We start from the raw sequence: 41,513 nt of genomic DNA on the forward strand, positions 1-41,513 counted from the left end.
GAAAAACTTGGGCGTCATCGCTCGACGATTTTTCGTGAGCTCAGGCGTAATACCTTCACCGACGTGCAAATGCCCGAACTTAACGGGTATTACTGTGTGACGGCGAACGACATGGCACGTGAACGACGTGCCAAGCTCCGCAAACTGGCACGGTTCGCGCATCTGCGCCAATCCGTGATCGAGCGCATTATTCATGGCTGGTCACCGCAACAGATAGCCGGTCGGATGCAGCTGGAGCAGCATCCGATTTGTGTGAGCCACGAGACGATCTACAAGTTCGCCTATTCACCGGACGGCCATGCGATCAAGCTTTGGCGGCACCTGCCGGAACACCGTGCCCGGCGGCGGCCGAGGCATGCCAGACGGCGTCATGGCCGCAGGTTCAGCCCGGACGTCAATATCCTGCACCGCCCGGATGTCGTGGCGACGCGCAAACAGTTTGGGCATTGGGAATGTGACCTCATCCAATTTCGCAAGAAATTCGGAAAAGCCAATGTGACGTCTCTGGTCGAACGCGTCAGCCGGTTTGCCGTGTTTCTACGCAACAACGATCGGCAGTCGAAACCTGTCATGGACGGTCTGATCCAAGCACTGCAGTCCCTGCCCCATTTTGCCCGCCGCTCCATCACCTTCGACCGCGGCACCGAGTTCACTGACTGGCCCTACCTGCAGGCCGGCATCGGAACGCAAACATGGTTTTGCGATCCGCAGTCGCCCTGGCAGAAAGGCACTGTCGAGAACACCAACAGACGGGCCAGGAAATGGCTGTCGAGAGAGGTTGATCCGCTGTCGATCAGCGACCGTGATCTCACGGAAATCTGCAACAGGCTGAATTCCACACCGCGCAAATGCCTTGGCTACAAAACGCCAGCAGAAGTCTTCCGGCAAAAACTACTCGCGCAGAGACGGCGTGCGGGTTAGCTTCAAAAGCGTGCAAGTCGCGCTTCAGCGAGAACTCACACTTGGGTGGGTTCTATTTCAAACGGCTTTACCCTCAGATACCCTCGCCATGCATATGACCCTCATGGGTCAGCGTCGCGATAAAGCGCTTGGTGCGTTCCTGCTTCGGCTGGGTGAAGATGTCGTGCGACGTGCCGGTCTCCACGATCACGCCGCCATCGAGCACGATGGCCTGGTTGGCGATGCGCGAAGCCAGGCGCAGATCATGCGTTGCCATGACCATGGTCGTTCCCTCACGTGCGAGTTGGGCAAGCACATCGACGACTTCACCCGAGAGTTCAGGATCGAGCGCCGATGTCGGCTCGTCGCAGAGCAGGATTTTCGGCGACGGGGCAAGCGCGCGCGCAATTGCGACACGCTGCTGTTGCCCGCCGGAGAGGGTTGACGGCCATACCTCCGCCTTGTGCGCAAGGCCAACCTTGTCGAGCAGCGCCATGGCCCGCTCCCGCGCCTTCTCCTTCGGCCACTTCAGAACGGTCGTCAGTCCCTCCGTCACGTTCTCGATCACGGTGCGATGTGGAAACAGCTGAAAGTTCTGGAACACCATGCCCGAATGCCGGCGCACCAGCTGAATGGACTTGGTGGTCACCTTGACACCGGGCTGGAAATCCAGCCTGTCACCATCGATCTCCACCGAGCCGGAGGTGGGAATTTCCAGCAAATTCATGCAGCGCAGCAAGGTGCTCTTGCCACCGCCGGAGGGTCCGACAAGCGCCATGACCGAGCCCTCGGCAATGCTCAGAGACACATTCTTCAGCACGGTCAGATCGCCGAAACGCTTCTCGATATGCTTCAGTTCAATCATCATGACCGTGCCTCCAGAAATCCGCCATAACGATTGAGACGCTGTTCGAGCCGCGCCTGCAGGGAAGAAAGGACAGAGCTCAGGATCAGATAGATGATCGCCGCTTCCACATAGAGGATCAACGGCTCATAGGTGGTGGCAACGATGCGCTGCGCCGCCTGAAACATTTCAGGCACGGTAATGGCAGCAGCCAACGATGTATCCTTGACGAGGGAAATGAAGGTGTTCGACAGCGGCGGCACCGCCACACGCGCCGCCTGCGGCAGGATGGTGCGGCGCATGGCCTGCGACCAGGTCATCCCGATGGAATAGGCTGCCTCCCACTGCCCGCGCGGTACGGATGAAATCACGGCACGCAGGATTTCCGACGTATAGGCGCCGATATTGAGGGTGAAGCCGATCAGAGCCGCGGTGAAAGCGTCGAGCACGATGCCGGCACTGGGGAGCCCGTAGAAAATCAGGAACAGCTGCACCAGCAGCGGCGTGCCGCGGATGATCCAGACATAGAACTTGACGATGGCCACGAAGGGCCAGGCTGCAAACAGCCGGACGAGTGCCGCGATCAAACCGACGGTCAGCCCGAGGACAAAGGACAAGAGCGTCAGCGGAATGGTGAAAATCAGCCCGGCCCACAGGAGCGGCCCGAGCGATTCAAGCATCAGTGTCAGCCAATGGGACAAGGCTGCATCTCCCTCAAAAGAAAAGGCAGGGAGTGTGATCCCCCTGCCCTGTTAGAGCGTACTTTTTTCCGGGCGTAAACAGCCTTACTTCGAAACGTCCTGGCCGAAATACTTGTCGGCGATCTGCTTGTAAGTCCCGTCAGCCTTGATGGTTACAAGCGCCTTGTTGATGGCGGCAAGCAGGTCCGGTTCACCCTTGCGGATGATGATGCCGGAGAAATCGGCATTGTCCTGAGTTGCAGCGATTTTCACATTGGCGTCCGGCTTGTGCTTCTTGAAATCGAGGAAAGACAGGCTGTCATTGACCGTCGCATCGGCACGGCCGCTGAGCAGGAGCTGGATCGACTGGTCAAAGCCATCGGTGCCGACAAGCTCCGCGCCATTGCTCTGGGCGATCTTGCCGAAATTGCTCGACAGCGACTGGGCCGACTTCTTGCCCTTCAGATCGGCAAAAGACTTGATGTCCGTGTTGTCACCCTTGGTGATCAGCACGGCCTTGGAGGCGATGTAGGGCTCGGAAAAATCATACTTCGCCTTGCGCGCTTCGGTGATGCCGACCTGGTTGATGACCGTGTCGTAGCGCTTGGCATCGAGCCCGGCGATCAGGCCATCCCACTTGCCTTCGAGAAACTCGGCTTTCACACCAAGGTTCTTGGCAATGGCTTCGCCGATTTCCACATCGAAGCCAACCAGCTTGCCCGCGGTGTCGTGATAGGTGAACGGCGCATAGGTGCCTTCCGTGCCGATTTTGAGCACGCCGGCCGTCTTGATCTGTTCAAGGTTGGATTGCGCCTGCGCCTGGGTTTGCATCGGCACAATTGCCAGAGCCTGCAGAGCGCCAACGACGAGTAGGGATTTGAGCCAGTTCATTTTTTGTTTCCATCCTGAGTTTCCAAGCCTTTCGGCGGATGATTGGAAAATGTCACTTTGTCCTAAGCATGCACAGGCACTATTCGCTGTCATCAAACGCGAATTTGTGAATTTAATACCACGAATACCCGATACAAGGAAAAATAATTCCTCGCCTGAAAGACCGGCAGAGCCATGTTTGCACGTCAGGCCGCCGGATCGATCCTTTGCCCTGTTGCCGGGTTGAAAACGTGCACGTCACTGGCCCGGATTCCGATGCGCATGGTGTCCCCCGGCTTGCGGTCCGTCCGGCCCATCGCATAGATGCAAACCTGCACATCAGCCAGGATCGTGTAGAACTGTGTCGACAGCCCCAAAGGTTCGATGACCTGGATCTTGACTTCCAACGCGTCCGAACTGCCGACTTCGATGTTTTCCGGGCGGATACCGAGGGTTATCCGCTCGCCGTCCTCGATGGGCAGTTTTGCATTGAGGGCAATGGTCTGGCCATCACCGAGGCGCGCCTCAACCGTGGCATCGCTGCGGTTGACCACTGCCGGCAGGAAGTTCATGCCGGGCGATCCGATAAAGCCTGCCACAAAGAGGTTGGCCGGATGGTCGTACAGTTCGAGCGGTGTGCCGACCTGCTGAATCACCCCGTCATGCATCACCACGATGCGGTCGGCCATGGTCATGGCTTCCACCTGATCGTGGGTGACATAGACGGATGTCGTCTTCAGCTGCTGATGCAGCGCCTTGATTTCCGTGCGCATGTGCACACGCAATTTTGCGTCAAGATTGGACAATGGCTCATCGAAGAGAAACACCTGGGGATCGCGCACGATCGCGCGGCCCATGGCCACGCGCTGGCGCTGGCCGCCGGAGAGCTGGCGCGGCAGGCGCTGCAGGAAGACGTCGAGACCGAGCCGCTTGGCAGCCGCCCCGACGCGGTCGAAAACCAAATCCTTGGCGGTTTTGCGCAATAGCAGGCTGAAGCCCATGTTGGATGCCACATCCATATGCGGATAAAGCGCGTAGGACTGGAACACCATGGCGATATCGCGATCCTTCGGTGCGACGTCGTTGACGACACGCTCGCCGATACGGATTTCCCCGGCGGAGATTTCCTCCAGCCCGGCGATCATGCGCAGCAGGGTCGACTTGCCGCATCCGGACGGGCCGACGAGCACCACGAACTCGCCATCGGCAATGGAAAGGTCCACCGCTGACAACACATTCATCGCGCCATAGTTTTTCTGAACATTGGTAATGGTGACGGAAGCCATGAGCTTATCTCTTTCGATTATCCCTTGACGGCACCGGCGGTCAGGCCGGTCACGAGGTAGCGTTGCAAGAAGCCGAAGAACAGGCAGGCCGGTATGAGCGCCAGCACCGAGGCCGCCATCATCTGCCCCCAGTCGACAGCAAACTTGCCGATGAAGGTGAGCAGGCCGACGGCAAAGGTTTTCTGGCTGTCGCTGCTGATCAGCATGAGGGCGAAGAGCAGTTCACTCCATGCAGCGGTGAAAACAAAGCCGAGCGTCGCGCCCATGCCCGGCAGGGTGAGCGGAATGATGACCCGGCGCAGCGCCTGGCTGCGGCTGCAGCCATCGATCATCGCCGCCTCCTCCAGGTCCTTGGGGATGCCATCAAAGAACGACTGCATCAGGAAGGTGGCGAAGGCGATGTTGAACGCCGTGTAAATGATGATCAGCCCGGTCAGACTGTTGGTCAGCCCGAGCTCACCCATGATGCGATAGATCGGCGGAATGACCATCACCAGCGGGAATGTCTGCGTGAGCAGCAGGGTCACGGCCACAGTGGTTTTGCCGCGGAATGAAAAGCGTGACATGGCGTAGCCTGCCGCAGAGGCAATGACGGTGACGAGCACGGCTGTTATGACAGAGACAATCACGCTGTTAAGGAAATAACGCGGGAAGTCTGTTGCACGCAGTACGGTCTTGTAGTTCTCCCAGGTCGCAGACGACGGCCACAGCGTGATGCCTTCGGAATACAGGAGTGATTGCGGGGTGACGGAAATCTTCAGCGTCCAGAACAGCGGAAACAGCGCGAAGATGACGTAGGCGGCAACGGCACTATAAAGACCGATGCTTCCTAAAATTCGGGCTCTACGAGAACGACCGGCAATCATCAGGAATACCTCACAAGCGAGCGGCGGATGCGGATGAGCACAACCGCATAGAGGATGAGAAGTGCCAGGAGCAGCACGGCAACGGCCGAAGCATAGCCTTTGTCCAGGGTCTTGAACGCGCTGACATAGATGTAGGTCGCCACCGTATTGGTCGAACCGGCCGGGCCACCCTCCGTCATGACGTAGATGAGATCGGCGAAAGTGGCGATCCAGATCGTCCGCAGCATGACGGTGATGGCGATGGTCGGCGCCAGGAACGGCAGCGTTACCCTGGTGAAACGCTGCCACGGGTTTGCGCCATCAATCGCCGCCGCTTCATGCAGCTCCGATGGAATGGATTTCAGCGCCGCCAGCAGGGTAATGGCGAAAAACGGCACGCCGAACCAGACATTGGCGATGATCGGGCCCCACATGGCGGTGGCGGGATCGGAAAGAATATTCGTGGGTTCGGACTTGAGCCCGAGCGCAAAAAGCCAGTGCGGCAACGGGCCGACAATGGGATTGAACAGCCAGGCCCAGGTCAGGCCGGAGAGGAAAGACGGCACTGCCCATGGCAGGAAGACAATCGCCTGCACGACCTTCTTGCCGAAAAACGGCCGGTCGAGCAGCAGAGCCAGCCCCAGTCCGAGAAAGAACTGGAGAAACAGGCTGGCAACCGTCCACCACAACGTGTTCATCAGGGCCTGTCCGAGAACCGGGTCGGACAACAAGGCCTTGTATTGGGCCAGCCCGACATAGTCCGACTTGAACGCCGAGAACTTGCGGAAGGAATAGCTGACGCCGAAGATCAGCGGAACCACCAGAACGACAAGCAGCAGGACAAGCGCCGGACTGAGATAAAACCACGGCTCGAAAGCAGCGCTGAAGCGGCGCTTGCTGCTTGCCCTTCTCTCCTGTTGCGGCGTCAGTGCCGCGGTGGATTGCATTGCCATGTTTCTGGCCCCTCTTTTGCAAACAGTTCCCCGTCCCTCGCCACCGGATTCCCGGATTGGCGAAAGTCATGAGAAAAATGCCCTGGCGTTGTTGGCGCCAGGGCATCCGGTCGAGTTATTTCTTGTTCTTGGCCATCCAGGCCTGCTGCTGCTCGGTCAGGAATGCAGACCAGTCATCCGCAACCTGCTTGGCTGTCTTCTGGCCAAGCAGCACTTCCTGGAAATTCTTCACCGATACGGAATCATAGAAGTTGCCGAGATTTTCCAGATGCGTCGGCGGTGTCACGAACTCGAACGTCTTCGGATCGCTCAGCTCCTGGAACCAGCCCTTGAAGCTTTCCGAGCCGAAATAGGGATCCTTGTCCGCACCGTTGTGGATCGGCAAGACACCGACATTCTTGGCGAATTCCAGATTGTCTTCCGGTGCCAGCAGCGTGCCCATCAGCTTCCAGGCATCATCCTTGACCTTGGAGTTGGCAAACATGGCCCATCCGGCATAACCGAGTGTCGGATAGGACTTGCCGCTCGGTCCGGTCGGCATCGGCGCCACGCCGAAATCTTCCTTCTTCATCTTCTCGGCAATACCGATCAGAGCATCCGGGTCCTGGTCGAGCATAGCGCATGTGCCGGAGTAGAAGCCGGTGACGATTTCATTGAAACCCCAGCTGACACTGTCCTTCGGCGCATAGCCCTTCTTGTAGATCTCGGCGAGCATTTCGAGACCTTTGACCGAGCCCGGCTCGTTCAGGGTCGCCGTGCCATCGGCATTGAAGTACGCACCCTTGCCATTGGCAATGTTCATGAACATCTGGACGCCATTGAAGCCGCCGGGACCGCCGCGCAGGCAGTAGCCATACTTGCCCTTGATCGCGGAAATCTTCTTGTTGGCTTCCATGAATTCATCGAGCGTCTTTGGCGCTTCCTTGAGCCCGGCTTCGGCAAACAGCTTCTTGTTCCAGAACATGGCGCGGACATAATAGCCGTAGGGGATCATGTACTGCTTGTGGTCGACCACGGAACCGAACTGCTTCGCACGCTCGCCGAGCGTACCGCCGTCCTTCCATTTCGCAACATAGGCTCCAAGATCTTCGAGCTGGCCATTGTTGGCATAGAGCCCGAGCCAGCGTTCCGGCATTTCGACGATATCGGGCGTATCACCCGCCTGAACCATCGTCAGGAATTTTTCGAAAGCCTGTCCCCAGGGCAGCGAGACCAGTTCCACCTTGACTCCCGGATTGGCCTTCTCGAAGCCCGCGATCTGCTTTTTCAGCAGTTCCGTGCGCGGCGGACTGGTGATCACTTCGACCATCTTGATGGTCGTGTCAGCAAAGGCTGACGATACGGTCATGGCCAATGCCGCCATGGCACCGGCGAGAAATGTTCCCATTCTTTTTTGCATTTTATGCTCCCACTTGGTTTTCTGATTAGCGTTTTGCTTTGTCCAGGGCATTCACAAGGTCGGCCCAGAGCTCCTCTACATTTTCAAGTCCCACATGCAGACGGATGGTTCGCGGGCTGACACCGAAGCGCCCGATGGAATTGGCGTCTGGCGTCTGCTGCAACGAGGCCATCGCCGGAACGACAAGACTCTCGTGACCGCCCCAGCTGACGCCGATGCGAAACAGCTTCAACGCATCGACAAACGCCGGCACGTCGACATCCTCGGTCACCTCGAAGGAAAACAGCCCGGTGTATCCCGTAAGCGTTGCCTTACCAGGATGGTTGGAATAGGCCGGGTGAATGACGCGCTCGACATCATCCCGCCCTTTCAGCCGTTCCGCGATGGTCAGGCCGCTCTTCATGTGGTGCGGCAGGCGCAAGGTCAGCGTGCGCAACCCGCGCAGCAACAGCCATGCCTCAAAGGGCGACAGCTTTGCGCCGAGATAGGAATAGGTGCGGCCGTTGATGCGGTCGATCATTTCACGCGATCCGGCCACCACGCCGGCCACGGTATCGCTGTGCCCGCCGAGATATTTCGAGGCCGAATGCAGAACAAGATCAATGCCATGGCTGATCGGCTTCTGGAACAGCGGCGTCGCATAGGAATTGTCGATGGTGGTGACGACACCATGCTGCTTGGCCAGTTGCGCGTAATGGGCAATATCCTGCAGCTCGAACATCATGGAGCTGGGGCTTTCCAGATAGAGCAGCCGGGCGCCGGGAAGTGCTGCGGCAACCGCATCCGGATCGGAACCGTCGACATAATCGACCTTGATGCCGAGATGCGGCAACAGGCGCTCGAACAGGCGGTAGGCGTCGCCATAACAGTTGCGCACGGCGACGATCCGATCCCCTGCCCCGACAAAGGCCAGCACGGTGGCGCTGATCGCGCCCATGCCGCTGGAGAATGCCCGGGCGGCCTCCGCGCCTTCCAGCGCGGCGATCTTGCTTTCAAATTCCATGACTGTCGGATTGTCGCCGCGTGAATAGATCGGCTGGCGTTTGCGGCCGGCAAAGGTATCGGCCATATCCGCATAGTTCTCGAAGGTGAACAGCGATGTCTGATAGATGGGCGGAACGACAGACCCGCCGGGAAATGGCTCGTCATGGGCAAGCAGCGTCGCCGCCTCTGCCATCAGGTCCTGATCATAGAAAAAGGGATTGTCGTTCATGTCTTGCTCTGTTTCCTGAGATTTGCAGCGCCACGTCGAAGGTCATCTTCAACCGTGGCGATCAGTTTCAATGCCTCGGCGCGCGCGCCTACGGGATCACGGGCCGCGATGCAGTTGAAAAGGGTACGGTGATAGGGAAAGCTGGCATGACCAAAGTCGCGCACGCCAAGCGGATGCTCCCAGAACCGGTGAAACATTTCATACATCGCGGCAATGATCTGTTCGAACAGCGGATTCCCCGATGTCTGGAAGATCGCCAGATGGAAATCCCAGTCTTCCTCCGAAGACATACCGGCGCGGGCATGAAAGGCTTCTTCCATGACGACCAGTTTTTTCTCGATAAAGGCGATGTCGTCATCGCTTGCCCGCTCGGCGCACAGAACGGCCGCTTCCGCCTCGAGCCCGCGGCGAATTTCCAGCGTATGCATCAGGCTGTTGAAATCATTGCCGGACGGCAGTGTCAGCGGCATATGCAGCATGTTGCGGGTCACGGCGGAGCGCAGATAGGTTCCGCTGCCCTGCCGCCGCTCGACAAGTCCGAGTTCCTGCCAGCGTGTCAGCGCTTCACGCACGGTCGTCCGGCTGACTTTCAGATATTCCGCCAGCAGCCGCTCCGTCGGCAGGCGGTCTCCCGGCTTCAACCCTTCGCTGGCAACGAAATCCACCAATGCATTCAGCACCGCGTCGTCGCGCGATGATGTCTGCACTGGTGAAAGAATCGGGTTGATCACGAAATGCCCTGCTTAATTGGTTGGACCATTGTGCCAATTCAGCATGGAAGCGCGCCCTTGTCAAATGGCGGTTCAAATTTTTTTGAACGCCATGGCCGCGAGGTGGCAACCGGAAAAGACGCAACGCCCGCGGCGCTGCGTCTTCGCTCCCCGAACGATAACCGAAGCGGCTACACCAAGCCCTGGCTGGCTGGATCGACCGGCCCGCGGAAGGACGTGCCGGTGATCTCATCCAGCAACAGCATGTCATTGTGGGCGCGGCCGGGCCGGATCATCGGGAAACAATTTTCCAGTCTGGCGACCCGGCAATCAAGCAGCACCGGCCGTTTGACGTCGATCATTTCCTGGATCGCATCATCCAGCGCATCGGGTGTGTCGCAGCGCAGGCCGACGGCGCCAAACGCTTCGGCCACCTTCACGAAGTCGGGCAAGGCTGCCGAATAGGAGTGCGCGAGACGGTTGCCGTGCAAGATCTCCTGCGATTGCCGGACCAGCCCCATGTGCTCGTTGTTCAAAATGAATACCTTGACCGGTGCGTCGTACTGGATCGCCGTCGACAACTCCTTCATGGTCATCTGGATCGATGCATCCCCGGCAATATCGATCACGAGGCTGTCGGGATGGGCGATCTGCACGCCGATCGCGGCCGGCAGGCCATAGCCCATCGTGCCAAGCCCGCCCGACGTCATCCAGCGGTTGGGGCTCTCCACGCCGTAGAGCTGCGCCGCCCACATCTGATGTTGCCCCACTTCCGTGGTGATGTAGGTATCGCGATCCCTGGTCAGCGCATGAAGACGCTCGAGCGCGTATTGCGGCATGATGGCTGCGTGGTCCATCGCGTAGGAGAAGGATTCGCGGGCCCGCCACTGATTGATCGTCTGCCACCAGTCCCGCAGCCGTCGCTGATCCGGCTGAACCGGCAGAGCCCGCCAGAGACGCAGCATCTCGCTGAGAACACGGCCGACGTCGCCCCGAATGGCAATGTCGGCAGTGACGATCTTGTTGAGGGACGCAGGATCAATATCGATGTGGATTTTCTTCGATTTCGGCGAAAAACCGTCGATACGCGCTGTTACGCGGTCATCAAAACGCGCACCGATGCACAGCATGACATCACAATCGTGCATGGCCATATTGGCCTCATAAGAGCCGTGCAGACCCGGCATCTTCAGCCAGTTCGGCCCCGATGCCGGATATGCGCCAAGCCCCATCAGCGTCGAGGTGACGGGAAAGCCGGTCAGCGCGGCAAACGCACGCAGCGAGACTGATGCCGCCGGTCCGGATCCGATCACGCCGCCGCCCGTATAAATGACGGGCTTGCGCGCTTTCGCCAGAAGCGCGAGTGCTGCCTGTATCTGTGCATCATCACCCGCTGTCGTCGGACGATAGCTTTCCCTCTCCTCGACCGCAGATCGGGCAGTATAATAACCGCTGGCAAGCAGGATATCCTTCGGCATATCCACCAGCACCGGTCCGGGACGCCCTGACCGCGCGATGCGGAAGGCCTCGTGGATGGTGGCGGCCAGATCGTTGACGTCGGTGACCAGCCAGTTGTGCTTCGTGCATGGCCGCGTGATGCCGACGGTGTCGCATTCCTGGAACGCATCCGAGCCAATCAGCGTGGTCGCCACCTGTCCGGACAGGCACACGATGGGAATGGAATCCATCAGGGCATCCTGCAGAGGCGTGACGGAATTGGTCACGCCCGGTCCCGATGTGACCAGCATGACGCCAACCCTGCCCGTCGAACGGGCATAGCCTTCCGCGGCATGACCGGCTCCCTGCTCATGGCGCACCAGTATGTGCCTGATCGCGTTTTGCTGGAAGATCTCGTCATAGATGGGCAGCACCGCCGCCCCCGGATAGCCGAAAATATGTTCGACCGCGTTGTCACGCAGTGCCTCGAGAACGATCTCTGCCCCGGTCATGGGCGCACGCGCGGATTCATGGGTGTATTTGCCTGTCATGGCAGTTCCTTGTTGCAATGGTTGGAAAGGGCGGGTTCGACGGGGCTGCCGGGGAAATTAGGGCGTAAAAAAAGCCCCGTCAGGAGCCTGTTTGCCGCGCATGGGTGCTTAACGCCGGATGGTCAAACCATCCTGCCCATGCGCGATCGCACCACCACGAGAACCATTGCAATTTTCATAACCAATTTTACTAACCGGTAATGGGCGGGCCGTCAACGCCGCTGTCGGGCACATGCAGCATAGGCACATGGAGCCTGGGCGCATGCGGCTTGGACGCATGCCACCGCTGCGGGCCTGTCCTGTGCACAACCAGTTTTCCACGTCTTGTCAAAACTGAAATATTAGAATATTTATATTTCAATTGAGATTTTGGCTTGCGAAACGCCAGGGGAAATCCGTCAATACGAATGGGATAATTGCCAGAAGCGACGGGCGACAACCGCAGGACAAAAGGACAGGCAGCATGCTCACGGACGACAGAAAAACCAATGACACCGATAGAAAGCGCGACCGGACGCATCCGCTTTCATCCTCGCAGACCGCCTATGTGCAACAGCGCGCGGCGACACCGCGTGCGGCAACCCATATCTACAAGGAACTGCTCGAGGATATCATTTCCCTCCGCCGCAAACCGATGGAGCCTGTCTCCGAGAAGGACATCGCGGCGCATTTCGGCGTCAGCCGCACGCCCGTCCATCAGGCTGTCCTGCGGCTCGCCGATGACGGCCTGATCGATATTTTTCCGCAATCGGGAACATTCGTGGCACGCATTCCGCGCCGCGCGCTTTACGAAGCCATTCTCATCCGCAAATCGCTGGAAGAGACGACCGTAAGGCTTGCTGCCGAACAGGCCGACGCCGCCGATATCAAGCGTCTTGAGGCCAGCATCACCGAACTAACCCTGGCTGAAGCCGTCCCGGATAACGAACTTTTCCATCAGGCCGATACGAGTTTTCATTTGCAAATCAATGCCATAGCTGGGTTTCCTGGCATCTGGAATGTCATCCAGCAGGTGAAGATGCAGATCGACCGCTATCGGCGTCTGACCCTGCCGCAACGCGGCCGCCTGACCCGCGTCATTGTCGAGCACGAAGCCATTCTCGACGGTATCCGCCGGCACGACACCGCGCATGCGGTCGAAGCCATGGGCTTTCATCTCGGGCAAATGCTCAACGAGGTGAAGGAGATGCGCAATATCAACCCCAGTTACTTCATCGACGACGAATGATGCGCGGACGGGCGCAATACAGAAAACACACAAAGGTAAGACATGAAAATCGAAGTCAGACAGGTTTCCCATCCCGACGCCGTGCGTGCCTACGGCACGGACGATTTGCGCCGCCACTTTCTGATTGAAAGCATTTTTGAAACCGATGAAATCGTACTGACCTACAGTCATGTCGACCGTCTCGTCATTGGCGGTGCCCTGCCCGCCAGCAAACCGCTGACATTGACGGCACCGACGCCGATCGGCCAGGAATTCTTCCTTGCCCAGCGCGAAATGGGTGTCATCAATATTGGCGGCAGCGGCCGTGTGACACTGGATGGCGCCGTTCACATCCTCGATCCGCGGGATTGTCTCTACATCGGCAAAGGCGTGGCGGACGTGGTGTTCGAAAGCGCCGATCCGGCGAACCCGGCAAAATTCTATCTGCTCTCGACGCCGGCCCACGCCGCCCATCCGAGCACGCTCATCAGGCCGGAACGGGCGAAGCATATCCAGTTGGGTGACCAACTGACCTCAAACAAACGCACGATATTCCAGTACATTCATCCCGAGGTCTGCGACAGCTGCCAGCTGGTGATGGGCCTGACCCAGCTTGATCCCGGCAATATGTGGAACACAATGCCCGCGCACACCCACGACCGGCGCTCCGAAGCCTATCTCTATTTCGATCTCGCCAACGATCAGCGCGTATTCCACATGATGGGAGACCCTTCCGAAACGCGTCATCTCGTCGTTGCCAATGAACAGGCGATCATCTCGCCCGGCTGGTCCATCCATTCCGGCGTCGGCACCTCCAACTACGCATTCATCTGGGCCATGGGCGGCGACAACAAGAGCTTCACGGATATGGATCATATCCCCATCGGTGCGCTGCGGTGACATCGGTGACACAGCCTTTTGATCTTTCCGGCAAAATTGCCATCGTTACCGGCGCCAATACCGGCATTGGCCAGGGCATCGCGGTCGCGCTTGCCGAGGCAGGTGCATCCATCGCCGCGGTTGGCCGCTCCTCCATGGACGAAACCCGTTCCTTCGTTGAAAAAGCGGGTGCAGGTTTCCATGAAATAAGAGCCGATCTCGGCACCATCGCGCCGGTCGCCTCCATTGTCGAGGAAACACAAAAAGCCTTCGGGCGAGTGGATATCCTCGTCAACAACGCCGGTATCATCCGCCGCAATGACGCCGTCGACTTCACGGAAGCCGATTGGGACGCCGTCATGGACACCAATCTCAAATCGGCTTTCTTCCTCGCCCAGGCCGCCGGCCGGCACATGATTGCCGCCGGACAGGGCAAGATCATCAATATTGCATCACTTCTGTCGTTTCAGGGCGGTATTCGCATCCCCTCCTACACCGCTTCCAAGAGCGGGCTGGCCGGAATCACCAGACTCCTGGCATGCGAATGGGCCGCGAAGGGCGTCAACGTCAATGCCATCGCCCCCGGCTATTTCGTCACCAACAATACGACGGCGCTCCGGGACGATCAGGACCGCAGCGCCCAGATTCTGGCCAGAATCCCGGCTGGCCGCTGGGGTAATCCCTCGGATATTGGCGGTGCGGCGGTGTTTTTGGCTTCCCGTGCCTCCGATTACGTCCACGGAACCGTGCTGCCCGTCGACGGCGGCTGGCTGGCACGATAGAGCGGGAAGAGTGCCATGAATTACCAGTTTGATTTCGAAGCGCTCCTCCCCTACTGGCAAAGCTTTCTTCAGGGCGCGGTCACGACAATCGAGATGACGGTTGTCGCGGTGGCCATCGGGCTCGTCATCGGGGTTCTCTGCGCCATCGCGCGGCGCAGCGCCTATCCCTGGTTGCGTCTCGCCGTCGGCATCTACATCGAGATCGTCCGCAACACGCCGTTCATCGTCCAGATATTCTTTATTTTCTTCGGATTGTCATCGATCGGCCTGACCATGCCGGTGTTTTTCGCCTCGGTTTTCGCCATGGTGATCAATGTCGGAGCCTATACCGCCGAAATCGTGCGGGCGGGCATGGAGGCGGTGCATCCCGGCCAGATCGAAGCAGCCGAAGCGCTTGGGCTCTCCCGTTTCCAGATTTATCGCGACATCATCCTCATGCCGTCGATTGAACGCGTCTATCCCGCCCTGACCAGCCAGTTCATCCTGATGATGCTGTCAACGTCGATCACGTCACAGATATCGGCGGAGGATCTGACTGGTGTCGCCAACAATATCCAGTCCTACACCTTCCGCTCATTCGAGACCTACATCGTCATCGCCGCGATCTATCTCGTCATCACCTATCTGCTGCGCTTCGGATTTCACGCGATAGCACTCGCGATCTTTCCGCGCCGCCGCAAGCTGGGAACACCCCTGTGAGGACGCTGCCATGACCGACGGTTTCACCATAAATCATCTCGTTTACCTACTGCACGGGCTCGTCTGGACTGTGGTCCTTTCCGCACTCGCTTTTGCGCTTGGCGGCGTCGCGGGGTTCTTTGTCATGCTCGCACGCACGTCAACGATGCGCTGGCTGCGACGGCTGTCCCTCGTCTATGTCCAGATCATTCAGGGAACGCCGCTTCTCATTCTGATGTTCGTCATCTATTTCGGCCTCGGCGTCATTGGCATTGAATTGCCGCCGCTGATGGCTGCCGGTGTCGGCATGATGATCTATTCCAGCGCCTATCTCGGCGAAATCTGGCGCGGATGCGTCGAATCCGTGCCGCGCACCCAGTTTGAAGCCGCCGAATGCCTCGCCCTGACCCGGTGGCAAGTGCTTGTGGATGTCATCCTGCCGCAGGCCATGCGCATCGCCACCCCGCCAACCGTGGGTTTCATGGTCCAGCTCGTCAAGAATACCTCGCTGGCATCCGTTGTGGGCTTCGTCGAGCTGACTCGTGCCGCACAAGTCATCAACAATTCGCTTTTCCAGCCCTTTCTCATCTTTGGCATCGCCGCCGCGTTCTACTTCTGCGTCTGCTATCCGCTGTCGGTCTGGAGCCGTTCTCTCGAGAGGAAACTGAATGTCGGCCGCCGTTAAACTCCATGAAGTGATCAAGCGTTTCGGCTCCGTCGAAGTTCTGAAAGGCGTATCCTTCGATGTGGCACCGGGAGAAGTGGTGGCGCTCATCGGTCAATCCGGCTCGGGCAAGAGCACCGCGCTCCGCTGTATCAACCGGCTTGAATCCATTCAGGGCGGGAGCATCGAAGTCTGCGGGCACCGCGTGGAATCGCCGGAGCTGAATATCCGGACGTTGCGCCAGGACGTGGGCATGGTGTTTCAGAGCTACAATCTGTTTCCGCACATGAACGTGGCGGAAAACATCACGCTCGCGCTGCGCCGCGTCAAGAATATCGGCCGCGCCGAGGCGTTCGAGACGGCAAAATCCGTTCTCGCCAAGGTTGGACTGATCGAGAAAATCGAAGCCTATCCCGAACAATTGTCCGGCGGCCAGCAGCAGCGCGTGGCGATTGCCCGATCGCTCGCCATGCAACCCAAAGTGATGCTGTTCGACGAGGTGACCTCGGCGCTGGATCCGCAACTGACGGGCGAAGTTCTGCGTGTGATGGAAGATCTGGCCAAGGGTGGAATGACCATGATCGTCGTCACCCATGAAATGGCCTTTGCCCGCAAGGTCGCCAACCGCGTCATTTACATGAATACCGGCCGGGTCTGGGAGACCGGTACCGGTGACATGCTCGTACGGCCGGAAACGCAGGAATTGAAGGAGTTTCTGGCAAACGGCCTGTGACTGCAAATCCGGTCAAAACCGGCGTGACTGAATCAACTGGGAGAGAGAACATGAAAACGATGATGAAAGTGGCAGCCGCCGCAGCGGCACTCATGATAGCCGCAACGGTGGCGCAAGCTGACGTGCTGGAAAATATCAAGAAATCCGGAAAGGTGCGCATTGCTGTCGCCATGGGCAGCCCGGAATATTCCTATGTCGACAGCGATCTGAAGGCGACAGGCTCCGATGTCGAAACCGCCCGGCTCATTGCCAAAGACCTCGGCGTCAAACTGGATCTGGTCGAGATTACCAATGCCGCCCGTGTACCGACCGTCCAGACCGGAAAGGCGGATATGGTCGTCTCCGCACTCGGCATTACCGAAGAGCGCAAGAAGGCCATCGATTATTCCGTTCCCTATGCCACGCTCAGCTTGATTGTCGCCGCGCCCAAGAGCGTCGAGATCAAGAATTATGCCGATCTCGCCGGCAAGCGCATCGGTGTTACCCGCGCCACGACAAATGACATGGACATCACCCAGAATGCGCCCGGTGCGCAGATCGTACGCTTCGAAGACGATGCGACCTTGATCACCGCCGCCGTATCCGGTCAGGTCGACATCATCTCCAGCCAGTCGGCTGTGCTGGGCGGCCTGAACAAGAAACGCACCAGCAATCCGCTTGAACTCAAATTCACCCAGAAGGAAACCAATCTGGGCATCGCTCTGCCGAAGGGCGAAAAACCGTTGCAGGATTGGCTCAACAACTGGGTAAAGACCAATTTCGCCAATGGAACGCTGCGGACTGTTTTCAAGGAGTTCCACAACCGCGATTTGCCTGACGATCTCACCTCTCGTTGATCTGAGGCGCAAAAATGCTGGATCAGGGGTGCTCGCGCGCCCCTTTTCGCTGTCCGCACCTATGCCCTCCCCTCACCATTGAGCGCCTTGATCACCGGAATAACCGAATACTGGCCAATTTCGGCCCTGTCGGTCAGCGCGCGCAGATATCCGCCGGGTGAGCGAATTTCGCCGGCCCGCTCCAGTATTGCGGCAATGGTGATGGAAGCGTTGATATCCCCCATAGTTTCACGCGCCCTTTCCCAGGCATCCGGCGAAATACCGAGCATGGAGCGGACCAGACCGGCGGTCTGCATCAGATCACGCCAATCCCCGATATCATTGCGGGCATAATCCCGGATTTGCGGGCAGGCTTCCAGGACGGCGCCCAACGGCAGCGCCGCAGTCTTCACCGGCCCGGCGGCCAAATCCCCCGGCCGGATATCGCTGTGCTGCGCCCGTTTCAGTTTGGCATCCAGCAACCGCTGGCGCATTTTTGACATTGCCTGGCTGCGCCCGGCTTCCGCCTTGCGGTCTTCTTCCGTTTCAGCATCCCCGTTACCTGCAGTTTCAGGCGCTGCCGTTCGTTTCTGGCTTTTTTCGGAAGCCCTTTCAAAATGGTGGTCTATATTTGAATTCTGAATATGGTGCTCAGAAGAAGAGTCAGTGCCGCTCATTTCTTCGTTTGAAAGTGTGTCGAGATAGGCTTTTTCGACCTTGCTGCGCAGATCCGCAAGCGCGTCCCGCCTTGTTTTCATGGTCTCCAATGGCAGATGCCGGCTGACCCGCCCCGAGAGGGCTGCCAGTTCATCTGCATAGGTTTCCCACGCGCCTGGGCGTTCCTCGCTCAGTCCAGCATCAATGGTCTTGGAGACATCGCGCAGATGGATGGTGATTTCGCTGCGGACGCGATGAATGGCGCGCTCCATGTCCCGTGCCGCGGCCGCATGTTCCCTGATTTCATCGGCACGCAGTGCCAGGGGCGACAGGTCGAACCCGAATGCGTGCTCGATTTCCCCGCCTTCCCCGCGCCGGACATAGCGTTTGCCGTTCGGGCTGTCGCGCCGGATGATCAATCCCGCTTCCACCAGCGCGGCAAGATGCCGGCGAATGGTCGCGGACGACATGCCACGCGTGCGCATGGATAGCTCCGCATTGGACGGAAACACGACCAGCGGTGCGCTTCCGTCGAGCAAGGTCTCGGGATAGAAGCTCAGAAGCGCCTCCAGCACGGCAATGGTGCGATCCGACAGGAAGAAAGCCGCGCGCGCCTGCGTCAATTCCCGCAGCAGCGCCCATTTTTCCGGGTGATTGGCATCGCTACCGGCCAGCTTTTCACGGGCACGGGCTGTCTTTTCCTGCACTGCGAACATGGCATGCGACAGCGATCGCCCGCCAAACGGCGTCGTTGCAAAACGATCAGTCATTTTCTCTACCTCAAATTGAGGCAAGGGAAAGGTGTTGCCGGAACGCGTCCAACGCTTGACAAGTCAGGTAGGAAGTGATTCTCTAAAATTGCTACATTGAAGAGGGCTTCCGGAGCGGTAACGTTCTGGGGGCCTTTTTTCTTGCCGTTGTTCCTTCTCTTTGTTCTTTCCGTTCAACGCTTACACAAAACCAGAATAACGCCCGTCTCAGGCTTTTTGCCCGCTCCTGTAGCGCTGCAAAAGCCCGTCTAGCTCGCCAGCCACAAACTCCACGAACCCCTCGGGAACCGTGTCGGCAAAACTGATCGACCGCTCCTTTTTGCTGTTCAGAAGCTGGGCGATGAAATCACCATTGCCGTCGCGTATATGCCTTGCCGCTGCAGGATCGGCTTTGGCTGCCGCAGCTGGCCTGTTGAGCTCCAGCAGCCGCTCGAATACCGCTTCAAAGCGGCCGTCACTGCCCAGCAGCTTGAAATGGTCCTGCTGCACAATCGCCTGCGCTGCCGTTCGGCCATCCGGCTTCTTCAACAGATCAGCCAGTTTGACCCAGCGCGGCCGGCCGATTTTGGGTGCGGGGCCAATGGCCTGCAAAATCGGTTTCGGAATGGCATCCACGACCTGGAGGTAGCGGGTCATCTCGGCTTTGTGCAAAGCCAGGGCATCCTGCACCACCGACCGGCTGAAACCGCGGTCAATCAGGTTGCGGGCAAAGAAAGCCCGTTCGATAAAGGAGAGATCGCGCCGTTCGGCATTTTCCTTGCCCTGCGCCACCACAAGCTGGGCATCGCTCAGCTCACGGACGATCGCCTGCACCGGCAGCTTGAGTTCCGCCGCCGCCCGCAGACGGCGATGGCCGTAGGCGGTCTGGTAGTACCCCCTCCGCTCCGGATGCGGCCGGACGAGAATGGGAACCTGCTGGCCATTCAGCTTGATGCTCTCGACCAGTTCCCTGAACGTCTCGTCAAGGCCGAAATCGTGGCTCAACCGGTCTTCGACAAAAGAATACTCAATAAGCTGGGGATCAATCTCGATGACCCGTTCCGCTCCCTCGAGACTTTCTCTAATCTTACGGGCATCCTCCAGCTCACGCGAGATACCGCCGAGCGAAAGGCCCATAGCCTTGATGGCACCGGACGCCGTGCGCTGCTTCGGTTGCTCAGAAGGAGGAGTGTTGTCCATCGGAGCCGTATTGAGCGGCGTCGGCTCCGGCTGGGGAGCCGTATCCACCGTTCCGAAAAGCGCTTTGAGTTGATCCCTGCGGTTCTTGTCAGTCATGTGCTTGCCTCACACAGGCCGGTTCCAGGCTTTGAAAATCAGGCCCTGGATTTCAGCATTGACGGAGGACAGCGATTCAATGGCCCGGTCATAGGTTGCCCGAGTGAAACTGTCGCGTGAAACTTCATAAAGCGTCTGCTTGGTAAGGCCGGCGTCGGAAAACGCCGTCGATTTCACCACGGCCGATGTCAGCACGCGATCGCCGAAGAGCGAGCGCAGGAAGCCGGCAATCTGCTGCTGCGGCGCGTCATTGGGCTCAAAGCGGGTGATGAGATAGCGCATGAAATCGAAATTGAGTTCGCCGCCCGCCTCGCGCACCACGGCCAGAAGATCCGCCGTCATGAACAGGAACTGGCTCATGGATGCCACATCGAGCATCTGCGGATGCACCGTGACGAGAACCGACGTGGCAGCGCAAAGCGCCGACAGCGTCAAAAAGCCGAGCTGCGGCGGGCAATCGATGACGACCACGTCGTAATCATCCGAGATCGTATCCAGCGCCGCCTGTACCCGGGCAAAGAACAGCTGCTGTTCGATGCTCTGCTGCGCGCCATGCTGGCGGTCGGCGAGCATTTGCGGTGTGGTGTGCTCGAATTCCTGCAACTCGAGATTGCCGGGAATAAGATCGAGCCCGTCAAAATAGGTCTTGCGGATGATATCGCGCATCAGGCGCCGTTCGCCGTCATAGCGAATGGCCCCGTAGAGCGTGTCATTGCCGGTCAGATCGAGTTCCGGCTGGTAGCCGAACAGTGCCGACATCGATGCCTGAGGGTCAAGATCGACTGCAAGGACGCGAAACCCGGCCATGGCGAGGTGCTGGGCCAGGTGTGCGCTCGTCGTGGTCTTGCCGGAACCGCCCTTGAAATTGGTGACCGCAATCACCTGCATATGTTCGTTGGCCGAGGGATCGCGATGCGGCAGATAGGTTCTGGCCTTCGGGCCGCCGGCGTCAGCGAGATGATGGCGCAGCGCATTGATCTCGGCGAGCGAGTAAAGCCGGCGTCCATTGGCACCGGTTTCCGGCTGGGGCCCCTCGCCGGCAATGGAAAGCTGGCGCAGATAGCCGTCGGAGACACCGATGAGCTTTGCCGCCTCGCCGCTGGTGAATTTGCGCAGGGCCTTCTGGGCTGTAGGCGGAAACAGTCGGTTGCGCATCGCCTGCAACTGTGCCGACAGCATTTCTGCGTCGGCAGCGATGGCCCGGTCTGCGGTCAAGGCAGCGGATGGCTGTGGCACAGCCGCCAATTGCGCGCCATCCGGTTGAGTTGTCTGTACCGCATTCATCATAGTCACGTATCGTTCCTGTGCGCCTGTTCAATAGAATCGCATCAGCGCAGGATGAGGATGCGCCGATTCGACAGAAATACCAAAAAGGGTAACGCTGGCTGGTGATTTAACGCTGCTAAACAGCACTAACATTCAGATTTACGTGTAACGCTTATATCGCAGGATACCCCTTAAAACCGTAAGTAAACTGCTGAAAGAACCGAGTCGCGTCAAGCACTTTATAGTTAACGCAAATTAACCATTAAGGCAGCGCCCCGTTTGAAAGCACGGATCACTGTTATGTGTGAATCGGCGTGCAAAAATTGGACGCCGATCGGGGACAGTTTTGGAGGCCGTTTGACACCCTGACGACGGACATGGAGGATCACGTCAAAAGGCAGATCATGCCGCCGTGGCTCCATGGACAAACCCTGGCCTCGCATTCTACTGTGGCCGTCACGGGCACGCACCACATGAGTCGGACGCGGGCCGCGGTTTCAGTCCAAAGGGAAAAACATGCGCATTCGGTCGATGATGATGGGGGCAGCTGCCTTGGTGGCGGTTGGAGCGTTCGCTGTGCACGCGCAGGCCGAAGGGTTCGAAAACATCGTGCTGTCCGCAAGCAAGGACGCGAACGAGACGCAGGCGACATTTGCGCGGGATACGGCCAAGATTTTCCTCTCCGCCGACCTGACCGACGAGGTGGCCTCGGGATCAAAGCTAACCGTCAGCTGGATTTCGGTGGATTCGGGCGGTGTCGCGCCGGCGAACTACAAGATCGACGAGGCCAGCTTCGAAATCGGCAAGATCGAAAATCATATCGACGCCTCGATTTCCAAGCCGGACGCCGGCTGGCCTGTCGGCACCTATCAGGTGCAGATCGCCGTTGACGGCACGATGAAGGAATCGGTCGACTTTTCCGTAAAGTGACCGGCGCGCGCCAGGTGGCCCTACTCCACGAGTAGGGCGTCGCCGCCCGCCGTCGACTGTGGCGCGAGAAGAACGCGCTTCGGATTTACTTTCAATGCGGGCAAGCCTTACTGGTCCAGCCCATTGAAGACAGTGTGTATTATTAATTGCGATTGAGGTCCCGAGTTGGGCTTGTTCTCATCCTGCGCAGGAAGCTCAACCTCATCCGAAACTGTGTACAGACAGCTTATATTTGTCGCCAGAATGCCTGGGACGCCAGTCTGCGGCGGCGTTCGGTAAACGCAACAGCGAGAATGACCGAGGCGATTGTCGTGGCACCGACGGCGAGCAGGTAAAGCCACGGCACCGACATGGTTTCCGGTGGCGGATCAAAAACACCCGTCAGCATCCTGATGAGAATACCAGCCGTTATCACGCCCGTAACAAGACCGAATGCCAAACCTCCAAGCAGAATGATGGCGGCCTCGCTCCACAGGAATGCCGCGAGTTGGGCTGGCTTGACCCCGATTGCGTTGAGAATGGCATAGTCGCGACTTCGGTCAATAAAACCGAGGGCAAGCATGAGCCCAGCCGAGACAATCGCCATGATGAGCGCGAACACCAGTTCAATCGAGGTCAAGCCGCGAAGGTCGACGGCGGTAAGGCTGGAGCCAATCAAACGGCTGACCGAGCCAATATCCACGATTTTCAACGATGGGAACGAGCCTAGTGATACGCTGGCCGCGCGCGCGACAGCTGCCGGATCGATACTTGTACGCAGCAGCACATATTCGGCGGTCGCGTTGCCGGTAATTTTTGAAACATAGTCCATGTTTACGACCAAAAACGAATCTTTCGGCGCAGTGGGAAACTCCCTTACCACGCCGATGAATTTAAACGGGTAGGCATGATATTGATGGTCGGCCGCGTTTTGCAGGCGCAGGTTTATCGTGTCACCCGTTTTGAGCTGAAAGTCCCTTACCGTTTCCTCTGACACGAGAACCCCGTCTGGCGTTTTCAGGAGACTGGCCAGATTGTCGGCGGCAGTTCCCGTAGAGAAAAAGGCGTCGGACAGTTTCGTTGCAGCCTGAATGCGTGCGGGATCGATTCCATATAAATCCTGCAAATCCATGCCGACATAGGCGAAGCGATGCTGCATGGGACGCGCTACCGTGACGCCTGGAATGGATTCCAATTGCGCCAATTGGCTCCCCGCAGGTTGCAATGTCGTGCCAAAAACCGTGACGTCAGAGCCGTTCGTCAGTTCGGCATCCACATGGGCCTGCTCGTTGAAGGTGCGATTGAAAACCGCCGTGGAGGTTGCAAACGACACCGCCATTGCGACCATGGCAATTGCGAGCGTCAATCGCCCGGCTTGTCGTGAAAGCGAGGACGATACAACCTTCGTCATCGACCCACTCACAGGCATGACCATCGCGCGCAATATTGCACCATTTCCACGAATGATGAAGCCGCAGATGCGAACACAGAAAAGCGCAGATCCAAGCCAAAACAGGATCGGAGCGGCGAATGCCGTATAATCGACGGCGGTCGCTGCAACGCCTTCCGTTGCCAGAACGACCTGGTAGCCATGTGCCGCCGAATGCCAGAAAATAGCTGCTGCCGACAAGATCAGCACGACGTCTGCATAGAATTGCTGCCAAAGCGGCATCGCAGCGGGTTCGACTGCTTTTCGGGCAAGCTGAACGGTTCGAAGCCGGGCCGCATTCCAGGCGGGAAGAATGACCGCTGCCAGGGATAGCAGCATGCCAAAAGCCGCCAGAGCCACGAACAGAAACACGTGCGATAAGCTCAGCGGCACATTTCCCAAGAACGTTCTGGTCAATAGGAATGCCAGGATCACTCCGCCGATGACACCCAATGGACCAACAACAAACGCCTCCATCGCCGTCAACCAGAGGATTTGACGCATTGATGCACCGCGAACGCGCATTTGAGCTTGTTCACGTTTTCTGCGACCGGCACCTGAAGCGGTAATGGCAAAAGTCAGCATCATTGAAAGCAGTATTCCCGGCACTCCAAGAAACAGAAACAAAACGCGGGCATAGAGGGCATCGCCTCGCACCGCATCCAGCCGTGCTCCAAGATTGTTGGCAAGCAACGCCGAACCTGCAACCCGGGCTTCAAGATGACGGCCGGCACCAGTGACGTAAGCATAGGCGGCATCAGGGTTTGCAGGTAATTCTGCGTGCGAAAGCTTCGCATGGAACTGCAACTTGATGCTACCGGGAGAAGCTTCTTCCTGTTGTCCGAAAATATCTTTCCAAATATTCAAGGGAAGTATCAAGACATTGTCGGGAGGCGCCTGTGGGGCCGATTGGGGTGGCAAACCTATCGATTGGAAAAGTGAATCCGCGTCAGGCAAATCGACAATGCGGTCGATTTTTAGCGTCGCGGGCGACAAACCGATGCGATGGATCGTAACAACATCACCTGGCCTAACGTGGAGATTTGATGCTGTCTGCTGGGTTATCATCGTACCGCCATTTGGCGCTGACAATGAGCGGATTTCGGCAGGGAAGCTTTGGAGATAGGCGGCGTCAAATGCGAGCACCTTTCCCGGCCCGGTGGTTTGGGTGGTTCCGTCAGTCGTGGCTTCCAGGCCGGTCACGCCTGCAAAATGCGCCTCCCCCATAGCGGCAACCCTTGCGGATTCAGCAATCGCTTTCTTTATCTCTGCCTTATCGGCTGTAGCCAGAACTTCGACCTGCCAGTCAATCGGAACGCCTGCAATCGCTCTCCTGGTCATCGTTTGGGCGCTGGAAGAAAGAAAAAGGCCGAGACAAGCGATCAAGCCGACTGTCCCTGCAATGCCTGCAGCGGTTCCCAAAAGCTGCAGGGGGCGGCGCGTGACAAGACCGTATACCCAAAGACCCATCATTTCACGGCACCAATTCGGCAAGAGACGGATTGTCGGTGGTCAGCGTGCCGTGTCGCATCGACCATTGTTTCTCCATGCGCTCGGCGACCCTCAGATCGTGCGTCGCGATAACGAGCGCAGTTGACGTGCCGTCTATCTGTCTGAGAAGCACATCGATCAATGTCCTTGCCGTTGCCACGTCAAGCTGGCCGGTCGGCTCGTCCGCAAGGATCAATCGCGGTTGCGTTACAAGAGCTCTTGCCAAAGCGACACGCTGGGCCTGCCCGCCCGACAACTCTTCCGGAAGCTTCCCCGCCAGCCCATCGAGCTGGAATTCAGTGAGCAAGGCCATCGCGCGTTGATCAGGCAGGCCATTCCCGCCTGAAACGATCAGCGGTAAGGCTACATTCTCAAGAACCGTCAGAGCGGGAAACAAACTTTGTGATTGAAAAACATAGGTAATTTTCTCAGGCCGCAGGGTATCTCCGGCACCGAGCGCCGGCCAGACCACAATCCCTCGGGTGGGCCGGTCAAGGCCGCCCAGCAGATAGAGAAGCGTAGACTTGCCACTTCCGGAGGGGCCGGTAAGCGCAATCCGATCCCCGGATATGATCCGGCACGATGACGGCTGCAGGACCGTGCTCACGCCGGATGTTCCGTCCGGAAAGTCCCTTGCAACATCTTTTGCATCGACCAGACATTCAGTCATGGACCACCTTCCCGTCCCTCAATCTGAGAACACGATCCGCGATACCGGACATCGCATCGCTATGGGTCGCAACGAGCGTCGACTTGCCGGCCTGTCGCCGTTTTTTGAAATGCTCGATCAGGTGCGATTCAGTTTTTCTGTCAACTTCAGCTGTGGGCTCGTCGGCGACAAGCAGCACGGGGTCTGCCGCAAGCGCTACAGCCAACCCTGCGCGAGCCGCCTCCCCCCCGGACAGCTCATTCGGATAACCATAGGCACGATGCCGCAGATCGACTGTCGAAAGCAGCATTTCGATGCTGTTCATGTTTGCCATGCCGGCCAGGTGCATCTGAAGTTCGATGTTTTCGGTCACGGTGAGGTGCGCAAGAAGGTTCGGCACCTGTTGCAAAATGCCCAAACGCGTCGCCCTTATGGATGCTCGAAATGCTTCGGAGCGCCGCGTGATCCTCTCACCGGCGATGATGACGTAACCGCCGTCCGGTTCTTCAAGGCCTGTCAGACATGACAGCAAGGTCGATTTACCGCTGCCCGACGGTCCGGTAATCGCTACAATCTCGCCATGCCCAACCTGAAGGCTGACGCCACGCAGTGCCGCCGTTTCATCATCCCCGTTATGGTAAAATCGGTACAATTCATGGGCTTCGATGAGCGGCATATCATTGCCAGCGAAACGATTGGGACATCATGCGCCATTGATCTGCATTGTCCGCTCCAAATGGTGCATACAGATCGAGCTCGGCAAGTTTTCCATTCCTGAAGTAAAGGTAGCGTCTGTTCTCAAGCCGAACCTGTTTGTTCGTGACCGCGTTTGGCTCGGAATCTGAAGTGTATGAAATCAGGATGGCATTGCCACCAGATACCTTTACGGCGCGAACGCCAGCGACCTTGACCGCTTTTCCAGCGGCCTCCATTTTGGGAACATAGTCTCGCTTTACGGATTCTACCGAGGGCGGCGAAGCGGCGGCGGAAACCATAACCACCACACCGTCCAATTTGTCAGTAAAGCTGACGCCGTCCGGTCCGTCCTTCCTTGCCCATCCTTCGGGAACCTTCAAAGAAAAGCCAAGAGCGGAGCGATACTCGATAAAGACTTGGGTATCGGGGATGTCTCCGGGTGGATTCTTTTCCGTCGCAGAATCCTCAACCTGAGGCATTGATGCCGAATGCGCTGCCGGCAATGTTAAACAAGATGATGTGACAGCAGCTCCGAGCACCAAGGCGATCGTGACCGCAGGGTGTTTTTCGAGATATTTGTTCATGGTCATTCCTTCGTGCGCGCCACCATGCGCCATCGAAAACCATAAACATCCAACTTTACGACCGCTTGACCGCTACCATACGGTTCGGTAAGGCGAGAATTGTATTTGAAGAGCAATATCCGGGCGCTTTTGAGATTTGCGGAAAAAGGACCGATGTAAGGTCGTCCGCCAATATCATCGTAGAGAATTCCGACTTCGCGAATCCCAAATTGACATTGCGAAGAGTGCTATCGCACCCACCGACCGCTGATGGAAGGAAACGCCACGTTGTTGAAGGGTTTTCAGGCGGCCGTTGCTCGCAGCAAGTTCAGGATCGCATTCTTGAGCTCTGCAGGGCCGTTGATCAGCGTATCGGCTCCTGCCAAGTCGAGTTCCTCCCGGCTACCGTACCCCCAGGTTACGCCAATCGCTTTCATATTGTTCGCATGCGCCCCGGACACATCGAATTTACGATCGCCCACCATCACGCATCTGTTCGGATTCAGCTGGTTCTCTGCCAGAATATGCGCGATCAACTCCGGCTTGTGATCTGTCACAACACCGGGTTCTGAACCGTAAATTCCGGCGAACAAGCGGTTCTGTTCAAGATTTTCCAGAATCCTTCGAGCAAAGAAGACGCGCTTTGATGTCGCCAGAAACAGGTTCATTCCCGCAATGCGAAGGGAATTCAGTGCGGAGGGAATCCCATCATAAAGCGTGCTCATCAGAAGTCCCCGAGCGCTGTAGTCGCTACGGTAGGCATCGACTGCGTCAGAGATGCGATCGTCGCCGTAGGGTTCGAGCAGATATCGCATCACCTCCTCGATCGGAGGTCCGATCAACGCTTCAATATCCATAACCTCGGGCGGCTCGTGTCCGAGCGCACGCAGGGCGGCACGACAGCTGGACACAATGCCGGGTTGCGAGTCGATCAGTGTGCCGTCGAGGTCCAGAAGAATGGAAAGATCAGAATTCGGCATTTGGATTGGATTTCCCATCGCTTTGACTTTTTGTATCTGCAACGGCCCCCGTCGTACCCCCAATTCCCATCCGCTTGGCAGCAACAGTAGTTCGAGATTTCAGAATATGGCAGGTTCAAGTTGCGGTTTTCGTCTGAGTGTTCCGGCAATCAGGTGCACACACACCGCAGTAAAGACAATCAGCGCGCCAATGATCGTGCTTGCACCGGGTGTTTCGTTGAATGCGAGCCAAACCCAGAGAGGCGCCAGCGGAGCGTCCAACGATCCAATCAAGGCCGTCTCGATTGCCGGAAGATGCCGGGCACCCAGTGTGAACAGCGCAAGACCAACGGCTGAATTAACAACACCAAACAGAGCCAGGATCAAAAGCTCATGACTGGTAATGGCAAGCGGATCACCGAGCGGCCAACACACCAAACCACTGAGCAAAGCCGACAGACAGGCGGCCGGCATGATCGGGATATTCTGATAACGCCGCGCGATAACCATCATGATGGCCATACAGACGGTAAGTCCAAATGCCAGGACGTCGCCCAACAGTCCGCCTTCCATGCCCAGCCCCATCATCAGCGCCACACCGGCAAGGGCAAACAAACTTGCAATGATGGCGCTGCGTGTGGGTTGCTCATTCAGAACGAGCCAACTCAAACCCGCGGCAACGAACGGAACCGTGGCGTAAATGACCGCACCATGGGCGACGGTCGTGTGCCTGAGCGATGTGATGAAAAAGATCATTCCGATCGCGGATACGGCCGCGAACATCCATCCCGGCAAACCCATCGTTCGAAACGCCAGCCAACTCTTTCGACCTTCCAAAGCGAAAATCACCAATGCAATTGCAATCGCACCGAAGATGCCGCGCCATGCCAGCATCGTCCAGCTATCCAGCGGAATAAGCCGTGTGAAAAATCCTGCCGTGCTCCAAGCCACCGCAGAGCCTGTAACAAACACCAGTCCCAGTCGATATCCCGCCGCACTCATCGATCCGCCTTTGATTGAACAGAAACAATATAGGCCCACTGCTGACATCCTGGTGTCAGGAAACAATGAGATTTGAAATTGGATTTCTCGTTGCCCAATATGGCTTCCTCTTGCTCCGTATCGATCACCTTCGTTCCATTGGACAATAAGCGCATGATGCTGCACACATCACGCACACAAGCAATCATGCCGTGAACACCGGGGCCTTAAATGTTCTTCCTGATCTCCAAAGTGGCGGGCTACGTGGTCCTGCCGTCCAATATCATCGGGCTTCTCGGTATTTTGGGCATGTTCGCCCTGATCCTAGGGTTTCGCAGGACAGGTCTGTCATTTCTCGTGATGTCAGTTGCGCTACTTGCAATCCTTGGCTGGTCTCCTGCAGGACCAGCAGCCCTACTGCTTCTTGAGAACCGCTTTCCACAACCCAGCATTACAGGGCCAGTTGCCGGCATCATCATGCTCGGAGGCGCCGTCGACACGCACATAACAGCCGGACGTCATAGCCCCGCTTTGAACGAGGCAGCCGAAAGGCTGACGGCAACGGCTGAACTCGCCCGGCTTCATCCTGATGCGCGTGTATTGCTGTCCGGCGGTGCCAATCATCTTGTACACGACAGCTCCCCGACGGAATCGCAGATTGCCAAAGATGTGCTTGTCTCTATCGGTCTACCTGAAACCCGCATCAGCATTGAGGAGCTTTCGCGCAACACGTGCGAAAACGGATCGGAAACCGCCGCAGCGTTTCAAGCCAAGCCAGGGGAACAGTGGCTGCTGGTGACTTCGGCGAGCCACATGCCACGGGCCGTTGCGTGTTTTCGTGCTGCCGGTATGAACATAACTCCCTATCCCGTGGATTATCGCACCCGCGGGAGCGCAGATTGGCTCAGACCCGTTTCGACCATTGCCACAGGTCTTGCCGCATCTGATCTTGCGATGCATGAATGGCTGGGGTTGTTCGTTTATCGTGTCCTTGGTTTGACCGAGGAGTTATTTCCGTCCCCTCGGAACCCGGTGTAGATCCGATCTCGGTCTCGATTGGCTGTGACAGAGGGACCTATGCTTCCGCGCCCGTTTTTCCCGGCTTCAAGCTGATGGGCCTTGAACGAAAGTGCTTCGCGGGGCGGTTTTTCCAGATTATCCGATGTATGGCTCACGGGACGCTTTACGGAATTAAACGACCCTTGTCGCTTTGGCGGACACGAGTTAGATCAACCGCTCGATTGTTGATAATGGCTTCCATCGAAAAATAGCCCGTTACGGTTGCCAGATCGAAGTTTGTAATAAGTTTTTGATAAAAAGCGTCATAGCCTGACATCCCACGGGTTGCGACCTTGATCAAATAGTCCCAATCCCCGCCAATTCGGTAAAAATCGATAACCTCTGGCAACTGGTCGACGTGTTTGCGAAAATCATCAGACCATTCCTTGGAGTGGTGGCGCGTGCGGATCATGACAATCACGATCAGATCGAAACCAAGCACCTCCAGATTGATGTCAGCGTGTGCGCCTCGCACCATGCCGATGGCGTGAAGCCGTTGGAGTCTCCGCCAACATGCATTTTGCGATAGCCCCACCTGGTCGGCCAAATCACGTTGCGATGCGACCGCGTTTCGTTGAAGGCAGGTCAGAATTTTCAGATCAAAATCATCAATTTTCTCGGATTTATCGATCATTTTACCCGTACTAGCTCCAAGTTGTCAAAAAATCGGTGAGGATTTGAAGAGTGAGGGGGAATATAATCTCTGTCAAATCCTATCTGGAGACCGCCAGTGCAAGAGCCAGCCAATACCCGCCAATCAGCAGTTCCAATGGCAGTTCTCGCCAAATTCCGAAGCAGCCTCGATGTGGCCGATCCCGTCGTCATGCTACGCGAGGGTCTCATTGGTTCGCAGGCCAAAGTCGACGGGCCGTTCGGCTTGAAAGATCTCGTCTATGCCGATTACGTCGCTTCCGGACGGGCGCTCAAACAGGTCGAGCATTTTATCCTCGAAGACGTGTTGCCCTATTATGCAAACAGCCATACCGAGGCCTCCTACTGCGGAGGCATGATGACACGCCTGCGCCGGGCTGCGCGCGCAGTGATCGCGGAATGCTGCGACGCGGACCACAACCACGCAGTCATCTTTGCAGGGTCCGGAGCAACTGCGGGCATCAATCGGCTTGTTAATCTGCTTGGTGTCTCCAAGGCTGTTGCGTCGGGCCAGCGGGTTTGCGTGATCATCGGACCTTATGAGCATCACTCGAATATTCTGCCCTGGCGAGAAAGCGGCGCGCAGATCATAGAAATCGCCGAAGGTGTCAACGGCGGCCCGGATCCCGTGCTTCTGACAGAAGCGCTGGAGAGCGCCACCGCAGATCTGAAAGTCTGCTCTTTTTCGGCCGCGTCCAACGTGACAGGGATCATGACCGATGTCGCGGCAATCACGAAGATCGCCAAATCGGCAGGCGCAAAGATCGTCTGGGACTATGCCGGTGCCGGACCTTACCTGCCAATCTCAATGCGCCCCGAAACGGACGTCGAGATAGACGCGATTGTCATATCGCTGCATAAATTTATTGGCGGGCCGGGAGCAACAGGTATCCTGATTGTTCGTCACGATGCCGTTACCGCAAGCAAGCCCTCTTGGCCAGGTGGCGGCACTGTGAAATTCGTTTCGCCAACGGGCCATGATTACAGCGACAGCCTTGAAGCGCGCGAGGAAGCGGGCACGCCCAACGTCATCGGTGACATTCGAGCGGCACTTGCTTTTCTGGTCAAACAGGCGATCGGATTGGATGACATCAAGCGGCGCAACGATGAACTGACGCACAAGGCATTTGCGGCATGGCAGAACGTTCCAGAGATCGAACTGCTCGGCTCCTGCCTCTTACCACGGCTTCCGATATTCTCGTTCCGAATCAGAAACGCTAAAGGCGGGTATGTCCACCAGCAATTGATCACGCGGCTGCTGAGCGATCGGTTCGGCATCCAGGCCCGGGGAGGTTGCGCCTGCGCGGGGCCCTATGTGCACCGGTTGCTGTCGATCGATGCCGACGCCTCGCAACGGATGCGGCTGGCGATCCTCGCTGGCAACGAGATCGAGAAGCCCGGATTTACCAGACTCAATCTGAGCGTTCTTTTATCAGATGAAAAAGTCTCCTTCATCCTGCAATCTGTCGCTCAGTTGGCGCGCGATGCTCCTTCATTTGAAGCGCTCTACACATTCGATCCGGCACACGCGATTTTCTCGCCGCGTGTTTCGGACTTTAAGGACGCTGTCCATGCATAGGCCCGACGTTACCGCCTTCTTTGACCCGCGCACATTTTCGATTCAGTACGTGGTCAGCGATCCGAAGACCAGGGCTTGCGCCATCATCGATCCGGTCCTCGACTTCGATGAGAAGTCGGGCACGACAGCCACATACAATGCCGATCTGCTGCTCGACTTTGTCCGTGCGCAAGATCTGCATGTTCAGTGGATTCTCGATACCCATCCGCATGCCGACCACATGTCGGCCGCAGCCTATCTCAAAGGGATCACGGGTGCGCCAATCGCCATTGGCGCAAGAATTGTCGATGTCCAGAAGATCTGGTCGCAGATCTACAATTGGCCGGATTTGCGCATCGATGGAAGTCAGTGGGACCGGCTGTTCGTTGACGGCGACACCTTCTCCATCGGCAGCATCGCAGCCGGCGTCATGTTCTCGCCGGGCCACACGCTTGCATCGATAACCTATTCGATCGGCGACGCGGCGTTTGTGCACGATACGATTTTCATGCCCGACAGCGGTACAGCCCGTGCGGACTTTCCAGGCGGAAGCGCCAGCACGCTATGGGCGAGCATCCAGAAAATCCTCGCCCTGCCCGGAGACACGCGCATATTTGTCGGACATGACTATCAGCCCGGTGGACGGGAACCCCTATGGGAAAGCACGGTCGACCGTCAGAAAGCTGAGAATATCCATCTCAAAGGCTCACCAAACAAAGAGGACTTTGTCTTGATGCGCGAGAACCGAGACCGGACGCTGCCAATGCCAAAACTCATCCTGCACGCCTTGCAGGTCAACATCAACGGCAGCCGGCTTCCAGAGTTGGAAGAGAACGGCATACGCTATCTCAAGCTGCCGATGAATGCGTTTCAAGGCACACCATGGAGCTGACTTCCATCTCGAGCCCAGGACAAAAATGCACCGGAATCATTAGATAATTTCCAATTTCTGGGACGCTTGTTAAAGGCCTATCCATCACTTGATTTACCGTATCGTACTTCCCTTTCGGCCTTGGTTGCGTACCATCTGAAATGAGGCAACTGCGATGTCGGGAGCCGACAAATGCCAATCCGACGGTAACCGGTTTCGATCAGGAGGCCACCATGCCAATCAGCGCCAGTTTGATTATCACCCGACTGAAGAGCGACTTGCTGCAATTCGCCGTTCTTGCGGTTTATCTCTACGTTTGCCTGAGTGCCATCATCCTCTACAAGATCACGATTGTCGGCAGTTCCGGTGATGGGTTCTGGCCCTTCGGGCTCCCTGCCCTCAAGGCCTTGCTGTTGGCCAAGTTCATCCTGCTGGGGCACGCCGTCCATCTGGGCGATCGTTACAGCGATCGCCGGATCATCAATGTCATTGCCTCCAAGGCCCTGCTCTATCTGGCGCTGCTGATCGCACTCTCGATACTTGAGGAGGTTGTGGTGGGGCTCATCCATGGAAGGACAGCCGCCGCATCGCTTTCCGACCTTCTTGGCAAGGCACCCCAGATATTCGCCACCAGCTTCATCATGCTGCTTGTCCTGATCCCCTATCTCGCATCACGAGAGATCAGCTCCGCATTCGAGGGCGGCCTCTGGCGCAAATTGCTCGAGAAGCGCAGCGGATTGCAATCCCAAAACGCGAGCCATGGCAACACATGATGAGCGGCCTGGCATTGTACGAACTGCCCGTAAGCACATTATTTTCGTTCGCCGCAACGTCGCTGATCATCGAGCTGACGCCAGGGCCGAATATGGCATACCTGGCTGTTATCGCCGCGAGCGATGGTCGCCGATCAGGATTTGCCACCGTGGCTGGAATTACGCTCGGTCTTGCCGTGGTGGGACTTGCGGCATCATTGGGTCTGGCGGAAATAGTAACGCAATCTCCCGGCCTCTACGCGGCCCTGCGTTGGGCAGGTATTGTTTTCCTGCTTTATCTCGCCGTCGACGCTTGGCGGGACAGCTCAACTGAGGTTGGTCCCGTGGCAGAACCCGCAAGCAAACATTTTGCGCGCGGCCTCATGACCAACCTCCTCAACCCGAAGGCGGCGGTCTTTTACATTGCCGTCTTACCAACCTTCCTCGACGACGTCGCCCCCACGCTCAGCCAAACCTTGGTGCTCACAACCATTTACCTCTTGGTCGCAACGGCAATTCACTGCGCCATCGTGATACTCGCAGGCTCGCTGGGAACGGTCCTGAACGAGCCATCCCGCGAGCGTTTCATCCGCCGCTTCCTGGCAATTGTCCTTGCCGTTGTCGCTGTCTGGTTCGCATGGACGACACGAAGATGAAATTGATCCGATGATCGCTTGAGGTCGGCTTATCGCCATCGGCCATCGGCACATTTACCGTATCGAATCTGTATATTCGAGCGGACCGTGTTTTCGTTGGATTGCCGTTGTCCTAGTCTTCAGACGAAATGAACATGGAGAACTTCGATGTCAGGCAAAACCGGTAAAATCCTTCTCTTGAGCGGACTGATAGGCCTTGGTTTAACATCCGGCGTCATCGCGGCTTCGATGAAGGAATTGCAAGGTGCGTGGACCATGAACGGTACCGACTGCGCTGATACGTTCAAGAAAGTCGGCAAAAAGATTGAGTTCAAGGACCGCGGCGCCTCAACGACAACCGGCTTGCTGATCGTCGGAAGCAAGGTATCCGGGCCGATGGCGATATGCACCACACAAAGCGTGCGCAAACAGAAAGACCGTTTGTCCGCACGGCTTTCATGCACCGATTCAATGATCCAGAGCGATGTCACGGCTACTTTTAAAATCGTCGGCCCCGAAGAATTTCAGCGCTTCGATCCGTTTGGCGACAATATGTATGTCACCTATCACAAGTGCAGCATGTAAGGATCTTAAGAGCCGACGTTTCCGGATTCCACCATTCCTGTTAAGTCTTCGCTTCTCAGGCGAACGGTTTGTCGTCGGAAGGCTACACACAATCAGAGCCGGATGAAGCCATGCTCGCTCCACCCGGCTCTGATTGTGTGTTGCCTTCCGACAGTCAATGTCTGCCCTGGATATCCCGCGGACCCACGATCAGTCCTCAACAGGCTCCCACGTTTTGTCAGGATTGAACGAGGTTATTGTTTTGACGATCTTCGCGGTGTCCGGACCAAGGTCCTTTTGATAAACGGTCCCGTGGTGACTGACGACAAAGGTCATGATCCCGGTCTCGCCATAGACTGCCGGTGAAGCAATCATGGCATGTCCCGCAATCATGTGGCCGTTGATAACGAAATTATACTTCCCGCCGGCAATATTGCTGCCTTGCGACGTGAGGATTCGGAATCGATAACCGAAATAACCGTGGTCCGAGCCGGCACTGGCTTCGATTTTGGCGGCATCTCCCAGATTGCCGGCAGGGCTCTCCTCACCTCCAGCCGATTTCCAGTAGAGCCCGTTTTGCTTGCCTTCGTCGCTTATGATTTTCTGAGCGAACTCAAGCACGCCATCGCCCTCGTGGTCCACTTGTGCATAGGCCGCCTGCGCGAGGATTTCATTGCGGCATATGTCGATTGCCTCAAGTTCGTTCTCGCCGATACGACGCGCCAGGACCTCCTCAAGGCCCGCAAGCGTATCGAACCGCCAGCCGCTGTCGTGCTTCACCAGGGGAAACGGGAATGGCCAGGCGAGATTTCCCAGGACCACTTCCTTGCCGCCGTCCTCGCGGTCCTCCATTGCGGTTTGTTCCTTGGATGCCTGTTGAAGTTCAGTCAGGCGCGCGTCGAAATCGTCCGATTTCTTTGCCTCTTCCGGGTTAAGACCCAGCAATTTTGCCAGTGCGCCGACATCCTTTGTTTCAAGATCCTTCTTGAGGGCATCCACCGCTTCGCCGGCGTCCTTGAAGGTCAAGGGTTCAGCGCCAACGAAGCGTTGCAATGACGGTTCGGCTGCGAACGACGGTACAGCCATTGAGATGAGCGTTGATGCAAAAAGTGCTTTCAGAACGTGTCTGGACATTTTTCAAAATCCTTCAAAGGAAACTGCGGTGGTTCTTCATGGTCAACGGCGATGGAAACGACCGCCGCCGCCAAATCCATGCCTCACGCCTCCACCACCCGCGCCAAGCCTGTCGCCGCCACCGAAGTTACGGCTGAAATTGCCACGCTGGGAGAATTGCCTGACTTCATGGCCCGGAGCATAATTGCCGAATGCACTTGGCTGTCTTGGGCGATGGTCGGCACGAGCCGCCATTGTTTGCCTGGGCCGGGTGTTGCCGGCAATATTGCCTTTGGCCGGGTTGGGACGGACAGCATTGTTGTTGGCAGGCCGCGTGGCCGCCCGGTTCGCACGGTCATTTGCAACGTTCCCGCCAACCCGTTCCTTCAAGCCGCTCTGCACGTCGCGGCGAACGTCCGCACTGCCAACTCTCGAGCCGGCGCCGGCGAAACCCGACGTATTTCCGATGCGGTCGCCGCCCTTCACATCGAGGCGGTTTCCGTTGTTCTGACGGATATTGTTGGTGATGGAATTCCGGTCGAAATTGAATTTGCCGCTGTCAAAATTGAGGTTGCTGATATTGTTCTTGTCAAAGTGGAAATCATTACGGTTGAAATTGTTGACATTCACATTGACGTCATTCCCTCCCCACGAATGCCAGTTGTTCCAGTCCACGGCAGCGCCAAAGGCAACACCGGTAACGAAACCTGCCCAGTAAGGCGCATATGGGTAGTAATAGGACGGATACGGACTCCCGTAGACGATCGGCGCCGCTGCGACGTAAGTCGGGCTCGTCAGGATAATCGGATCGTATTCCGGAACGTAGGTCACCTCCTTTTTGACAGGACGGATGACAACGTTGCTCTTTTGCTTTTCCACGATGATCTTGTCATTGGACTTGATCACCCCTTGGGAAACGGCCTTGTCCCTCAGCTGCTGTACGGCAACGAGGACATCCTTCTGCTGGTCAACCACGGCAGTGCCGAGTTGCTGGGTCCAGTTCAGGTCGTCATTCATCATTTTGACAACGGTCGGATAATTGAGCAGCGAGACGATGCTGCCATCCCAAGACTTATCCGGCTTTTGATCCGGCTTGGACTTGGCTTCTTCGAGGAAGCGCTCGGCCTGCACGATTTGCAGCGGATTAAGCGCAGCGGACAGCACCAGAGCCACCAGGTCATCCGGATAAAGCGCAATGCGTGCGACAAGCGTTTGCAGTTCGGTGTTCGAAAGCAGCTTGGGTGCTTCAGCGACCGCGGTGGCAGGCGGGGCCGCAGCCGTTTGTGCCTGAGACCATACGGGCGTGATGCTGCCGCAGAACAGCAAAATCGCCGAAGCTGCGATGGCCATCGCCTTTGGATATAGTGACATACTTGCTTCTCCTCAATGAATTGTGTTCGGAGTCCAGGCGTTGATAACGATCGGCGACGGCAACCTCGCGACACGAATCGGCACACCTGTGCAACGATGGTGCGACAGTGCGGTTCCGTGTGATTGACCGTTGCATTGTGCGCAGCGCTCCCATTGGTTATTGGGGAGCATTAGCGTTCAACGGCTCTGTCGGCGTAAGTACGTAACTGTTAATTTTTGCCGAATTTCAGTTTCCGATGTAGGGCTGAGGTAATCCGCAAGCTTGTTTCAGATCGGCGAACTGAGCTTGCGGACCAGACGTCAACCGGGGAGTGAATATGACACGGATTCTCATCGCGGACGACCATGAGATCGTTCGGCAAGGCGTCAGAGCCATTCTCTCTACGCGGGAACGCTGGGAAATCGTTGCCGAGGCTGAGAACGGGCGCGATGCGGTTGAGCAGGCTCGTCTTACCGACCCCGAAATTGCCATCCTGGATTATGCTTTGCCGTATATCAATGGCGTCGAAGCTGCCCGTCAGATCCGCCTCCACAACCCTAAAACCGAAATCCTTATCTTTACCCAGCACGACAATGAAGCTTTGCTTCGCAACATTCTTGAAGCGGGCGTTCGGGGATATTTGCTGAAGTCGGATGCAACCCACCATCTGATCCAGGCTGTGGAGGCGCTGGAACATCGTCAACCGTTCTTCACCAAGGCGGTCTCGGACATACTCGTATCCTCTTACCTCGCAAAATCTGATGCATCGCCCAGCATCCTGACATCGCGGGAAACGGCAGTCGTCAAACTTATTGCCGAAGGACACAGCAACAAGGAGACGGCAGCGGTCCTCGGACTGAGCGAAAAGACTGTTGAAAGCCACCGCTCCGCTGCCATGCGTAAACTGGATGCCAAGTCCACGGCTGCGCTTGTCCGCTTTGCGATACGAAACCGGCTCATTGAAGCATGAATTCAGGCATGCCCTTCCGGGTGCGCCACAGGTTCTCGAGGAAACAACCGATGCCAAATGCTCTATCCGACCATGCGTCTTCCAGGCGAAACAAGTTGCCGAACGACGTGCGCCCAATAGGACAGCGCGCCGCAACTGGCCTGATGCGATTGTCATCTCCTCTGCCGATTCTGCTGGCCTGCGTGGTCGTATTGGGGGGATGTGCCGGCCATCCCAAGGGGGTCATGTCCCCTGTCGCGATTTCCAACAAAACCGGAGGTTCGAATGTGGACATGCTTGTCGTGACGAGCCGGGTCCCATCCGACGATCCAGCCACACTGTTCACGGGAGAACGCAGCCCGCATCCCTATCTGACGGATATCTCGGTTTCGATCCCATCGGACAGCAAACGCAAGGCTGGCACGGTTCAATGGCCCAAGAAACTGCCGCCCAATCCCGATACGGATTTTGCCGTTACGCGTGTCCAGCAGCTCAAATCCGTCGATCAGGCCCGAACATGGTTCCGGGCGCATGTCGTCGGCGGGCACGCGCTGGTCTTCGTGCATGGATTCAACAACCGCTATGAGGATTCGGTCTTTCGTTTTGCCCAGATCATCCATGACTCGGGCGCCAAGGTGACACCGATCCTCTTCACCTGGCCGTCCAGGGCCAGTCTCTTCGATTACAATTACGACAAGGAAAGCACCAATTATTCGAGAGTGGCTTTCGAGCAAACATTGCGCACGCTTGCCAATGATCCGAACGTCAAAGACATCACCGTCATGGCTCATTCGATGGGAACATGGCTGGCCATGGAGTCCTTGCGACAGATGGCTATCCGTGACGGCCGCGTTGCCTCAAAGATCGACAACGTGATCCTGGCTTCACCGGATATCGATGTCGATGTCTTCGCGCGCCAATGGACGGAAATGGGTGAAAAGCGACCCAAATTCACGATATTCGTCTCCCAGGACGACCGTGCGCTCGCAGCCTCCCGCTTCATCTCGGGTGATGTGCAACGGCTCGGGGCCATCAATCCCGCCGACGAGCCCTACCGCAGCAAACTCGAACAAGCCGGAATTACGGTCATCGACCTGACCAAGGTCAAAGGCGGAGACAGCCTCAACCATGGCAAATTCGCAGAGAGCCCGCAGATCGTGCAGTTGATCGGCCAGCGCCTGGTAACCGGCCAGACCCTCACCGATTCCAACGTATCACTCGGTCAAGGTGTAACGGCGGTGATAGCTGGAGGTGTCAATGTCGTCGGCAAGGTCGCGGCGACAACCGTCAGCACGCCGATCAACATTCTGGAAGGCCAGAAACGCGCTCCGGTCAAATCGGATAAATTCCATGAAACACTGCAGGACAAGGCGCAGTCCCGCGAGCTGAGCTATTGAGCCAACCCATGGCACATGAACGGGAGAACGACCCACCATTCCTGATCTTTCACGGCGGCCCGTTCTATCAGCTGCAGCTGGATGCTGGTATCGCGCGGACGGGTGATCTCAATTCCGCGGTTCGCGCCATCATGTTCGTGGCCGCGGCGTGGCGTGTGCCCCTTCTGCTCGCAGTGGCGGCCGGAACCGCTCTGGGTCCTCTCGAGCTGCGGCCCTATCTCCTCGATCCCGGCGTGTGGGCAAGGTCCTTCTTGGCGATCGGGTTCCTCATTCTGGCCGAAACTCAGGTGGAGAATCAGCTCCGGGACGGCGTAAAGCAGTTCTTCGCAGGGCAGCTTGTCACCGAAAACGCGCTTGGCGCTGCCCGATCAGCGATGGTGAAAGCGCTGGAGCGCCGAAACTCGATCTGGGCTGAACTCATCTGTCTGTTGTTTGCCGTCACCGCATCGCTGCTCCTGCTTTCGAACACGCAGAACCAGACAGCGTCCTCCTGGGCAGTCACGGTTACCAATGCCCAAAGGTCGCTGAGCCCTGCAGCGTGGTGGTCGGTCATTGTCAGCAACACGCTTTTCTGGTTCCTTCTATCGCGCAGCGTGTGGCGGCACGTTATCTGGTCACTCTTGCTTCTGGCCTTGTCGCGGCTGGAAACAAGATTGGTTGCAACCCATCCGGACGGTCATGCCGGTCTGGCCTTCGTCGGCCGCTATCCCAATGCCTATATGCTGTTCACAGTCGCAGTCAGCAGCGTCGTATCTGCCGCCGTCACCCACCAGATCTTGCACAGCACAATAACGGCTTCAGCACTTGGAGCCGTCATGGCACTGTCGCTGATCGCCTTATCCGCATATTTCGGAATACCGCTGCTTTGTTTTGTTCGGCAGATACTTGACCTGAAGAAGCGGACGCTTCTTGCTGCATCCACAGTGGCCACAAATTATCAAAGACAGGTGGAACGCGGCACCCTTGGCAAGAACGTCGTTGCCGACGACGACAATGCCGACGTGCATGAGGAATTTGCCGACCCCCGGGAAATTGTTCGAGGCGGCAAAGAAGCTATCACCGATGCTGGTGACGCGATCGACTCTCATCCCGGTTTTCGCAGCAGCACTGCTACCGTTCGTTCTGGTCGGGCTCACGCAACTTCCCTTCAAGGAACTTCTGCCCATCGTGAAACGCCTGCTGCTGCTTTGAAAAACGTTATGGACTAGCCACCCTTTTTGCCTGAACTCACGGCATCTGCGTTTTCCTGGAGCCGCTCTGCCAGCATCGTGTAGGCAATGTAATATTTGTAGATGTTGCCGACATATTGCACCGTTTCCCGGCCGACGATGTCCGCGGCCGAATTCTCCACATTGCCAAACCAGATATTCGGATTAAGACCAAGGTCTGCGGCCCTCTTCCTAAACTTCTTCAGGTTTCCCGGGCCGGCGTTGTAGGCGGCAAAGGCAAGCAACTCGCGTTCACGCGCATTGAGCCCCGGTTCGTTAAGATAGGTATCCATAAGATAGCGCAAATATTTCGA

General features: G+C 57.3%; 41 protein-coding genes (1 of these 41 only partly in view). 18 read left to right on the top strand and 23 right to left on the bottom strand.

The window, feature by feature from the left end:
• Positions 1-921, top strand: the 3' portion of a protein-coding gene (locus tag ACZ25R_RS03955) for an IS30 family transposase (RefSeq protein ID WP_464664934.1). The gene continues 90 nt to the left of window position 1, outside the view; only the last 921 of its 1,011 coding nucleotides appear in the window; its start codon lies beyond the left edge, outside the window; its stop codon occupies positions 919-921.
• A 73-nt stretch (positions 922-994) separates the two neighbouring features.
• Here the strand turns inward: ACZ25R_RS03955 and ACZ25R_RS03960 are convergent, their stop codons facing one another.
• From ACZ25R_RS03960 to ACZ25R_RS04005, 10 genes are all read right to left on the bottom strand, one after another.
• The gene (locus ACZ25R_RS03960; protein WP_223616076.1) at positions 995-1,765 is read right to left on the bottom strand and encodes an amino acid ABC transporter ATP-binding protein; all 771 of its coding nucleotides are present in this window, start codon (positions 1,763-1,765) and stop codon (positions 995-997) included.
• Complete coding sequence (locus tag ACZ25R_RS03965) at positions 1,765-2,445, bottom strand: amino acid ABC transporter permease (protein WP_288193239.1); 681 nt, start codon at positions 2,443-2,445, stop codon at positions 1,765-1,767. The genes ACZ25R_RS03960 and ACZ25R_RS03965 overlap by 1 nt, the downstream gene beginning before the upstream one ends.
• Before the next feature lie 84 nt (positions 2,446-2,529).
• On the bottom strand, positions 2,530-3,315 hold the full coding sequence (locus tag ACZ25R_RS03970; protein ID WP_346308429.1) for an amino acid ABC transporter substrate-binding protein: 786 nt from the start codon (positions 3,313-3,315) through the stop codon (positions 2,530-2,532).
• Positions 3,316-3,500: 185 nt separating this feature from the next.
• The gene (locus ACZ25R_RS03975; protein WP_472460106.1) at positions 3,501-4,580 is read right to left on the bottom strand and encodes an ABC transporter ATP-binding protein; all 1,080 of its coding nucleotides are present in this window, start codon (positions 4,578-4,580) and stop codon (positions 3,501-3,503) included.
• Positions 4,581-4,597: 17 nt separating this feature from the next.
• Positions 4,598-5,446 (bottom strand): carbohydrate ABC transporter permease, encoded by an 849-nt coding sequence (locus tag ACZ25R_RS03980; RefSeq protein WP_472460107.1) that lies wholly within the window; start codon positions 5,444-5,446, stop codon positions 4,598-4,600.
• Complete coding sequence (locus tag ACZ25R_RS03985) at positions 5,446-6,372, bottom strand: carbohydrate ABC transporter permease (RefSeq protein WP_374042717.1); 927 nt, start codon at positions 6,370-6,372, stop codon at positions 5,446-5,448. Before ACZ25R_RS03985 ends, ACZ25R_RS03980 begins: the two co-directional genes overlap by 1 nt.
• Positions 6,373-6,493: 121 nt before the next feature.
• Complete coding sequence (locus tag ACZ25R_RS03990) at positions 6,494-7,777, bottom strand: ABC transporter substrate-binding protein (RefSeq protein ID WP_403181574.1); 1,284 nt, start codon at positions 7,775-7,777, stop codon at positions 6,494-6,496.
• A gap of 25 nt (positions 7,778-7,802) precedes the next feature.
• Complete coding sequence (locus ACZ25R_RS03995) at positions 7,803-8,990, bottom strand: PLP-dependent transferase (protein WP_464664708.1); 1,188 nt, start codon at positions 8,988-8,990, stop codon at positions 7,803-7,805.
• Positions 8,987-9,721, bottom strand: coding sequence for a FadR/GntR family transcriptional regulator (locus ACZ25R_RS04000; protein ID WP_374042715.1), 735 nt, complete (start codon positions 9,719-9,721; stop codon positions 8,987-8,989). The genes ACZ25R_RS03995 and ACZ25R_RS04000 overlap by 4 nt, the downstream gene beginning before the upstream one ends.
• A 170-nt stretch (positions 9,722-9,891) precedes the next feature.
• The gene (locus ACZ25R_RS04005) at positions 9,892-11,688 is read right to left on the bottom strand and encodes an acetolactate synthase 3 large subunit (protein ID WP_472460108.1); all 1,797 of its coding nucleotides are present in this window, start codon (positions 11,686-11,688) and stop codon (positions 9,892-9,894) included.
• Between the two features lie 463 nt (positions 11,689-12,151).
• On the opposite strand from ACZ25R_RS04005, the gene ACZ25R_RS04010 reads away from it, so the two are divergent.
• The 7 genes from ACZ25R_RS04010 to ACZ25R_RS04040 are packed head-to-tail and all read left to right on the top strand — an operon-like array spanning position 12,152 to position 17,467.
• Entirely contained in the window at positions 12,152-12,916 is a 765-nt protein-coding gene (locus ACZ25R_RS04010) for a GntR family transcriptional regulator (RefSeq protein WP_464664706.1), read from the top strand.
• A 42-nt stretch (positions 12,917-12,958) separates the two neighbouring features.
• Positions 12,959-13,795, top strand: coding sequence for a 5-dehydro-4-deoxy-D-glucuronate isomerase (kduI, locus tag ACZ25R_RS04015; protein ID WP_472460109.1), 837 nt, complete (start codon positions 12,959-12,961; stop codon positions 13,793-13,795).
• Between the two features lie 5 nt (positions 13,796-13,800).
• Positions 13,801-14,556 carry a 2-dehydro-3-deoxy-D-gluconate 5-dehydrogenase KduD gene (kduD, locus tag ACZ25R_RS04020; RefSeq protein ID WP_472460110.1) on the top strand — a complete coding sequence of 252 codons (756 nt, stop codon included), beginning with the start codon at positions 13,801-13,803 and terminating at the stop codon, positions 14,554-14,556.
• A 15-nt stretch (positions 14,557-14,571) separates the two neighbouring features.
• On the top strand, positions 14,572-15,255 hold the full coding sequence (locus tag ACZ25R_RS04025) for an amino acid ABC transporter permease (protein ID WP_346305019.1): 684 nt from the start codon (positions 14,572-14,574) through the stop codon (positions 15,253-15,255).
• Between the two features lie 10 nt (positions 15,256-15,265).
• Positions 15,266-15,919 carry an amino acid ABC transporter permease gene (locus ACZ25R_RS04030; RefSeq protein ID WP_105733670.1) on the top strand — a complete coding sequence of 218 codons (654 nt, stop codon included), beginning with the start codon at positions 15,266-15,268 and terminating at the stop codon, positions 15,917-15,919.
• On the top strand, positions 15,903-16,631 hold the full coding sequence (locus ACZ25R_RS04035; RefSeq protein ID WP_472460111.1) for an amino acid ABC transporter ATP-binding protein: 729 nt from the start codon (positions 15,903-15,905) through the stop codon (positions 16,629-16,631). The genes ACZ25R_RS04030 and ACZ25R_RS04035 overlap by 17 nt, the downstream gene beginning before the upstream one ends.
• A 50-nt stretch (positions 16,632-16,681) precedes the next feature.
• Positions 16,682-17,467, top strand: coding sequence for a transporter substrate-binding domain-containing protein (locus ACZ25R_RS04040; protein ID WP_472460112.1), 786 nt, complete (start codon positions 16,682-16,684; stop codon positions 17,465-17,467).
• Between the two features lie 59 nt (positions 17,468-17,526).
• On the opposite strand, the gene repC is transcribed toward ACZ25R_RS04040, so the two are convergent.
• From repC to repA, 3 genes are all read right to left on the bottom strand, one after another.
• Positions 17,527-18,873 (bottom strand): plasmid replication protein RepC, encoded by a 1,347-nt coding sequence (gene repC / locus ACZ25R_RS04045; protein ID WP_472460113.1) that lies wholly within the window; start codon positions 18,871-18,873, stop codon positions 17,527-17,529.
• A 207-nt stretch (positions 18,874-19,080) separates the two neighbouring features.
• Positions 19,081-20,148, bottom strand: coding sequence for a plasmid partitioning protein RepB (repB, locus tag ACZ25R_RS04050; RefSeq protein WP_472460114.1), 1,068 nt, complete (start codon positions 20,146-20,148; stop codon positions 19,081-19,083).
• Positions 20,149-20,157: 9 nt separating this feature from the next.
• Positions 20,158-21,441, bottom strand: a complete 1,284-nt coding sequence (gene repA / locus ACZ25R_RS04055; protein WP_404928898.1) for a plasmid partitioning protein RepA — start codon at positions 21,439-21,441, stop codon at positions 20,158-20,160.
• Positions 21,442-21,930: 489 nt separating this feature from the next.
• Here repA and ACZ25R_RS04060 point away from each other — a divergent pair, with 489 nt between their 5' ends.
• A complete protein-coding gene (locus tag ACZ25R_RS04060; protein ID WP_472460115.1) occupies positions 21,931-22,344 on the top strand; it encodes a hypothetical protein in 414 nt (137 codons plus the stop codon).
• A gap of 226 nt (positions 22,345-22,570) precedes the next feature.
• On the opposite strand, the gene ACZ25R_RS04065 is transcribed toward ACZ25R_RS04060, so the two are convergent.
• From ACZ25R_RS04065 to ACZ25R_RS04090, 6 genes are all read right to left on the bottom strand, one after another.
• Positions 22,571-25,138, bottom strand: a complete 2,568-nt coding sequence (locus ACZ25R_RS04065; protein WP_472460116.1) for an FtsX-like permease family protein — start codon at positions 25,136-25,138, stop codon at positions 22,571-22,573.
• A gap of 88 nt (positions 25,139-25,226) precedes the next feature.
• A complete protein-coding gene (locus ACZ25R_RS04070; protein ID WP_472460117.1) occupies positions 25,227-25,913 on the bottom strand; it encodes an ABC transporter ATP-binding protein in 687 nt (228 codons plus the stop codon).
• Positions 25,906-26,568 carry an ABC transporter ATP-binding protein gene (locus ACZ25R_RS04075; RefSeq protein ID WP_472460118.1) on the bottom strand — a complete coding sequence of 221 codons (663 nt, stop codon included), beginning with the start codon at positions 26,566-26,568 and terminating at the stop codon, positions 25,906-25,908. The genes ACZ25R_RS04070 and ACZ25R_RS04075 overlap by 8 nt, the downstream gene beginning before the upstream one ends.
• A 1-nt stretch (position 26,569) precedes the next feature.
• Positions 26,570-27,172, bottom strand: a complete 603-nt coding sequence (locus tag ACZ25R_RS04080; protein WP_472460119.1) for a hypothetical protein — start codon at positions 27,170-27,172, stop codon at positions 26,570-26,572.
• A gap of 281 nt (positions 27,173-27,453) precedes the next feature.
• Positions 27,454-28,131 carry an HAD hydrolase-like protein gene (locus tag ACZ25R_RS04085; protein WP_472460120.1) on the bottom strand — a complete coding sequence of 226 codons (678 nt, stop codon included), beginning with the start codon at positions 28,129-28,131 and terminating at the stop codon, positions 27,454-27,456.
• Between the two features lie 99 nt (positions 28,132-28,230).
• Positions 28,231-29,112: a DMT family transporter gene (locus tag ACZ25R_RS04090; protein ID WP_472460121.1), complete on the bottom strand. Its 882-nt coding sequence runs from the start codon at positions 29,110-29,112 to the stop codon at positions 28,231-28,233.
• 210 nt (positions 29,113-29,322) lie between these two features.
• Here ACZ25R_RS04090 and ACZ25R_RS04095 point away from each other — a divergent pair, with 210 nt between their 5' ends.
• Positions 29,323-30,129, top strand: coding sequence for a YdcF family protein (locus ACZ25R_RS04095; RefSeq protein ID WP_472460122.1), 807 nt, complete (start codon positions 29,323-29,325; stop codon positions 30,127-30,129).
• Between the two features lie 145 nt (positions 30,130-30,274).
• Here ACZ25R_RS04095 and ACZ25R_RS04100 read toward each other — a convergent pair whose 3' ends face one another.
• Positions 30,275-30,784, bottom strand: a complete 510-nt coding sequence (locus ACZ25R_RS04100) for an Lrp/AsnC family transcriptional regulator (protein WP_472460123.1) — start codon at positions 30,782-30,784, stop codon at positions 30,275-30,277.
• A 135-nt stretch (positions 30,785-30,919) separates the two neighbouring features.
• On the opposite strand from ACZ25R_RS04100, the gene ACZ25R_RS04105 reads away from it, so the two are divergent.
• The 5 genes from ACZ25R_RS04105 (at position 30,920) to ACZ25R_RS04125 (ending at position 35,202) form a co-directional block, all read left to right on the top strand.
• On the top strand, positions 30,920-32,380 hold the full coding sequence (locus ACZ25R_RS04105) for an aminotransferase class V-fold PLP-dependent enzyme (protein ID WP_472460124.1): 1,461 nt from the start codon (positions 30,920-30,922) through the stop codon (positions 32,378-32,380).
• On the top strand, positions 32,373-33,251 hold the full coding sequence (locus ACZ25R_RS04110) for an MBL fold metallo-hydrolase (RefSeq protein WP_472460125.1): 879 nt from the start codon (positions 32,373-32,375) through the stop codon (positions 33,249-33,251). The genes ACZ25R_RS04105 and ACZ25R_RS04110 overlap by 8 nt, the downstream gene beginning before the upstream one ends.
• 212 nt (positions 33,252-33,463) lie before the next feature.
• Entirely contained in the window at positions 33,464-34,003 is a 540-nt protein-coding gene (locus ACZ25R_RS04115) for a hypothetical protein (RefSeq protein WP_472460126.1), read from the top strand.
• Positions 34,003-34,638 carry a LysE family translocator gene (locus ACZ25R_RS04120; RefSeq protein ID WP_472460127.1) on the top strand — a complete coding sequence of 212 codons (636 nt, stop codon included), beginning with the start codon at positions 34,003-34,005 and terminating at the stop codon, positions 34,636-34,638. Before ACZ25R_RS04115 ends, ACZ25R_RS04120 begins: the two co-directional genes overlap by 1 nt.
• 147 nt (positions 34,639-34,785) lie before the next feature.
• On the top strand, positions 34,786-35,202 hold the full coding sequence (locus ACZ25R_RS04125; RefSeq protein WP_223616054.1) for a hypothetical protein: 417 nt from the start codon (positions 34,786-34,788) through the stop codon (positions 35,200-35,202).
• Positions 35,203-35,391: 189 nt separating this feature from the next.
• Here ACZ25R_RS04125 and ACZ25R_RS04130 read toward each other — a convergent pair whose 3' ends face one another.
• Entirely contained in the window at positions 35,392-36,315 is a 924-nt protein-coding gene (locus tag ACZ25R_RS04130) for a DUF2950 domain-containing protein (protein WP_472460128.1), read from the bottom strand.
• A 42-nt stretch (positions 36,316-36,357) separates the two neighbouring features.
• Positions 36,358-37,665, bottom strand: coding sequence for a DUF3300 domain-containing protein (locus ACZ25R_RS04135; RefSeq protein WP_472460129.1), 1,308 nt, complete (start codon positions 37,663-37,665; stop codon positions 36,358-36,360).
• A 317-nt stretch (positions 37,666-37,982) separates the two neighbouring features.
• On the opposite strand from ACZ25R_RS04135, the gene ACZ25R_RS04140 reads away from it, so the two are divergent.
• The 3 genes from ACZ25R_RS04140 to ACZ25R_RS04150 all read left to right on the top strand — a co-directional run bounded on the left by ACZ25R_RS04140 (position 37,983) and on the right by ACZ25R_RS04150 (position 41,199).
• Entirely contained in the window at positions 37,983-38,615 is a 633-nt protein-coding gene (locus ACZ25R_RS04140) for a response regulator (protein ID WP_472460130.1), read from the top strand.
• Between the two features lie 143 nt (positions 38,616-38,758).
• Positions 38,759-39,991, top strand: coding sequence for an alpha/beta hydrolase (locus ACZ25R_RS04145; RefSeq protein WP_472460131.1), 1,233 nt, complete (start codon positions 38,759-38,761; stop codon positions 39,989-39,991).
• A gap of 8 nt (positions 39,992-39,999) precedes the next feature.
• Positions 40,000-41,199, top strand: coding sequence for a hypothetical protein (locus tag ACZ25R_RS04150; RefSeq protein WP_472460132.1), 1,200 nt, complete (start codon positions 40,000-40,002; stop codon positions 41,197-41,199).
• Here the strand turns inward: ACZ25R_RS04150 and ACZ25R_RS04155 are convergent.
• The coding region (locus ACZ25R_RS04155; protein WP_472460133.1) for a transglycosylase SLT domain-containing protein at positions 41,196-41,513 on the bottom strand (318 nt) is incomplete at its 5' end. The two genes, ACZ25R_RS04150 and ACZ25R_RS04155, sit on opposite strands and share 4 nt — an antisense overlap.

The organism is Phyllobacterium sp. RCAM01083, from assembly GCF_055685835.1.

Bases quoted from the DNA above. Each gene is read 5' to 3' on its own strand.
- ACZ25R_RS03960 (WP_223616076.1), bottom strand. From the start codon at position 1,765: ATGATTGAACTGAAGCATATCGAGAAGCGTTTCGGCGATCTGACCGTG.
- ACZ25R_RS04095 (WP_472460122.1), top strand. From the start codon at position 29,323: ATGTTCTTCCTGATCTCCAAAGTGGCGGGCTACGTGGTCCTGCCGTCC.
- ACZ25R_RS03990 (WP_403181574.1), bottom strand. From the start codon at position 7,777: ATGCAAAAAAGAATGGGAACATTTCTCGCCGGTGCCATGGCGGCATTG.
- ACZ25R_RS03970 (WP_346308429.1), bottom strand. From the start codon at position 3,315: ATGAACTGGCTCAAATCCCTACTCGTCGTTGGCGCTCTGCAGGCTCTG.
- ACZ25R_RS04035 (WP_472460111.1), top strand. From the start codon at position 15,903: ATGTCGGCCGCCGTTAAACTCCATGAAGTGATCAAGCGTTTCGGCTCC.
- ACZ25R_RS04090 (WP_472460121.1), bottom strand. From the start codon at position 29,112: ATGAGTGCGGCGGGATATCGACTGGGACTGGTGTTTGTTACAGGCTCT.
- ACZ25R_RS04025 (WP_346305019.1), top strand. From the start codon at position 14,572: ATGAATTACCAGTTTGATTTCGAAGCGCTCCTCCCCTACTGGCAAAGC.
- ACZ25R_RS04080 (WP_472460119.1), bottom strand. From the start codon at position 27,172: ATGAACAAATATCTCGAAAAACACCCTGCGGTCACGATCGCCTTGGTG.
- ACZ25R_RS04125 (WP_223616054.1), top strand. From the start codon at position 34,786: ATGTCAGGCAAAACCGGTAAAATCCTTCTCTTGAGCGGACTGATAGGC.
- ACZ25R_RS04150 (WP_472460132.1), top strand. From the start codon at position 40,000: ATGGCACATGAACGGGAGAACGACCCACCATTCCTGATCTTTCACGGC.
- ACZ25R_RS04120 (WP_472460127.1), top strand. From the start codon at position 34,003: ATGAGCGGCCTGGCATTGTACGAACTGCCCGTAAGCACATTATTTTCG.
- ACZ25R_RS03975 (WP_472460106.1), bottom strand. From the start codon at position 4,580: ATGGCTTCCGTCACCATTACCAATGTTCAGAAAAACTATGGCGCGATG.
- ACZ25R_RS04075 (WP_472460118.1), bottom strand. From the start codon at position 26,568: ATGCCGCTCATCGAAGCCCATGAATTGTACCGATTTTACCATAACGGG.
- ACZ25R_RS04140 (WP_472460130.1), top strand. From the start codon at position 37,983: ATGACACGGATTCTCATCGCGGACGACCATGAGATCGTTCGGCAAGGC.
- ACZ25R_RS03985 (WP_374042717.1), bottom strand. From the start codon at position 6,372: ATGCAATCCACCGCGGCACTGACGCCGCAACAGGAGAGAAGGGCAAGC.
- repB (WP_472460114.1), bottom strand. From the start codon at position 20,148: ATGACTGACAAGAACCGCAGGGATCAACTCAAAGCGCTTTTCGGAACG.
- repC (WP_472460113.1), bottom strand. From the start codon at position 18,873: ATGACTGATCGTTTTGCAACGACGCCGTTTGGCGGGCGATCGCTGTCG.
- ACZ25R_RS04115 (WP_472460126.1), top strand. From the start codon at position 33,464: ATGCCAATCAGCGCCAGTTTGATTATCACCCGACTGAAGAGCGACTTG.
- ACZ25R_RS04110 (WP_472460125.1), top strand. From the start codon at position 32,373: ATGCATAGGCCCGACGTTACCGCCTTCTTTGACCCGCGCACATTTTCG.
- kduI (WP_472460109.1), top strand. From the start codon at position 12,959: ATGAAAATCGAAGTCAGACAGGTTTCCCATCCCGACGCCGTGCGTGCC.
- ACZ25R_RS04145 (WP_472460131.1), top strand. From the start codon at position 38,759: ATGCGATTGTCATCTCCTCTGCCGATTCTGCTGGCCTGCGTGGTCGTA.
- ACZ25R_RS04130 (WP_472460128.1), bottom strand. From the start codon at position 36,315: ATGTCCAGACACGTTCTGAAAGCACTTTTTGCATCAACGCTCATCTCA.
- ACZ25R_RS04100 (WP_472460123.1), bottom strand. From the start codon at position 30,784: ATGATCGATAAATCCGAGAAAATTGATGATTTTGATCTGAAAATTCTG.
- ACZ25R_RS04070 (WP_472460117.1), bottom strand. From the start codon at position 25,913: ATGACTGAATGTCTGGTCGATGCAAAAGATGTTGCAAGGGACTTTCCG.
- ACZ25R_RS04085 (WP_472460120.1), bottom strand. From the start codon at position 28,131: ATGCCGAATTCTGATCTTTCCATTCTTCTGGACCTCGACGGCACACTG.
- ACZ25R_RS04010 (WP_464664706.1), top strand. From the start codon at position 12,152: ATGCTCACGGACGACAGAAAAACCAATGACACCGATAGAAAGCGCGAC.
- ACZ25R_RS04040 (WP_472460112.1), top strand. From the start codon at position 16,682: ATGAAAACGATGATGAAAGTGGCAGCCGCCGCAGCGGCACTCATGATA.
- ACZ25R_RS04060 (WP_472460115.1), top strand. From the start codon at position 21,931: ATGCGCATTCGGTCGATGATGATGGGGGCAGCTGCCTTGGTGGCGGTT.
- ACZ25R_RS04030 (WP_105733670.1), top strand. From the start codon at position 15,266: ATGACCGACGGTTTCACCATAAATCATCTCGTTTACCTACTGCACGGG.
- ACZ25R_RS03980 (WP_472460107.1), bottom strand. From the start codon at position 5,446: ATGATTGCCGGTCGTTCTCGTAGAGCCCGAATTTTAGGAAGCATCGGT.
- ACZ25R_RS04005 (WP_472460108.1), bottom strand. From the start codon at position 11,688: ATGACAGGCAAATACACCCATGAATCCGCGCGTGCGCCCATGACCGGG.
- ACZ25R_RS03995 (WP_464664708.1), bottom strand. From the start codon at position 8,990: ATGAACGACAATCCCTTTTTCTATGATCAGGACCTGATGGCAGAGGCG.
- ACZ25R_RS04135 (WP_472460129.1), bottom strand. From the start codon at position 37,665: ATGTCACTATATCCAAAGGCGATGGCCATCGCAGCTTCGGCGATTTTG.
- ACZ25R_RS04105 (WP_472460124.1), top strand. From the start codon at position 30,920: ATGGCAGTTCTCGCCAAATTCCGAAGCAGCCTCGATGTGGCCGATCCC.